Source organism: Georgenia sp. Marseille-Q6866, assembly GCF_965111665.1.
The window spans coordinates 1-54,353 of record NZ_CBCOOR010000011.1 but is presented as its reverse complement, the minus strand read 5'-3'; the positions used below and the strand labels follow the sequence as shown (position 1 = coordinate 54,353).

The window sequence follows — 54,353 nt, the reverse complement described above, 5'->3', positions numbered from 1 at the left end:
CGCCCGGCTGGTGAGAAAGGAGCGGCCGATGTGGCCGCCGGGCGACGCCGTCGGCGTGAGGGGAGAGCCATTCGCCAGTAGGGTCGAGGACATGGCTCTTCTCGCGCGACTGAAGGCGCTGCTCACCCGGCGCAGCCCGATGCGGCGGCCGGGTACCCGGCAGGCCACCACCGCTGCCCGCAGCGAGGACCTCCCGCAGGAGGCCACGCTGCGCGCCAGGCTGGTGGACGACCCCAACGACATCCAGGCGTTCCGGGAGCTGGCCGAGCTGGTCCGCCGCCGCGCCGACTCGGTGGAGCCGGTCGACCCGCTCATCGCCGAGCACGAGCACGCGGAGCACCACATCGGCGCCGACGTCGCGATCTGGGCACTGGCCGAGGAGCTGGCAGGCAACCCGCGGGCCTGGTACCCGCTCATCGAGCTCGCCCGCCTGTCCCTCCACGACGACCACGAGGGCGCGATGCGCCGTCTCAACGCGGCGTGCGAGCGGGAGCACACCGGTCTCGCGCTCGCCGAGGGCGTCCGTACGCTCCGCGAGGCGGAGCTGCCGGGCGACGGGCTCGGCCTGGGCGTGGGCCAGTGGTCCCCGCGCGACCACGTCGTCGAGGCCGGCCGGCAGATCGTGCTCGCCGCCCTGGACGCCGAGCGCCCGCTCGACGCGCGCCGGCACCTCGAGGAGCTCAAGGCCCGCGACGACGCCGAGACCCGCGCCGCCGTCACCGAGCTCGAGCCCCGCGTCGCGGCCGCCGAACGAGTCTGACGAGGCGCACGCCCCGCCGCCCACCCCCGCAGAACGTCGAGAGCCGGATTCCTCCGTGGAGGAATCCGGCTCTCGACGTCTCTGGCACGGGCGACGCAGCGGGACATCGGTCCCTCCTGCGTGCCCTCCCGGCTTGCTTGACTGGTGGCATCACCGCATCCGGTGCCACCCCCGAGGGTGTTTCCCCCGGCCCTCGGCCACCTGAGGAGGAATCCATGCCAGACACGATGCGCGCCGCCGTCGTCCCCGAGCTCGGCCAGCAGCTGACCATCGCGGACGTCCCCGTCCCCACCCCGGCCCCTACGAGGCGCTCGTGAAGGTCGAGTACACCGGCGTGTGCCACACCGACCTCCACGCCGTCCACGGCGACTGGCCGGTCAAGCCCGTTGCCCCCTTCATCCCCGGCCACGAGGGTGTGGGGACCGTCGTCGCCGTCGGTGACCGCGTCGAGCGCGTCGCGGTCGGCGACACCGTCGGCAACGCGTGGCTCGCCAGCGCGTGCGGCGAGTGCGAGTACTGCCAGACCGGCTGGGAGACGCTGTGCGAGTCCCAGCAGAACAGCGGCTACTCCGTCGACGGCTCCTTCGGCCAGTACATGCTCGTCGACTCCCGGTACTGCCCCGTCATCCCCGACGGCGTGGACCCGGCCGCCGCTGCGCCGATCCTCTGCGCCGGGGTCACCGTCTACAAGGGGCTCAAGGTCACCGACACCAAGCCGGGGGAGTGGGTGCTGATCTCCGGGATCGGCGGGCTCGGCCACATCGCCGTCCAGTACGCCGTCGCCATGGGGCTGCGCGTCGCCGCGGTCGACGTCGACGACAGCAAGCTCGAGCTCGCCCGCCGGCACGGGGCGGAGGTCACCGTCAACGCCCGCACGAGCGAGGACCCGGCCGCGGAGATCAAGGCCGCGACGGGCGGCGTGCACGGCGCCCTCGTCACCGCCGTCAACGCCCACGCCTTCCCGCAGGCCGTCGGGGCGCTGCGCCGGGGCGGCACGGTGTCCCTCGTGGGCCTGCCGCCGGAGCAGTTCCCGCTCGACATCTTCACCACCGTGCTCTTCGGCCTCACCGTGCGCGGCTCGATCGTCGGCACCCGCAAGGACATGGCCGAGGCGCTGGACTTCTTCGCCCGCGGCAAGATCAGCCCCACCTACACGGTGCGGCCCATGGAGGAGATCAACGAGATCTTCGCCGAGATGGAGGAGGGCCGGATCGACGGCCGCGTGGTGATGAGCATGGCCGACTGACCACCCCCAGAACGCCGAGAGCCGGATTCCTCCTCGGAGGAATCCGGCTCTCGGCGTTGCTGCCGGGGTTAGGAGTCGCCGCCCGCGGTGCCGGACTCGCCGGCGTTGACGTCGGACAGGCGGTAGCGCTCGGCCGCCTGGCGCGGGATGTCGGCGTCGATCTTGCCCTGGGCCGCGAGGGCCTGCAGCGCCTTGACCACCATCGAGTGGGAGTCGATGAGGAACTGGCGACGGGCCGCCGGACGGGTGTCGGAGTAGCCGAAGCCGTCCGCACCGAGGACGTGGTAGTCGCCCGGCACCCACTGGCGGATCATGTCCGGGACCATGTGGTCCCAGTCGCTCGTGGCGATGTACGGGCCACCGGCGTCACGCAGCTTGGTGGTGACGTAGGCCTCGCCGTGGTCACCGCCCGGCTCGAGCAGCCGCTGGCGCTCGACCTGGAGGGCCTGGCGGCGCAGCTCGCCCCAGCTCGTCACCGACCACACGCCGGCGCGCACGCCCCAGTCCTCGGCGAGGATCTCGCGGGCGTGGACCGCCCACGGGACACCCACGCCGGAGGCCATGAGCTGGACCCACGGACCGTCGCCCTCGGAGGGGACGATCTGGTGGATGCCCTTGAGGATGCCATCGACGTCGACGTCCTCCGGCTCGGCCGGCTGGACCATCGGCTCGTTGTACACCGTGAGGTAGTACATGACGTTCGGGTCGCGGGGGTCGTCGGCGCCGTACATGCGCTGCAGGCCGTCGCGGACGATGTGGCGGATCTCGTAGGCGTAGGCCGGGTCGTAGTTGACGAACGCGGGGTTCGTCTGGGCGAGCACGAGGGAGTGCCCGTCCATGTGCTGCAGGCCCTCACCGGCCAGCGTGGTCCGCCCGGCGGTGGCGCCGATGACGAAGCCGCGGGCCAGCTGGTCCCCGGCGGCCCAGAAGGCGTCACCGGTGCGCTGGAAGCCGAACATCGAGTAGAAGATGTAGACCGGAACGAGCGGCTCGCCGAGGGTGGCGTAGGACGTGCCGACGGTCTGGAAGACCGCCGCCGAGCCGGCCTCGTTGATGCCCATGTGCATGATCTGGCCGGTCTCGGACTCCTTGTAGGAGAGCATGAGGTCGGCGTCCACGGCGGTGTAGTTCTGGCCGTGGGTGTTGAAGATCTTCGCGGTCGGGAAGATGGCGTCCAGGCCGAAGGTGCGGGCCTCGTCCGGGATGATCGGCACGATGCGGCTGCCGATCTCCTTGTCCTTCATCAGCTCCTTGAGGAGGCGGACGAAGGCCATGGTCGAGGCGACCTCCTGCTTGCCCGAGCCGCTCTTGAGCACCTCGTAGGGCTTCTCGCCGGGCAGGGGCAGGCTGCCCTTGTCGCCGCGGCGCTCGGGGACGAAGCCGCCCAGCGCCTTGCGCCGCTCGAGCATGTACTGCAGCGCGGGGTCGTCCTCCTCGGGCCGGTAGTACGGCGCGTTGTACGGGTCCTCGAGCTGCTCGTCGGGGATCGGGATGCGCAGGGCGTCCCGGAGCATCTTGAGGTCCGTCGTCTTCATCTTCTTCATCTGGTGCGTGGAGTTGCGACCAGCGAAGCTCGGGCCCAGGCCGTAGCCCTTGACCGTCTGCGCGAGGATGACCGTCGGCTGCCCGGTGTGGTCCATGGCGGCCTTGTAGGCGGCGTAGATCTTGCGGTAGTCGTGGCCGCCGCGCTTGAGCGCCCAGATCTCGTCGTCCGTCATGTCCTTGACGAGCTCCTTGGTCCGCGGGTCGCGGCCGAAGAAGTGCTCACGGACGTAGGCGCCGTCGTTCGCCTTGTAGGTCTGGTAGTCGCCGTCGAGCGTCTGGTTCATGAGGTTGACCAGCGCGCGGTCCTTGTCGGCGTTGAGCAGGGAGTCCCACTCGCGGCCCCACAGGACCTTGATGACGTTCCAGCCGGCGCCGCGGAAGAAGGCCTCGAGCTCCTGGACGATCTTGCCGTTGCCGCGGACCGGGCCGTCGAGGCGCTGCAGGTTGCAGTTGACGACGAAGGTGAGGTTGTCCAGGCCCTGCTGGGCGGCGAGCTGGAGCATGCCGCGCGACTCGGGCTCGTCCATCTCGCCGTCGCCGAGGAAGGCCCACACGTGCTGCTGGGAGGTGTCCTTGATCCCGCGCTCGTGGACGTAGCGGTTGGTGAAGGCCTGGTGGATGGCCTCGGCCGGACCCAGTCCCATCGAGACCGTGGGGAACTCCCAGAAGTCCTGCATGAGGCGCGGGTGCGGGTAGGAGGGCAGCCCGCCACCGGGGTGGGAGTGCTCCTGGCGGAAGCCGTCGAGGTCGTCCTCGCTCAGGCGGCCCTCGAGGTAGGCGCGGGCGTAGTTACCCGGCGCGGAGTGGCCCTGGAAGAAGACCTGGTCGCCGCCACCGGGGTGGTCCTTGCCACGGAAGAAGTGGTTGAGGCCCACCTCGTAGAGCGTGGCGATCGAGGCGTAGGAGGAGATGTGGCCACCGACGGAGACGCCGGGGCGCTGGGCGCGGGTGACCATGACGGCGGCGTTCCAGCGGATCCAGCCGCGGTACTTGCGCTCGGCGGCCTCGTCGCCCGGGAAGTACGGCTCCTCGTGGACGCCGATGGTGTTGACGTACGGGGTGGTCATCGGTGCCGGCACGGCCACGTTGCGCTGACGGGCGCGGCGCAGCAGGTTGAGCAGCATGTACCGGGCCCGGGGGCCGCCGCGCTCGTCGATGAGACCGTCGAGGGACTCGAGCCACTCCTGGGTCTCAGCGGTGTCGATGTCCCTGACCTGGCTCAGCAGGCCGTCGATGAGCGGTCCAGATCCGTCCTGTGGACTCACACGTCCTCTTTCCCTCAGGCGTCGGCGCGCCGACGCGCGTGGCTGGTGCTCGGTATCAACCAGACTAGGCCCATTCTCGCGCCCGGAGGCAGTCAAAACCATGACCTGGGCCGTGCTCGGCTATGACCTTGGCAACAGGCGCCGACGCGACGCGGGGCGGTTCGTCTGGGATTGGGAACGTCCCGGCAGTAGCGTTGTGCCCGTCCCCACGACAGGTGGGGTGGATCGGCGCGACCGAGCGCCACCGAGATGAGAGTGGGAGTACACGTGGCAGCGACCGCTGGCCCTGATGCCGGCAGCCGGTTCGGCTTCACCCCCGGGCAGGAGATCCAGGAGTTCGGGTACGACACCGACGTCGACGAGGCGGTCCGTTCGGCCGTCTCGGACGTCACGGGGACGGACCTGGTGGACGAGGAGTACTCCGACGTCGTCGACGGCGCCATCATCTGGTGGCGCGAGGACGACGGCGACGAGAGCGACCTCACCGACCTCCTCGTCGACGCCCTCGACAACCTGGACGACGCCGGGACGATCGTCGTCCTCACCCCCAAGCCGGGCCGTGGTGGCCACGTCGGGCCCGCCGTCGTGGAGGACGCGGCCCGCACCGCCGGCCTCCAGCCGACCGGTTCCGTCGGCGCCGGGGCCGACTGGAACGGGCTGCGCCTGCTCGCCCGTGGTCGCGGTCGCTGACAGGGCGCCAGTCCTCGAGCTGCCCGACACGCACGGCACCCCCGTGCGTGTCGGTGGTGTGCGCGCGCGGCCCCAGCTCGTCGTCTTCCTCCCCTTCGCGTTCTCGCGCGTGTGCGGCGGTGAGCTGCGCGCGCTCGTCGACGAACCGGTCGACGGCGCCGACGTCGTCGCCGTCACCTGCGACCCCGTCTTCACCCTGCGCGCGTGGGGGGAGCAGGAGGGCGTGACCTTCCCGCTGCTGTCGGACTTCTGGCCGCACGGGCAGGCCGCGCGCGCCTTCGGGGTGCTCGACGACGCGTCCGGCGCCCCGCAGCGGGCCACCTTCCTCCTCGACGACGACGGCGCCGTGGCCTGGTCCGTGCGCTCACCCGCCGGGGTGGCGCGGTCCGTCGCCGACTACCGCGCCGCCGTCGCGGCGCTGTGACGGGCCCCGGCGTTCACGCCCGGGAGTGGACGGTGACGGCGTAGCCGTCGGGGTCGCGGAAGGACAGCTGCAGGCCGAAGGGACCCTCGACGGGTGCCCCCGCGACCGGCGCGCCGGCCTCCACGAGCCGTTGGTGTAGGCCGGCCACGTCGTCGTGACGGAACCACACGCCGACCCCGGCGCCGAGCTCGCCGACGGCGTCGAGGTCCACGCCGGGGAAGGGGTCGCGCACCGCGAACGCGGCGCCTCCTGCGCCGGCGAGGACGACCGCCGCCGGGTTCGCAGCGGGCAGCCGCGTGAGACCGACCGTCTCCTCGTAGAAGCGGGCCGAGGCCTCCTTGTCCCGTACCTGGAAGGAGACGAAGTCGGGTCCTGTCGTCGTCGTGCTCATGGTGGTCCTCTCGGGGAGCCGTGCTCGGTGTGTGTCAGCAGGCTGACACTCCGTCCACTCGTGTGTCAAACTGTTGACATGACGAGCGAGCGAGAGGTGACAGCGGCGGAGGAGCTGGGCGTGCTCATCAAGGAGACTCAGGCGGTCCTGCACCAGCGCATGGACGAGGTGCTCCGTCCCCTGGGGCTCACCGTGCCGCAGTACGCCTGCCTCCAGGCGCTGAGCGACATGCCCGGGATCACCGGGTCCGAGCTCGCGCGCCGGGCGTTCGTCTCGCGCCAGTCGATGAACGTCCTTCTCCAGGGCCTGGAGAGACGTGAGCTCGTCGAGCGCTCCGCCGAGCCCGGCCCGCGGCGTGAGCGGACCACGACACTGGCGCCGGCTGGCAGCGAGCTCGTCGCCCGCGCGCGCACATCGGTCGCGGCGGTCGCCGGCGCCCTGACGGCGCCGCTCGGCCCGGACGACGTCACCCGCCTCCGCAGCCTGCTCGTCACGTGCCGCGACGCCCTGCTCGGCACGGACACCGACCGCTGACCAGTACGCTTGCCCCTGGCAGCCGCTCGGCTGCCTGGGGCCTGTAGCTCAGTTGGTCAGAGCGCCGCGTTTACACCGCGGAGGTCGTCGGTTCGAGGCCGGCCGGGCCCACCGTCACGGGGCGAGGTGCCAGCCGGGCCGACGCCCGGGCGGTGAGGCGTTCCAGGGGCCCGCGGCCGAGCAGCAGGGCCCAGAGCGTGCACCCGAGGAGCAGGCCGGCGGCGAGGAACCAGAACAGCTGCGGGGGCTGGCTCCACCCGCCCGGCCCCATGACCGCCCAGATGGCGACGACGTGAGCCGTGTACGCCGTCAGCGGCATCGTCCCGACCGCGGCGAGCGGCAGGAGGACGTACCGCAGGGCCTCGCCCGTGAGGAGCAGGAGGCCGATGAGCGCGAGGGCGAGCCCGCCCGAGCCGAGGATCTCCATCGTGCCGCCGGAGTGTGGGCTGCTCGAGAGGAACGCGCTGAGCATGGTCCCGCCGACGTCCGCGGTGGCGACGGCGTCCGGGTAGGTCGCCCACCCGTTGGCGTCCTCCTCGAGGGCGAGGTCGTCACTCGGGAACTCGGTGTAGTCCTCCTCCGGGTAGCAGGAGAGGTAGCCGTCCCCGTAGTCCTCGCACACCATGCCGGTGAGGTCGGCCTCGTCGCCGGGGACCATCTCGGGCTCGTACCACTCGTCGACGAAGGACGACGAGCCGCTCTCCGACGAGAAGAACCAGCTGCTGTCGTCCCCGTACTGGTCCTGGGCCCAGACCCCGCCGACGGTGTAGCCGACCGCGGAGAGCACGACGCCGGCTGCCAGGGCCAGGGCGGCGGTCTTCCGCCTCGTCACGTCGAGCCGGCCCAGGGCGAGCCCGGCGAGCATGAGCGCGGTCCACACGATGATCGAGTAGGTGCCGTCGAGGACGAACGAGATGCCGCTGCCCGAGGGCGACAGTGCGAGCGCCATGAGCCCGGCGACCAGGGCGGGTCCGGCGACGGCCAGGCTCGCGGCCCAGATGACGATCCTGGACACGCGCATGCCGATGAACAGGATCGCGAGCGCGTACACGGCGCCGTAGAACGTGAGGATCACCGCGATGCTCGTGCCGAGGAGCTCGAGCACGAGGCCGATCGCGAAGATCACCAGGCCGCGCGCGACCAGCCGCAGACGCGCGTGCGCCAGCTCGGGCCCGGCCGGGATGCGGGTGCGGCCGGTCATGATCGCGATCGAGATGCCCGCCAGCACGGCGAAGAGGATCGACGAGCGTCCGTTGACGAGGTCGACCCACGTCGAGGGGTCGTCCCAGCGCAGCTCACCGGGGAGGGCCGCGGTGTGCGCGGCCGCCATGCCGAGGACCGCGATCCCGCGGGCGATGTCGAGGGCCACGACGCGCGGGGCGCGCCCGAAGCTCCTCAGGCGGCCGGGCCCGGGCTGCGCTGTGGGCGGTGCCAGCGAGGCCACGAGCGTGTCCGGCCGCGGGGGCAGGGGCAGGGTCGTCGTCATGACGCGTTCCTTCGCGATGGAGCAGACGGGGCGCGCGACTGCACGCCCGGGCACGTCCAACGAAACGCTCAGGGTCAGCCCGGTGTCGCAGAGTGCTCCCGAACCTTACTGCTGAGCGGCTCGTCCCGGGCGTGACGTCTCGCCCGGGCTAGGTGCTCTCCCGCACGACGAGCGTCGCCGGCATCGTCACGGACTTCGTCGCGCTGCCGGCGACGATCTCGAGCAGGAGGGAGACCATCTCGGCGCTGATCCGGTCGAAGGGCTGGCGCATCGTCGTGAGGGGCGGGTCGAGGTTGACTGCGAGGCCGGAGTCGTCGAAACCGCCGACGGCGACGTCCTCGGGGATGCGCCGCCCGGCGCGCCGCAGCACGGTGATCGCGCCGGCGGCCATGGCGTCGGACGCCGCGAAGATGGCGTCGAGGTCCGGTGCGCGCTCGAGCAGCTCCGCCATCGCGGCCGCGCCGGACTCCGTGCCGTAGTCGCCGTGGGCGACCAGCGCGGGGTCGTAGTCCGCGCCGAGCTCCGCGCGGTAGCCCTCGAGGCGGTAGCGGCCACCGGGCAGGTCGAGCGGCCCGGTGATCGTCGCGATGCGCCGGCGGCCCCGCTCGCGCAGGTGCGACACCATCTCGCGGGCGCCGCCGGCCTCGTCGACCGAGACCGACGCGACGCGGTCGGTGCGCCCCAGGGGAAGTCCGCAGGACACCATCGGCACGCCGCCCGCGAGGAGCTCGTCGAGCAGCGGCTCGTTCTCGTGGGAGGAGATGAGCATCGCGCCGTCGACGTGGCCGGCCTCGACGTAGGCGACGACGTTCTCCCGCTCCTTCGGCGTGCCCGCGACGAGGAGGGTGAGGGTCATCTCCCGGGCGGCCAGCGCCTCGGCCGCGCCGCGGAGCAGGGGGGCGTAGGTGGGGTCGGCGAACAGGCGGTCCTGCGGCTCGGCGAGGAGGAACGCGATGGCGTTCGCGCGGCCGGTGGCCAGCGAGCGGGCGTGCTGGTTGGCCCGGTAGCCGGTCTGCTTGATGGCCCGCTCGACGGCGTCCCGCGCCTCGGGGGAGACCCACTTGCCGCCGTTGAGGTAGCGCGAGACCGTGCCGCGCGAGACGCCGGCCTCCGCCGCGACGTCACGGATCGTCGGGCGGCGGCGCGCGGCCTCGCCAGCCGGTGCCGCGGTCGCCGTCGAGCTCGTGTTCACCGGGCAGACCATACGCCGCTCCGGGAGGTCACGGGAACGGACTGTGCCCGATCACAGTGGGATCAGCAGACCGAACATTCCCGATCGTTGTCGCACTTGACATCCCAGGCTGTGCGCGGTCACAGTATGGGCACGGCGCAGCACCCGCGCCGGTTCCACCGAGGCGACGGAGCGTCATGTCGAACCACCCCTGGCCCACCCCCGCGACGATCGCGTACGGGGGTGACTACAACCCCGAGCAGTGGCCTCGGGAGGTGTGGGACGAGGACGTCGTCCTCATGCGCGAGGCCGGCGTGACGATGGTGAGCGTGGGCATCTTCTCCTGGGGGCTCCTCGAGCCCGAGGAGGGCGTCTTCGACTTCGCCTGGCTCGACGAGCTGCTCGACCTCCTCCACGCCAACGGCATCGCCGTGGACCTCGGCACCCCGACCGCCTCCCCGCCCGCCTGGTTCTTCGCCACCTACCCCCACGCGCTCGCCGTCGACAAGCACGGCGTCGTCCAGGGCTCGGCTCGCGCGGCATGGCCTCCCACTCCGCGCCGGAGTACCGGCAGGCCGCCACCCGGATCGCCGGTGAGCTCGCCCGCCGCTACGGCCAGCACCCCGCCGTCGTCATGTGGCACGTCCACAACGAGTACGGCGTGCCGGTGGGCGAGGACTTCTCCCCGAACGCCGTCGCCGCCTGGCGCGAGTGGCTGCAGGAGCGCTACGGCAGCCTCGACGCCCTCAACGCCGCCTGGGGCACCGCCTTCTGGGGCCAGCGCTACGGCCGCTGGGAGCACGTCGTCGCCCCCGCGGCCACGCCCACCACGGTCAACCCGGCGATGAAGCTCGACTGGGCCCGCTTCACCGACGACCAGCTGCGCGCCTGCTACCGCGCCGAGCGCGACGCCATCCGCGCCCACGCCGACCAGCCGGTGACGACGAACTTCATGGCCCACCAGTCGTGGAACACCGACCTGTGGAAGTGGGCGCAGGAGGTGGACATCGTCTCCGACGACCACTACCTGTGGTCACCGGACCCGGACGCCCACGTCGCGCTCGCGCTGTCCGCCGACCTCACCCGCTCCGTCGCCCGCGGCCGCCCGTGGATCCTCATGGAGCACTCGACCTCCGCCGTCAACTGGCAGGGGCGCAACATCGCCAAGCGCCCGGGGGAGATGCACCGCAACGCGCTCACCCACGTGGGCCGGGGCGCCGACGGGATCATGTTCTTCCAGTGGCGCGCCTCCCGCTCCGGCGCGGAGAAGTTCCACTCCGCGATGGTGCCCCACGCCGGCCCCACGAGCCGCGTCTTCCGCGAGGTCGCCTCCCTGGGCGCGCGCCTCGGCGCCATCGGGGAGCTGCAGGACACCCGTGTGCGGGCGCAGGTCGCCGTGCTCTACGACTGGGAGTCGCTGTGGGCGCAGGACCTCGAGTGGCGTCCCTCCGACGCCCTGCAGTTCCGTGAGCGCATGCGCGCCTACTACGAGCGGCTGTGGCGTGACGGCGTCCAGGTCGACTTCGCCCACCCGGGCGACGACCTCTCCGGCTACCGCCTCGTCGTCGCCCCGGCCTCCTACCTCCTCACCGAGGCGCAGGGGGAGAACCTCACCCGCTACGTCGCGGGCGGCGGCACCCTCCTCGTCTCGTGCTTCGCGGCCGTCGTCGACGAGCACGACGCCGTCCACCACGGCGGCTTCGGCGCCCCGCTGCGCGACGCGCTGGGCCTCACCGTCGAGGAGTTCCTCCCCATGCGCGAGGGCGAGAGCTGCGCCGTCGAGCTGGACGGGCAGAGGCTGCCCACCGACGTGTGGGCCGAGGACGTCGCCGTCGACGGCGCGCAGGTCCGCGGCACCTACCGCGGCGGGCCGGCCGACGGCGCCCCCGCCGTCACCCGTCACGAGCACGGCGACGGCGTGGGCTGGTACGTGAGCACCCGGCTCGACGTCGCGGCGCTCGCCCCCGTCCTCGCCGCCGTGTACGACGACGCCGGGATCGCGCCGTCGTCGGACCCCGAGGGCGTGGAGCTCATGACCCGCCACGGCGAGACCGCGGACTACGTCGTCGCCGTCAACCACCGCGACGACGCCGTCACCGTGCCCGTCGAGGGCACCGAGCTGCTCAGCGGCGCGGCCGTGACCGGCACGCTCACGCTCCCGGCCGGCGAGGTGGCCGTGGTCCGCACGACGCCCGGGGGTGGTCGCTGACGCGGCCGGGGAGGCCCGTGGGGGGCGGTGAAGGACAGCAGCACGACGGTGGCCGCGACGACGTGGCCACCACCAGAGGTACCGAAGGTGCCCCTTCAGAGAGGAAGAGCAATGCGCAAGTATCTAGGAGTCGGTGCCTCGCTCGTGGCGACGGTCGCCCTGGTCGCCGCCTGCGGCAGCGACGACCCCAAGCCGGCGGAGAGCGCCGAGCCCGCCGCCACGCAGGAGCAGACCGGCGGGGGTGACGCGGAGGGCGCCGAGCTCGTCGTGTGGTCCGACGCCGAGCGCAACGAGGCCATCGCCGACGCCGCGGCGGCCTTCGAGGCCGACACCGGCGCCACCGTCACGGTGGTGCAGAAGAACTTCGAGGACCTGCGCGCGGACTTCCTCGCCCAGGTGCCCACCGGTGAAGGCCCCGACATCACGGTCGGCGCCCACGACTGGCTCGGCGAGTTCGTCGAGTCCGGCGTCGTCGACACCATCGACCTCGGCGAGCGCGCCGCGGACTTCGAGCAGGTCACCCTCGACGCCCTCACCTACGACGGCCAGCTCTACGCCCTGCCCTACGCGCAGGAGACCGTCGCCCTCATCCAGAACGTCGACCTCGTCGGCGAGGAGACCCCCGAGACCTGGGACGAGCTCATCGCGATGGCCGAGGAGGCCGGCTTCGCCGAGCGCCCGATCGTCTTCTACACCAACGGCACGGAGGGTGACATGTACACCTCCTACGCCTTCCAGACCTCCTTCGGGGCACCGGTCTTCGTCCAGGCCGAGGACGGCTCCTACACCAGCGAGGTCGGCCTCGGCGGCGAGCCGGGCCTGGCCTACGCGCAGTGGCTGTACGACAACGGCCAGGCCGGCACCGGCTACTTCACCGACACGGTCGACTACGACATCGGCAACGAGCTCTTCTCCACCGGTGAGTCGCCCTTCATCGTCCAGGGCCCCTGGACCATCCCGACCTACCAGGACGCCGGCGTGAACGTCGCCGTCGGCCCGGTGCCGTCCGCGGGCGGGGAGACCGCCGCGCCCTTCGTCGGCGTCCAGGGCTTCTACCTCTCCGCGCAGTCGGACAACGCGCTGCTCGCCAACGAGTTCCTCGCCAACTACATGTCCACCGACGAGGCGCAGCAGGCCCTCTACGAGGCCGACCCGCGCATCCCGGCCCTCACCACCGTCGCCGAGCAGGTGGCGGACGACCCGGTCATCGCCGGCTTCCTGTCCTCCGCCCAGAACGGCGTGCCCATGCCGAACATCCCCGAGATGGGCGCCGTGTGGGAGTTCTGGAACCCCGTCCAGATCGCCCTCATCAAGGGTGAGGACCCGCAGGACGTCTGGCCGACCATGGTCAGCAACATCGAGTCCGCGATCGCCGACTGACAGCGCCTGCCGGGTCGGGGCGCAGCGCGCCCCGACCCGGCAGGCACAGACCCGAAGGAGTCGAGATGTCCGTCGGTCAGGAGGGCGTGACGCGCCCGTCCGCGCCCACCGAGGGCCACGCCCGCAGCTGGAGAGGACCCGGCTGGGGCTTCCTGCTCAAGCTCGCCGTCATGATGGTGGTCAACGCCCTGGGCGTGGCCGCGATCCTGTCGGCCTACAGCGCCCGGTCCTGGGTCATCCTCGGCGTCCTCGTGCTGCTGCTCGTCCTGGCGGACTGGATCTACTTCACCCGCCGGGCCGTGCCGCTGAAGTACCTCTACCCGGGGCTCGTCTTCCTCGGGGTCTTCCAGATCTTCACGATGGGCTACACCGGCTACGTCGCCTTCACCAACTACGGCACCGGGCACCTCGGCTCGATGGAGCAGGCCGTGGACGCGGCCCTCATCCAGGACGAGCGCCGGGTCGAGGGCGCGCCCTCCTACCCGCTGGCCCTCGTCCGCGAGGGCGGGGAGCTCGGCTTCGCCGTCACCGGTGAGGACGGCGTCGTGCGGGTCGGCACCGAGGAGCAGCCGCTCACCCCGGTCTCCGGCGCCGTCGTCGACGAGCGCGGGGCCGCCGTCGAGGTCCCCGGCTGGGAGGTTGTCCCGCGCGCCGACCTCTTCTCCGACGCGGCCCTCCAGGAGGCGGCCGCGGACCTGCGCGTGCCCGTCTCGGAGGACGCCGAGGACGGCGCGATCCGCACTCGCGAGGGCTCCACCGGCACCGTCTACACCTCCAGCCTCGAGTGGGACGAGCAGGCGCAGACCCTCACCGACACCGAGACCGGCACGGTCTACTCCCCGGACGACCGCGGCAGCTTCGTCAGCCCCGAGGGGGACCGGCTCGCGGCCGGCTGGTACGTGGGTGTGGGCTTCGACAACTTCGTCCGGGCCTTCACCGACGCCGACTACGCCGGGCCGCTCCTCAGGGTCACGCTGTGGACCTTCGCCTTCGCCGCCCTCACCGTGCTCTCGAGCTTCGGCCTGGGCCTGCTCATCGCCCTCATCTACAACGACACCCGGGTGCGCGGCCGCAAGGTGCTGCGCACGGTGTTCATCCTTCCCTACGCCTTCCCCGCGTTCATGTCCGCCCTCCTGTGGCGCGGCATGCTCAACCAGGAGTTCGGCGTCATCAACGAGTGGTTCTTCCTCGGCGCGGGCGTCCCGTGGCTCAGTGACCCGTGGCTGGCGAAGATCGCCGTCCTGTGGGTCAACCTGTGGCTCAGCTACCCGTACTGGCTGCTCGTCACCACCGGCGCGCTGCAGGCCCTGCCGGCCGAGACGATGGAGGCGGCGCGCATCGACGGCGCCGGGCGCTGGCGCCAGTTCCGCTCGATCCAGCTGCCGCTGCTCATGGTCTCGACGGCGCCGCTGGCGATCTCCTCCTTCGCCTTCAACTTCAACAACTTCACGATCATCTACATGCTCACCGGCGGCGGCCCGGCGTTCCCCGGCGCCACCGTGCCGCTCGGGTCCACCGACATCCTCATCTCCGCGATCTACCAGATCTCCGGCGTCTCGGGCGGGCGGGCCGACTACGGCCTGGCCAGCGCGCTGTCGATCATCGTGTTCATCGTCATCGGAGTGATCTCGGCCCTCGCCTTCCGCCGCACCCGCAAGCTCGAGGAGATCTAGCCATGGCCTCGTCGCAGAAGACGCCCCGCCCGACCACCCGCCGTCGGCGCTGGTGGGCGGAGGTCGGCTGGAAGTACCCCGTCGCCGTCGTCGTCGTGTTCTACGCGGCCTTCCCGCTCGTCTACGCGCTGTCCGCGTCCCTGGACCCGCGCGGCTCCCTCGCCGGCTCCTCCTCGCTGTTCAGCGAGCTCAGCCAGGCGAACTACGCCGCGCTCGGCGGGACGATGTACTGGACGTGGGTGGCCAACACGCTGCTCGTCTGCAGCGCGGCCGCCGTCGGGGCGGTGCTCATGGGCGGCGCGGCCGCCTACGCCTTCTCCCGCTTCCGCTTCACGGGGCGGCGCGCGTCGCTCACCACGCTGCTCATCATCCAGATGTTCCCCCAGACGGTCGCCTTCGTCGCCGTCTTCCTTCTCCTCATCGCACTCGGGGAGGTCGTGCCGCAGCTGGGCATCAACTCCAAGATCGCGCTCATCTGCGTCTACCTCGGTGGCGCGCTCGGGGCCAACACCTTCCTCATGTACGGCTTCTTCAACACCATCCCGATCGAGATCGACGAGGCGGCCCGCATCGACGGCGCCGGGCACGCGAAGATCTACTGGCAGATCATCGTGCCGCTCGTGACGCCGATCCTCGCCGTCGTCGGCCTCCTCGCCTTCATCTCCTCCTTCGGCGACTTCATCCTCGCCCGCATCGTGCTCACCGGTGAGGACAACTGGACGCTCGCGGTGGGGATGTACCAGTGGGTGTCCAACCAGCTCACCTCGCGGTGGGGCCTGTTCGCGGCCGGCTCGATGGTCGCCGCCGTCCCCATTCTCGTGCTCTTCCTCTCCCTCCAGCGGTACATCGTCGGCGGCCTGTCCGCCGGCTCCGTCAAGGGCTGAGCACACCTGCAGGACCTCCCGTGCGGCCCGCACGGGAGCAGATCGACGACGATCGACGGAAGGACTGACATGGCAGGACGCACAGGACGGGCGGCCGTGGTCGCCGCGGCGAGCGCCGCCCTCGTGGGCGGGGCGCTCGTCGCACCGGCCGGGGCCGACGACGGACCCGTGGACGCGGGGATCACCGTGCCCCGGGTTGAAGGCATGGGGGAGGACTGGATCAACGGCGCCGACTTCTCCTCGGTGCTGTCCCTCGAGGAGAGCGGCGTGACCTTCCGCGACTTCGCGGGCAACGACGCCGACCTCTTCGAGGTGCTCGCCGACGCGGGCGTCAACTGGGCCCGCATCCGCGTGTGGAACGAGCCCTACCTCGAGGCGGACCCGACGAAGGGCTACGGCGCCGGCAACGTCGACGCCGACCGCGCCACCGAGATCGGCGTGCGCGCCACCGAGGCGGGCATGCGCGTGCTCGTCAACTTCCACTACTCCGACTTCTGGGCCCACCCGGGGCAGCAGTACTCCCCGCGGGCGTGGCGCGAGCTGAGCCAGGAGCAGCGGGTGGAGGCGCTGTACGACTACACCACCGAGACCCTCGAGCAGATGGAGGCCGCCGGCGTCGACGTCGGGATGGTCCAGATCGGCAACGAGACGACGAACGGCGAGATCGCCGGCACCCGCGGCTGGGACCGCACCGCCGAGCTCTTCGACGCCGGCTCGCGCGCCGTGCGCGACACCCTGGGCGACGACGTCAAGGTCGCCGTCCACTTCACCAACCCCGAGCGGGCCGGCCAGTACGCGTCCGTCGCCCGGGAGCTCGACGAGCGCGACGTCGACTACGACGTGTTCCTCAGCTCCTACTACGCCTTCTGGCACGGCACGCCGGAGAACCTCACGGCCGTGCTCGACCACGTCGCCACCACCTACGACAAGGAGGTGGCGGTCGCCGAGACGTCGTGGACCTACACGCTGGAGGACGGGGACGGCCAGCCCAACTCCGTGCGCAGCGTCGACGGCCCCTACTCGGCCTCCGTCCAGGGCCAGGCGCTCGCGGTGCGGGACGTCATGCAGGCCGTGGCCAACGTGTCCGACGGGCGCGGGATCGGCACCTTCTACTGGGAGCCCGCGTGGCTCCCGGTCGGCCCGCCCGAGGACCTCGAGGAGAACTGGGAGCTGTGGCAGCGCGACGGCTCCGGCTGGGCCACGACCTACTCCCAGGAGTTCTACGACCCGGCCGGCGGCTGGTCCGAGGACCTCGACCCCGCAGACTGGGCCGACGACTTCGGCGGCTCCGGCTGGGACAACCAGGCGCTCTTCGCCCACGACGGCACCCCGCTGGAGTCCCTGCGCGTCTACGAGTACGCGCGCACCGGCTCTGTCGCCCCGCGTGAGCTCGACGCCGTCGAGAGCCCGCAGCTGTCGGTGCTCGAGGGTGAGCCGGTGCTGCTCCCGGAGACGGTCTCGGTGTCCTACACCGACGGCACCTCCGAGGAGCAGGGGGTCACCTGGCTCGACTCCACCGACTGGATCCTCGGCGCCGGCACCTACGCGGTGCGCGGCACGACCGAGGCAGGTCACGCGGTGACCGCGACCGTCACCGTCCGGTCCGAGGACGCCGAGGGCGTCAACCTCGTCGTCAACCCCGGCTTCGAGGACGGCGTGGAGCCGTGGACCGGCTCGGGCACCGGGTACACGATCAGCTCGACGAGCGACCCGCACGAGGGGGCCCGCTCGGCGCACTTCTACTCCGCGACGCCCTACAGCTTCTCGATCGAGCAGGTGCTCCGGGACGTCCCGCCGGGTGAGTACCGGCTCTCCGCCGTGGCCCACGGTGGCGACGCCGGCCCGGAGGACACGATGAGCATCTCCGCGGCCTCGGGCATCTCGACCGTGTCCGCGAGCTTCACCACCGACGGGTGGCAGAGCTGGCAGCACCCGCAGACCGAGCCGATCACCGTCGGGGCCGACGGCGTCGTGACGATCCGCGCGGACCTCAGCCTCAGCGGGGGAGCGTGGGGCGCGCTCGACACCTTCTCGTTCGTCGCGGTGAGTGAGGCGGAGGCCGTGGACACGTCTGCTCTCGAGCAGCTCGTCGCGCTCGCGGGGGATCTCGACCGGGACGCGTACACGGAGGGGTCGCTGGCCGTGCTCGACGCCGCGCTCGCCCGCGCCGGCTTCGTCCTCGACTCGCCCGCTCCCGGCCAGGCGAGCGTGGACGCCGCGGTCCTCGAGCTGCAGGCGGCGCTGGACGCGCTCGCGGAGCGGCCCGACCCGACCGACCCGCCGACGGACGGCCCCACCGACCCGCCGACGGACCCGACCGACCCCGTCGCGCCGCCGACCGAGGACGCCGACGCGGGAGGCCCCGCTGACCGGCCCGGCACGGGCGACGGCAACGGCGAGCTGCCCCGGACCGGCGTCACCCTGCCGCTGCTCACGGTCGCCCTCCTCCTCGGCCTCGGTGCCACGGCGCTCGTTGCGCGCCGCCGGGTGAGCGGGCAGGAGTAGCGCAGACCAACGGGCCGTGGCCACCCCCAGCGGGTGGTCACGGCCCGTTGCTCGTTCAGCGGCCGAAGAGGCGGGCGAGGAAGCCGGCGTCGACCTTCTCGTGCCCGTGGCAGCGCTCGGCGGGCGGCACGTCACGCATGACGTCGTCCACGTGCTCGCCGCAGCCGGCCCAGGTCGTCTTCTGGCAGGTCGTGCACGTCACCGGTCGGCACATCGGGGGTTCTCCTTTGGGTGGTGGTGGTCAGGCGAGGGACAGGAAGAGCTTCTCGAGCTCGCCGGTGGTGAGGCCTTCGCGCTCCTGGGTGCTGTCGGGGTCCACGAGGCACTCCTCCATCGCCGTGGCGACGATGGCGAAGCCGGCGCGGTTGAGCGCGTGGGTGACCGCAGCGAGCTGGGTGAGGACGTCACGGCAGTCCGCCTGGCCGTCGACGGCGGCGATGACGCCGTCGAGCTGGCCACGGGCACGGCGGAGGCGGTTGAGGACACGGCGCCGGGCGGCGTCGTCGGGGGTCTTCACGGGTGGTCTCCCTCTGCTCAGGCGGGCTGGTGGACGCGGGGGGCGAGGAGCGTACGGGCCCGCTCGCCGAGGACGGCGCGCAGGGTCAGCGTGCCGCCCGACAGCGACGCGGAGTCGAACCCGGCCTGCGCCAGCACCCGGTGGGCGATGGCGGAGCGCACGCCCGAGGCGCACATGACGCGCACCGGGCGGCCGGCCGCGGCCTCCCGGATCTCGTCGAGGCGCCCGCGCAGCTCGGTGTGGGGGACGTGGAGGGCGCCGGGCAGCATGCCGGTCGCGACCTCGGCGGCGCTGCGGACGTCGAGGACGAGCGCGCCGGCGAGGACGTCGTCGACGTCGCGGGCGTCCCACAGTCGCAGCGTGCCGTCCAGGACGTTCGCGCCGACCATGCCGACGAGGTTGACCGCGTCCTTCGCCTGCCCGTAGGGCGGGGAGTAGGCGAGGTCGAGGTCGATGAGGTCGGCCACCTCCGCCCGGTGGCGGATCGCGGTGGCGAGGACGTCGATGCGCTTGTCGACGCCGTCGGTGCCCACCGCCTGCGCCCCGAGCAGGAGGCCGTCCTCCTCGCGGACGTGGACGACGAGGTGGATCTGGTCGGCGCCGGGGAAGTAGCCGGCGTGCTGGTTCGGGTGCAGGTGGAGGGTGCGGTAGGCGATCCCCGCACCGTCGAGGGCCGCGCGGTTGGCTCCCGTCATCGCTGCCGTGAGCTCGCCGACGCGGACGATCGCCGTGCCCAGCGGCTGGGGGACCGGGCGTGCGGCGTGCGGGCGCAGGATGTGGTCGGCGACGAGGCGACCGGCGCGGTTGGCGGGTCCGGCCAGGGCCACCGGGCGGCGCACACCCGTGACCGGGTCGGTGCTCACGGTCGCGTCACCAACGGCCCACACGCCGGGCAGGGACGTGCGGCCGTGCTCGTCGACGACGATCGCGCCACGCTCGGTGGCCACACCGGCGCGCTCGAAGGCCGCGGTGTCGGGGCGGACGCCGACCGACAGGACGACGAGGTCGGCCTCCAGGCGGGTGCCGTCGGTGAGGACGACGACGTCGTGCTCAGCGCCGGAGAGGACCTCCTGGGCGCCGGTCCCGGCGTGGACGGAGATCCCGAGCCGGCGCAGCTCCTCGGTGACCGGCCAGGCGAGCTCCGCCTCGAGCGGGGGCAGCACGTGCGGCGCGAGCTCGACGAGCGTGGTGTCGAGGCCCTGCGCGGCGAGCGCCTCGGCGGCCTCGACGCCGATGAAGCCGGCTCCGAGGACGACGGCGCGGCGGGCGCCCCCGTCGACCTGCCTGCGCAGGGCGACGGCGTCGTCGACGGTGCGCAGGGTGCGCACGCGCGGGGAGTGGACGCCGGGCAGCGGGGGACGCACGGCACGGGCGCCGGGGGAGAGGACGAGCGCGTCGTAGCCGATGCGCTCCTCGCCGCGGGCGGTGCGCACGAGGACCTCGCGCGCCGCGGCGTCGAGCCCGACGACCTCGTGGCCGGGGCGCACGTCGAGGTCGAGAGCCGCGCGCAGCCGTTCGGGGGTCTGGACGAGGAGGTCGTCGGCCTCGGCGATCTCGCCGCCCACGTAGTACGGCAGGCCGCAGTTGGCGAAGGAGACGTGCTCCCCGCGCTCGAGGACGATGATCTCCGCGCTCTCGTCGAGCCGGCGCGCGCGGGCGGCACAGCTCATGCCGCCGGCGACGCCGCCGACGACGACGATGCGGGTCGGGGAGGAAGTTGTCATGTGACGACGATATACCCCAGGGGGTATCCGGTCCCCGCGGACGAGGCATGACGTCCGCCACGTCCGCGTCGAGCCGACTGTGCGGCCCGAGCCGCGGGATGGGGAGGCCAGGCGGACCAGGATGCGAGATGTCCCCGCGGACGTCACCGGGCCGGTGAGGGCAGGGACGAGGATGGGCGCAGCGGCCGGGCCGGCCGCGAGACGAGCCAGTCCACCGAAAGGTCCCACCATGAGCGTCACCGACGAGCTCCTCCGCAACGCCGAGGCCTACGCCGCCGGCTTCACCAAGGGAGACCTGCCCATGCCGCCGGCGCGGCACGTCGCCGTCGTCGCCTGCATGGACGCGCGGCTCAACCCCTTCGGCCTGCTCGGGCTGGAGGAGGGGGACGCTCACGTCATCCGCAACGCCGGAGGGGTCATCACCGAGGACGAGATCCGCTCACTCGTCATCAGCCAGCGCCTCCTCGGGACCCGGGAGATCATCCTCGTCCACCACACCGACTGCGGGATGCTCACCTTCACCGACGACGACTTCAAGGCCCAGATCGAGGCCGACACGGGCATCCGGCCGCCGTGGGCCCCGGAGTCCTTCCGCGACCCGGCCGAGGACGTGCGGCAGTCACTCGCCCGGATCGCGGCGAACCCCTTCGTCCCGCACAAGGACCAGGTTCGCGGCTTCGTCTACTCCGTCACCGACGGGACGCTCACCGAGGTCGAGTAGCGCGCTGCGCGACCCGGGTGCGGCAGGGCTAGCCTCTGGGCATGGCCCGCACGGTGGCGGAGAAGATGGGGGTGCGAGCGGGATCCCGCGCGCACGTCGTCGGGGCGCCTGCGGAGGCCCTCGCCGCCCTGCGCCTCCCCGAGCTCGAGCACGTCGCGGACGGCGACCTCGACTACGGCCACCTCTTCGTCACCCGCCAGGAGGAGATGCGCGTGGCCTTCCCGCCGCTCCGGGATCGGCTGGCCCCGGGCGGCACGCTGTGGGTGTCATGGCCCAAGGGCGGGCGGCTCGGCACCGACCTCACGATCCGGTCGGTCATCGCCATCGGCTACGACCTGGGCCTCGTCGAGAGCACCTGCCTGCGCGTGGACGACACGTGGTCGGCCCTGAAGTTCACCCGTCCGAAGCCCGGGAAGACCTACGCCAACAGCTACGGCACCCTGCCCGGCGCCTGAGACCGCCCGCTCAGCCGGCCAGGCGGTCCGCCCAGCGCCGCCCGGCATCCCCGCCCCACGCGTCCCACGCGACGCGGCCGGGGGACGGGAAGCCGGGTGTGTTGCCGCGGAACCCGGGAGCGTCACGGTCCACGACGTGCCGCGCGAAGTAGGCGTGCATCTTCGACAGGTCCTCCTCGCTCACCTCCTCGCCGCGCGCGAGCTGGTAGGCACGGTCGCGGCCGACGTCGGTGAACCCCTTGCCGGCCTTGCCCTCCTCGATCCAGCGGACGGCTCGGGCGGCGGCCTGCTGCACGCCCTGGGGTGGGGTCGCCACCGCTCAGCCTTCCTTCGTCAGGGCCCCGGGCCGGTGCGCGGCACGCTTGCCGCTGCTCCCGGACTCGACGATGTGCATCGGCTCGTCCTCGCTCGCAGTGAAGTGCTGCTTGGCGAGCTGGAAGTCCTTGGTGCGGGTGTCGACGACGACGCCGTGGGCGACCCCCTGCGGCGTGTTCCACGAGACGCGGTCGCCCTGGGACAGTGCCATGGTTCCTCCGTTCCGTCGGGGCGACCACGGTGGCACATCAGCTGGCCACCGGCACGCCCGCGAAGGCGCACCGGCGGGTGACGTGTCACCGTGTCCAGGCCGACAGGTGCGACCGACACGTCAGGGGAGCGGGATGAGCGAGGAACGACGCCGAGAGCTCGGCGAGACCGACTTCCCCGTGGAGCAGGAGCTCAAGGACGCCTTCGACAAGGTGATGGACGAGGGCGCCCAGCGGTTGCACCGCACGTTCCGCTCCGTCCTCATCACCGGGCTGTTCGGTGGGATGGAGGTGGGCCTGGGTGTCATGGCCTACCTGGCCGTGCTCCACGAGACCGACAACCACCTCCTCGCGGGCCTCGCCTTCGGTGCGGGCTTCATCGCCGTTCTCCTCGCGCACAGCGAGCTGTTCACCGAGGACTTCCTCGTGCCGGTCATGGGTCTGGTGACCCGCCAGGCGAGCATCTGGCAGCTCGCCAAGCTGTGGGCGGGGACGCTGGTGGCCAACCTCGCCGGCGGCTGGGTGTTCATGTGGATCGTCGTGCAGGCGTTCCCGGAGTGGTGGGGCACGCTCGAGGAGTCCGCCCGCCACTTCGTCGACGCCCCCTTCACCCTGCAGACCGTCTGCCTCGCGGTCCTCGGCGGCAGCACGATGACGCTGATGACCCGGATGCAGAAGGGCACGGACTCCGACATCGTCCGCGTCGTCGCGGGCGTCACCAGCGGCTTCCTGCTCGCCGGCCTGCAGCTCTTCCACTCGATCCTGGACTCGCTGCTGGTCTTCGGCGCCATCCACGCGGGCGCGAACATCGCCTTCCTCGACTGGCTCGCCTGGTTCGGCTACACCGTCTTCTTCAACGTCGTCGGCGGCATCGTCCTCGTGACGACGCTCCGGGTGGTGAGGTCCAAGGAGCTCGTCGTCCACTGGCGCGAGCAGGCGCCCGAGGACCCGGACACCGCCCACGAGCGGTAGCCCGGCCCAGCCTCACCACGCGGCGACAACCCCCGCCCGTCGCACGAAAAGCGTGCGAGGGGGGCCGGTGTCACCAGCGCGGGTGGATGGACTCCCGCAGGTCGCGGTCGTAGATCGTGCGGACGGCGTCGTCGAGCTCGGCGGGCAGCTCCAGGGAGCCGGCCGCGGCGTTGGCCCGGGCCTGCTCGGGGTTGCGCGCACCGGGGATGACGGACGAGACGCCGTCCTGGGCGGCCGCCCACGCGAGCGCCACCTGCGCCGTCGTCGCCTGCGGGACGAGGAGGCGGGCGACCGACGCGAACTCGGTGGCGGCGCGCACGCCCGTCTCGAAGTCGACGCCGGAGAAGGTCTCGCCGACGTCGAAGGCCTCACCGTGGCGGTTGAAGCTGCGGTGGTCGTTCTCCGCGAAGGTCGTCTCGGGGGTGTAGCGGCCGGAGAGCAGGCCGCTGGCGAGCGGTACGCGGGCGATGATCCCGACCCCGGCCTCACGGGCCGCCGGCAGCACCTGCTCCAGCGGCTTGAGGCGGAAGGCGTTGAGGATGATCTGGACGGTCGCGACGTTCGGGCGCGCGATCGCGGCCAGCGCCTCCTCGACCTTCTCCACACTCACGCCGTAGGCGGCGGTGACGCCCTCCTCGACGAGCGTGTCGAGGTCGTCGAAGACGCGGTCGATGCCGTACACCGCGGTGGGCGGGCAGTGGAGCTGGACGAGGTCGAGGGTGTCGACGCCGAGGTTGCGGCGCGAGCGGTCGGTCCACGCCCGGAAGTTGTCCATTGAGTAGTTCTCGCGCTCCTGCGGCAGGCGCCGGCCCATCTTCGTCGCGACCGTGACGTCCGTGCCGGGGTTGGCGCGGCGCCACTGGGCGATGATCGACTCGCTGCGGCCGTCACCGTAGACGTCGGCGGTGTCGAAGAAGGTGACGCCGGCCTCCGCGGAGGCGTCGAGGACGGCGAGGGCGTCGGCCTCGGCCACGTCCCCCCAGTCCGCGCCGAGCTGCCAGGTGCCGAGGCCGATGGCCGAGACGGTACGGCCGGTACGGCCCAGGGTGCGCGACTGCATGCTTCTCCTTCGATGCGGGTGGGGTGCGCCCAGGCTACCGGCGCCTTTGCGGTGTGCTCGCGGCGGCGCTGTGGTGGGATGGCAGGGTCGGCGCAGTTCCGGCGCCGCCGGCCTCCGGGCCGCCCCGTGTGCGAAGGAGAGACCCATGCCCAACCCCGTGGTCAACAAGGCGAGCACCGAGTGGAACGGCGAGCTGTTCACCGGCTCCGGCACCACCACCCTGGAGACCTCCGGCAAGGCGACCTTCGACGTCGCGTGGCAGTCCCGCGGTGAGCAGCAGGGCGGGACGACCACCCCCGAGGAGCTCATCGCCGCCGCCCACGCGACCTGCTACGCCATGCAGTTCTCCAACATGCTCAAGGAGAACGGCACCCCGCCCACCCAGCTCAACACGAGCGCGGCGGTCACTTTTGTCGCGGGCACCGGCATCACCGGCATCGAGCTCACCGTGCGCGGGACCGTCGAGGGCATCGACGCCGCGAGCTTCGACGAGCTGGCCCGCAAGGCCAAGGAGACCTGCCCGGTGAGCCAGGCGCTGGCCGGCACCGAGATCACCCTCGCGGACGTCCAGCTGGCCTGAGCCGCCCGTCCCGACGGCCGCGCCCCTGCCGCAGGGGAGAGCGTGCACGAGACGTGAGATTGATCCGCCAGGTGGATCAATCTCACGTCTCCGCACCACGCTCCTCCGTGCTCCCCTGCGGCGCGGAAGCTCTCCTGCGGCGCGGGACGGATGCGGGCGCCACCAGTCGTTCCGGTGAGCGAGCCGCACCGCCGGTCGCGGGCGACGGCGCGTGGCGGGGGACGTCGGTGGGCACCGATAGCCTGGGCGGATGGCGAGCACCCTGACCGTGGCCGACGTCGTCGGCCTCCTCGAGCAGCGATACCCGCCGCGGACGGCGGAGGGATGGGACGCCGTCGGCCTCGTGGCCGGTGACCCGGACGCGCCCGTCCGCACGGTGATGTTCGCCGTCGACCCCGTCCAGGCCGTCGTCGACGAGGCGATTGCCGCGGGCGTGGACCTGCTCGTCACCCACCACCCCCTCTACCTGCGCGGGACCACCTCGGTGGCCGCGACCAGCCCCAAGGGCCGGGTGGTCCACGACCTCGTCCGCGCCGGCTGCGCGCTGTACACCGCGCACACCAACGCCGACTCCGCCGTCGGGGGAGTGGCCGACGCGCTCGCCGACCTCCTCGACCTGCGCGAGCGCCAGCCGCTCACCCCGCACGACGCCGCCGCGCTCGACACGCTCACCGTCTTCGTCCCCCAGGACCACACGGGAGACGTCCTCGACGCGCTCGCCGCGGCCGGCGCGGGCGACATCGGCGACTACGACCGCTGCGCCTTCACCGTCGCCGGCCAGGGCACCTTCCGCGCCGGCGCGGCCGCCAACCCGACGATCGGCGAGCGGGGCGAGATCACCGAGGTGGCCGAGGACCGCCTCGAGATGACCCTGCCCCGTGAGCGCCGCACCGCCGTCGTCGCCGCGCTGCGCGCCGCCCACCCCTACGAGGAGCCGGCCTTCTCCGTCGTCGAGCACGCCGCCCACCCGGCGGGGACGGGCATCGGCCGCATCGGCGTCCTCCCGGAGCCCACCTCGCTGCGTGCCCTGGCCGAGCGCGTCGCGGCCGTCCTGCCCGCCACCGCGCAGGGCATCCGCGTGGCCGGGGACCTCGACGCCGAGGTGCGCCGGGTGGCCGTGTGCGGCGGCTCGGGCGACTCGCTGCTCGGCACCGTGCGCGCGCTGCGCGCCGACGTCTACCTCACCGCCGACCTGCGCCACCACCCGGCCTCCGAGGCGCTGGAGGCGGGCCCGCCCTACCTCATCGACGCCACCCACTGGGCCAGCGAGTGGCCCTGGCTGCCCGTCGCGGCGGCCCGGCTCGAGGAGGACGCGCGCGAGAGCGGCGCGAGCCTCCGCACACACGTGAGCACGACCGTCACAGACCCGTGGACGCTGCGCCTCGGCGCCCCCGACAATGGCACCACGACCGACAACGAGGGAGTCACCCCGTGACCACAGCCCCGGTGGCCGACCAGCGCCGACTGCTCGACATCCAGACGCTCGACACGCGCGCCGCGAAGCTGGCCCACCAGCGCCGCACCCTGCCCGTGCTCGAGACGATCGCCGAGCTCGAGGGCCGGCTCGAGGACCTGCGCAGCGCCCAGGTGGAGGAGCGCACCGTCGTCGGTGACATCCGCCGCGAGTTCGCCAAGGCGGAGTCCGACGTCGACCAGGTGCGCCAGCGCGCCACCCGCCACCAGGCCCGCCTCGACTCCGGTGCTGTCTCCGCCAAGGAGGCCCAGGCTCTCCAGTCCGAGCTCGAGCAGCTCGCCCGCCGCCAGGGCGACCTCGAGGAGACCGAGCTGGAGGTCATGGAGCGCCTGGAGGAGGCCGAGTCCCGCCTCGCCGAGCTCGGCGAGCAGGAGGCCGCCATCGCCGCGGACATCGCCCGGCACGTCGCGGCCCGCGACGCCGAGTGGGCCACCATCGACGGCCAGCTCGAGTCGGTCGCCAAGGAGCGCGCCGCCGCCGCGGAGAAGACCGACGCGGGGCTGCTGGCCCTGTACGACCGCGTCCGGGACCGCACCGGTGGCCTGGCCGCCGTCGCGCTGTACGGCTCGCGGACCGAGGGCACCCAGCTCGACTTCTCCCTCACCGAGCTCGACGCCATCCACTCGGCGCCCGCCGAGGAGGTCGTCCAGCACGAGGACTACGGCTACATCATCGTGAGGATGGAACCGAAGTGAACCAGGCCAGCCTCTTCGACGCCGAGCCCCTCGCCACCGCGGCGGAGGGCGCGGCCGAGCGGGGGCTGGTCCCCTCCGGGCGCGTGCTCGTCGTCGAGGCCGACGGCGGCTCCCGCGGCAACCCCGGCCCGGCCGGCTACGGCGCGCTCGTCCGCGAGGGCGAGGCCGTCCTCGCCGAGCGGGCCGAGTACCTCGGGGAGTGCTCGAACAACGTCGCCGAGTACAGCGGCCTGGTCGCCGGGCTGCGCGCGGCCGCCGAGATCGACCCGACGGCGCAGGTGGAGGTCCGCATGGACTCCCGGCTCGTCGTCGAGCAGATGTCAGGCCGCTGGAAGATCAAGCACGCGGACATGCGGCGCCTCGCCGACGAGGCCCGCGGGATCCTGCCCGCCGGCCAGGTCACCTACACGTGGGTCCCGCGCGCCGAGAACGGCGCCGCGGACGCGCTCGCCAACGCCGTCATGGACAGCCGAGGCGCCATCGACCGCACCCACGCCCCTTCCGCCGAGGGCGCAGGTCCCACCGACAGCGCAGCCGACGCCGACGACGGCGCGGGGCCGGCGTCGGACACCGACGAGGACTGGGACGACGAGCCGCCCATCCCCGACGTCGACACCAACGCGCCGTCCCTGTCCGACCCCGACGCGATCACCCTCGTCCTCGTCAGCCCGGGCTGGACCCCGCGCGACGGCGAGGAGGACCCCGAGCTCACCGACGACGGTCTGGCGCTGGCGGGTGCCGCGGCCGCCGTCGTCGACACGATCGGTTTCACGCTGTGGCCGCACCTGGCCCGTCCGAGCATGCTCCTCGCCTCCCCGCTCGTGCGCGCCCAGCAGACCGCCGAGCTCATCAGCGAGGTCGCCGACCTCGGCATCCCCACCGTCGACGACGACTTCGCCGCCGCCGCGCCCGGTGAGTCCCGCGCGGAACTCGCCGTCCGCGTCGAGCGCGCGCTGGCACGGCTGGACGACACCTGCGGCGGCTGCACGATCGTCGTCGCCGCCCACGCCGACGTCATCGCCGCGGTCATCGGCACGGTCGTCGAGGCACCCACCGAGGCCTGGGACGTCTTCCGCATCGCGCCCGGCACGATCAGCGTGGTGCGCCGGTGGAGCGGGCGCGGCGAGGTCCATGTCATGGGCTGCCCGGCGCAGCTGGTGGGCAGCGAGGTCGGCTAGACTCGGCGGGCGGATGAGTCGGCCAGGCGGTCGCGGCGCCCCTCGGGGCGACGAGGAACGTCCGGGCTCCGCAGAGCAGGGTGGTGGGTAACGCCCACCCGGGGTGACCCGCGGGACAGTGCCACAGAAAGTAGACCGCCGTCGCAGCCTCCGGGCCGCGGCGGTAAGGGTGAAAGGGTGGTGTAAGAGACCACCAGCGTGCCGGGTGACCGGTGCGGCTAGGTAAACCCCACCCGGAGCAAGACCAGACAGCAGGCGCCTGAGGGCTGCTCGCCCGAGCCTGCGGGTAGGTCGCTGGAGGCGTGCGGCAACGTACGTCGTAGATGGATGGCCGCCACCGCGGGCCGGTAACGGGCCGCGGGACAGAACCCGGCGTACCGGCCGACTCATCCGCCCTCGCGGCGCTCTGCTCCGCCGCAGGGTCGTCCACAGGCCGTCTCCGCGCACGCCCCGTCCACAGGCCGCGCTTCTGCCGCCGCGCGCGTCGGCCGACGACGCCACCCTGGGGCTCACGGCGGGCCCGTCCGCCGGCAGCCGGAGGAGGTCCCGTGCGCGTCCGCCCAGCCACCGTCATGCTCGCTGCCGTCGCCCTCGTGCTCGCCGGGTGCAGCCCCGGGCAGGAGTCCGCGCGGGAGTCGTCGTCCGGGAGACCGAGCGCGAGCGGGAGCCCCGAGCCGCTCGCAACTCCCGAGCCCGAGCCCGAGCCGGACTCCGCCGCCCCCGAGGGCCCCACGCTGCCCGCGGAGCTCGCCGCCCGCATGCCGCCCGAGGAGGAGATCGACGGCATGGTGCTCGAGGCCGAGGCGGCGTACGTCGCCCACCGCGCCGCGTACGACGCCGCGGCTCGTACCGGGTTCAGCGACCGCGAGCTGGTCGAGGAGCTCTTCGCCACCGCCACCGGTGACGTCCTCGAGGCGATCGAGGCTGAGGCAGCCGCCCTCGCCGAGGTCGGCCGGGTGGTGAACGGTCGCGCCGAGGTGCTCGGGATGGAGCTCTACTCCCTCGTCGTCCCGGAGACGGACGACGCGGGGCTCGGCATCACCTTCGACGCGTGCGTGCACATCGAGGGGGCGCTGGAGGAGAGTGACGGCACCGTGGTCTACGGGCTCGACGGCGACCCCCTCCATCTCGTCGTGCGCCTCACCGACCACGATGGTGCCTGGCTCGTGGCCACCCAGAGTGCACAGGATGGCCCGTGCCCGGAGCACCTCAGCGGCTGACGCGCCAAGCCACGGACGCGCGGCGGCGCCCTGCGGCGACTACCGTCGGCCACGAGCACCGCCGCGCCTTTCGGAGGACGACATGCGTGAGTATCTGGCCCGCGACGTCGCAGCGACAGCGGTCGCCGGCGTGGGCGCCTCCTGGGTGATGAACAGGGCGACCACGGCCTTCCAGAAACGGCAGTCCAAGGAGTCACGGCGGCGCGAGGAGGAGGCGAGCAGTGACGTCGCCTACGCCGCCCTCATGCAGCGAGCGGCCGGCGCCGTCGGCGGGCAGCTCGACGCCGGGACGGCGGAGCGGCTCGGCCTCGCCTTCCACTACGCCATGGGCACCGCCCTCGTCCCTGGTTACGTGCTCCTGCGCCGTCGCCTCGGTCTGCGGCCGCTGACGGCGGGGCTCACCCTCGGCCTGTCGGTCTCCCTCCTCGTCGACGAGGTCGCCAACCCCCTGGTCGGCTCGGCGGCGCCGCCCCAGGACTACCCGCTCGCGTCACACCTGCGGGGACTGGTTGGGCACGTCGCCTTCGGGCTCGCCGTGCCCGCCCTCTTCGAGACGACGACGGCGGTTCTCCGCCGCGTCAGCCGTCCTTGACGGCGGTGATGCTGTAGGTCGTCGGCACGGTCTGCCGCAGCGGCTCCGGGAAGGCCCACACGCCGTCGGTCTCCTCCATGAGGGGGTGGGCCGGCCACGGGACGGTCTGCTGCTCGTCGAAGCTCGTGATCCGCAGCCCGGCCCCGAGCAGGGAGCCGATGATCTCGGCCAGGGAGTGGGGCCACTCGTAGGTGCGCGCGTGCGCGATCGGCGTCGGGTCACCGGTGTAGGAGTAGGTGTCCACCCAGGTCTGGGAGAGCGTCGAGGGGAAGTAGCGGTAGCGCACCTCGAGGAGGTCGCTGCGGGCGTCGTCGAGCGTGTAGAGCATCGGGTGGCCGTCCCGGATGAAGAAGGTGCCGCCCGGTCGGAGCAGCCGGGAGATGCTGCGCGCCCAGGCGCCGAGGTCGGGCAGCCAGGTGACCGTGCCGATGCTCGTGTAGACGACGTCGAAAGTGTCGTCGACGGCGTCGGCCGCGTGCTGCACGTCTGCCTCGACGAAGCGCGCCTCGAGGCCGCACTCGCGCGCGAGGCCGCGGGCGATCTCCAGGCTGCGCGGGGACAGGTCGACGCCGGTGACGCGGGCACCGAGCCTGGCGAGGGACAGCGTGTCCTTGCCGACGTGGCACTGGAGGTGCACGACGTCGAGACCGGCGACGGTCCCGCCCGGCAGGTGCGGCCCGAGGATGGCGAGGTCCTCGGCGGCGACGTCGCTGACCCGGCCCGGGTCGGCGGCGAACCCGGGCAGGTCGTACATCGCCGACGCGGCGTGGATGTCGGCGCGGTCGTCCCAGTTCTCCCGGTTGGCGCGCAGGGCGTCCTCACGGTCGACGGAGACGTCGGCGCCGGACGGGGCCTCGCCGGACGGGGTGTCACCGGCCGGCGGGAAGGTGCTCATCGCCGGGACGGTACCGTCGCAGCGGCCCGCAGCCCAGCGGTTTTCAACCCCCCCCGTAGGCACCGCCCCCGCGCGACCTCAGCGGGCGCCGGCCGGTGCGGTGAACCGGGCGAGCGCCACCACGTGCTCCCCGCCGTCGTCGTCCAGCTGCGTCCACGCGAGGAAGGGCCCGCCGCACACGGTCGTGCCGTCCCCGGCACCGGTGGGCAGCGCGCTCACCTCCCCGGTCGCGGGGTCGAAGACGTAGGTCGTGGACGGCCCGTCGGCGGGGGAGGCCGCCCACACGGCACGCTCGCCGCACACCGCGAGCGACCCGGGCACGACGCTCGTGCCGGGCACCGCGAGGAGGCGCTGGACCTCCGGCCCCTCGGTCGTGCCGACGAAGACGTCCGCCTCGTCCGTCCAGGCGACGACCTCCCCGCCGCCAGCGGCGAGCTCGAGGACCGAGGCGCCGTCGAGCTCCACGAGCGTCCGGGCATCGCCGCCCGGCGTGACGAGGTCGATGCTCGTCCCCGCGGCAGGCGCCTGCGCGTCGCCGTCCGCGTCCACGCCGACGACGTCCCTGTCCTCCAGGCGCAGCGTCACCCAGCCGCCCGCGACACCGGCGGGCATCGTCGCGAGCTCCGCCTCGACCCGCAGCTCCCCGCCGGACACCGGCACGGACACGAGCCGGGTGCGCAGGGTGCCGTCCTCCCGCGCCTGCGCCGTCTCCCAGCCGACACGGTCCCCGGACGCGGTCAGACTCGGGTGGCCCGCGAGACCGGCGCGCTCCGTGTCGGGGACCACCTGCTCCGAGCGGGCCAGGAGGACCGGGGCATCGCCTGCGCTCGCGAACACGCGCCAGTCGGTCGTGCCGATCTGCACGCCCGTGGTCTCGTGCCACGCCGGGGACTCCCCGGCGAAGGTCCCGCTCACCACCTGCCGGTGCGCCTCACCGAGGGCCTCGGTGCGCCCCAGGGGCTGGAGCCCGGTCCCGGTCCACAGGTGCACCGGCGTCGTCGCGAGCAGCTCCAGCGAGCCGGCGTCGAAGGAGCCGGGGGCGAAGGTCGAGACGAGCACCTCCCCGGACGGGGAGACGGCCAGCGGCGTCACGGTCGGGTCCTCGCCCTCGCGGTAGGGCAGGGTGCGGACGACCTCGACGCCGGCCTCGGGGGCGTCCTGCGGCGCCGGGAGGCTCAGCTCGGTGACCGCCAGCGGGGACCCGTCCGGCCCGGAGAGGCCCGACACGGCCGGCGCCGCGCTCCGCTCGGGGGCGACCGCCGCCGGCTCGGCGCCGTCACAGGCGCTGACGGCGAGGACGGCGAGCGCCCCCAGGGCCACAAGGCGGTGTCGCGGCACGTGCTCCCCCTGTCGACGGGGCGCCGGGCGGCGCCTCACCGGCACAGTAGTGGCGCGAGCGTGCCGCAGGGGCCGGTTCGCGACGGCGGTTGCGAACGGTCGCGCGCCGACGCCGGGGTCGGCGCGGCGGGGGGCGCGGAATACCACCGCGTGGGCGTCCCGCGCTGTGTCACGATGATCCGCACCACCCACCCACCGGCAGGAGCCCACGTGACGAGCGACGTCGCCCACCGCCCCGCCGAGCCGCGCACGGGGTCCCCGGTCCTCGAGGTCACCGGCCTCGTTCGCCGCTTCGGTGACCTCACCGCCGTCGACGGCGTCTCCTTCCGGATCGCACCGGGGGAGACGTACGGGCTGCTCGGTCCCAACGGCGCCGGCAAGACGACGACGATCTCGATGGTCGCGGGCCTTCTCGCCGCCGACGACGGCGAGGTGACCGTGGGCGGGCGACGGATGGGCCCGCGCGAGGTCGAGCCCAAGCGCTACCTCGGTCTCGTCCCGCAGGACCTCGCGATCTACCCCGAGCTGACCGCCCGGGAGAACCTCCAGTTCTTCGGGCGCCTCCACGGCCTGGGCGGCGCCGCGCTCAAGCGCCGGACGGCCGAGGTGCTCGACCTCATCGGCCTCACCGACCGCGCCAAGGACGCCACCAAGGAGTTCTCCGGCGGGATGAAGCGCCGGCTCAACATCGGCATCGGGCTGCTCCACAGCCCCGAGCTCCTCATCCTCGACGAGCCCACCGTCGGCGTGGACCCGCAGTCGCGCAACGCGATCCTCGAGTCGGTCGAGGCGCTGTCGACCGAGGGCATGGCCGTCCTCTACACGACCCACTACATGGAGGAGGCCGAGCGGCTGTGCGACCGCATCGGCATCATCGACGCCGGCCGCCTCCAGGCCGAGGGCACCCGCGAGGAGCTCATCCGGATCATCGGTGAGCTCGACGAGATCCGCCTCGTCGGCACCGGGGACACCGCCGCCGCGGCCACCGCGCTGCGCGGACTGCCCGCCGTCGAGAACGTCGTCGTCGAGGGGCGCGACCTCGTCCTCCACCTGCGCCAGGCCCCGACGGCGGTGGCCGGGGTCGTGACGACCGCCGGCCGCAGCGGGATGGAGCTGTCCGACGTCGAGATCACCCGCCCCGACCTCGAGTCCGTCTTCCTCCACCTCACCGGCAAGGCGCTGCGGGACTGACATGCGACCGCTCCTCACCATGGCCGCCAGCGACCTGCGCCAGCGCGTGCGCGACCGCTCGGTCCTCATCATGGGCGTGCTCGTGCCGGTGGCCCTCATGTTCGTCATGAACCTCGTCTTCTCCGGCAGCGACGCCCCCGAGCTGGGCGCCGTCACCGTCGCGGCTGCCGTCCCCGCCGAGGACGAGCTCGCGGCCACCCTCCTCGCCACCCTCGAGGGGATCGAGGACTTCGCGGTGACCGTCGAGCCCGTCGCCGCCGACGAGGTGCGCCCGCTCGCCGAGTCCGGCGACGCCGCACTCGGGATCGTCGTGCCCGAGGGCTTCGGGGCGGCCGTCACCGCGGGAGAGCCGGTCACGGTCGAGCTCGTCGAGGGTGACGGCGCGGGGCTGGAGACCGACGTCCTGCTCCTCGTCGTCCGCGGGGTCACCGAGCAGATGACCGCCGGGACCGTCGCCACGCGGGCCGGCGCCGCCGTCGGGCTCCCCGACGAGGCGGTGGGTGCGGTGGGCCGGCAGGTGGCCCAGGCACCCCCCGCCCTGACGACCGTCGAGGGCACGACGGCGACCGAGCAGCTCGACCCCGCCGCCACCACGGTCGCCGGGCAGGCGGGTCTGTTCCTCCTGTTCACCGTGGGCTTCGGCGTGCTCGCCCTCGTCAACGAGCGCGAGCAGGGGACCCTCGCGCGGCTGCGGTCGATGCCCATCCGCCCCGGCCTCATAGTCGGGGCCAAGGCGCTGTCGAGCTACGTCCTCGGCGTCACCGCCACCCTCGTGCTCCTCGGGGCCGGCACGCTCCTGTTCGACGTGGACTTCGGCTCCGAGCCGGTCGTCCTCGTCCTCGTCCTGAGCGTCGTCGCGGCGGCCACCTCGCTCATGTTCGTCGTCGCCCGGGTGGCGCGCACCGCCGAGCAGGCCGGGGTCGCGCAGGCGATCCTCGCCGTCGTCCTCGGGCTGGCCGGCGGCGCGTTCTTCCCCGTCGCCGCGGGCGGGTTGGCGGCCACCCTCCTCGACCTCAACCCGGTCTCCGCCTTCACCCGCGCGCTCGGCATCACCGCCGGCGGCGGGGGACTGGCCGACGTCGCCGGGCCGGTCGGCATGATGCTCGCCTTCGCCGCGGTGCTCGCGCTGCTCTCCCGGCTCGTGCCCGACCGCGGGGTGACGTCGTGAGGGCGCCGCTGGCGATCGCCGGCACCGAGCTGCGCCGCTTCGTGCGGGACCGCTCGAACATCTTCTTCGCGCTCATCTTCCCGCTGCTCCTCGTCGTCGTCATCGGGCTGCAGTTCGGCGGCGGCGGCCCCTCGGGCCGGGTGGCCCTCACCGGCAGCGGCGGCGAGCTGAGCACCGCGCTCACGGCCGAGCTCACCGACGCCGGTGGCACCGTGAGCGCGACCGACCCCGAGGAGATGCGCGAGCTCGTCGCCCGCGGGCGGGTGGACATCGGCCTGCTCGTCGACGACGCCGCCGAGGAGGCCTTCGCGGCCGGTGCCCCCGCCGAGGTCGAGCTCATCTCCTCCTCCGACGCCGGTGCACCGGCCGCCGCCCAGCTCGTGCGGACCGCCCTGCAGACCCTGTCCCTGGACCGCGCCCAGCTCACCGCCCTGACCGACGCCGGCGTCCCCGCGGCCGAGGCGGACGCCGCGCTCGCCGCGGCACGGGAGGCGGTGGCCCCGGTGGAGCTGAGCGCCGTCGACGTCGACGAGATCGCCCAGGAGCTCGGCGGCCTGGGCCAGTTCGACCTCGGCGCGGCGACGATGGTGCTGCTCTTCGTCTTCCTCTCGACGCTCGGCAGCGCGGTCACCCTCATCCAGTCCCGCCGCCTCGGCGTCCAGGGGCGGGTGCTCGCCGCGCCGGTGTCCGGCGCACAGGCGATCCTCGGCCAGGTCCTCGGCCGGTGGGTCATCGCCAGCTTCCAGGGCGTCTACATCATGGTCGCCAGCGTGCTGATCTTCGGCGTCGACTTCGGGGACGTCGGCCTGGCGCTGCTCATCGTCCTCGTCTTCGGGCTCGTGGCCACCGGCGCGGCCATGGTGCTGGGCTCCCTCATGGACCACGAGGGCGCGGCCAACGGGGTGGGCGTGGGCCTCGGGCTCGTCCTCGCCGCGCTCGGCGGGTGCATGTTCCCCCTCGAGCTCATGCCCGACACCCTGCGCACCGTCGCCCACGCCACCCCGCACGCCTGGGGCTACGAGGCCTTCGCCGAGATCCAGCGCCACGACGGCGGCCTGGCCGACATCGCGCCCCAGCTCGGCGTGCTCGCGGCGATGGCCGTGGTCCTCGTCGGGCTCGGCGCCTGGGCGCTGCGCCGCAGCGTCGCCCGGGCCATGTAGCGTCCGCCGGCCCACCCCCCGCCCGCGTAGCATCGGTCCATGGCCGAGGACTCCGTGCGCGTGGACAGCTGGCTGTGGGCGGTGCGGATCTTCAAGACCCGCAGCCAGGCCCAGGCCGCCTGCCGCGGTGGCCACGTGCGCGTCGACGGTGACCGTGCCAAGCCCGCCACGCTCGTCGGGACCGGCAGCCGGGTGGTCGTGACCGGCGGGCCGCAGGAGCGCACCGTCGTCGTCCAGCGGCCGCTGCGCAAGCGCGTCGGTGCGCCGCTCGCCGCCCAGGCGATGATCGACGAGACCCCGCCGCCCCCGCCGAAGGTCGAGCAGGCCGCCGTCCCGGTCCGGGAGCGCGGCGCCGGGCGGCCCACCAAGCGCGAGCGGCGCGACCTCACCCGGCTGCGCGGCTACTAGGGGGAGTTCTCCCCATGGGGAGAACCGTCCCGACGCGCCCGGGTGAGGTAGAAATGTCGCAGCACGTCCCGACGGCGCAAGCCGTCCCGACTCGAGGATTGGCAGGACATGCCCGACGTACAGGTGGACACCGAGCTTCTCAAGGAGGCCGGTGCGCAGCTTCGCAACGTCGTCGAGACCTTCACCTACGCGAAGGACGACGCCCACGCACTCGCCGACCACGTCGGCCACGGCGGCCTGGCCAAGCGCGTGCGCAACTTCGCCGACAACTGGCAGAGCCGGCGCCAGGACATGCTCGAGACCATCGGCACGCTCGGTGACGTCTCCGAGGGCGTGGGCATCGCCTTCGACGAGTGGGACGCCCAGCTCGCCCGCGCGGTCTCCGTCGACCCGGAGACCACGACCGGTCCGGTGATGGCACCGTGACCGACTGGAGCCCGCTCGGCTGGCACGAGGACCCGGTTCCCGGCTCTCCCGACAGCGTCCAGGACGGTGCGGACGCGATGGCCGCCGTCGCGACGACGATCTCGGAGGCCGCGGAGAACCTGCGCAGCATCGCCTCCTCCGAGGGCCAGGTGAGCCTCGCCGTCGACGCCTTCCGCGAGCGCGCACTCGAGGTGGCCGGGCAGATCGAGCTCGTCCACGACCGCTACTCCGGTGCGGCCGACGCGCTGTCCGGGTACGTCGAGCCCCTGCGCTCGGCGCAGAGCCTCGCCCGCCAGGCACTGGAGGAGGCAACCGCGGCCCGCACGGCGCTCACGACCGCCGACGCCGACGTGTACACCGCCGAGCAGGGCCTGGCGCACACCCTGCCGGAGGACATGGACCGCGCCAACGAGACGCTGAGCGACGCCTACACGGCCCGCGCCGGGGCGCAGGAGGCGCTGGACGACGCCGTCATCAAGCTCAACACGGCGATCGGGAACCGCGACGCCGCCGCCGAGAGCGCGATGTCGCTCATCGACGAGGCGCTCGAGGCCAACGGCCTGGACGACAACGGCTGGCGCCAGTTCCTCAACAAGAACGCCGAGCTCCTCGACGGGATCGCCAAGGGGCTCGCCATCGCGGGGGCTGTGCTCGCGGTGGTCGCCATGTTCATCCCGGGCGTCAACATCCTCGTCGGCCTCGGCATCGGCCTGGGAGCGGCCGCCATCAACTTCGCCCTCGCGGAGAACGGCAACAAGGGCTGGCAGGACTTCGCGTGGGACGTCGTCGGCCTCGCCACCCTCGGGGCCGGCAAGCTCGTGGGTGTCGCCATGCGCGGCCGCGCCGCAGCCCGCGCCGCCCAGGTGAGCAGCAGCCGGTCCAACGTGCTGGCGGGACCGGCCGTCCCGCGCGGCCGGACGATGCCCCACGGGCGCCACCGTCCCGGTGGGCAGGCGCGCAACCGCCAACGACGCCAGCGCATCGAGCGGGGACGCCAGGCGCAGGCGGCGGAGTACTCGCAGATGACCTACCGGCCTGACTCGACCGTGCTCCGACCCTCCTCGCTGGTGGAGGCCGCGCGGCACAACATCTCCCAGAACGGCTGGAACGTCCTGCGCGCGGGAGGTGGCGACGCCTACCAGATGTCCTACTACAACGCGATGCGCGCCCCCGGCATGGGTGGCGGGCAGGCGGCGGCCAGCATGTCCCACATGGCCAACGTCAACGGCACCCTCGCCAACGCCGGGACGGTCCACACGATCATCGGGGCCGACCTCTCCGGCTTCCCGCGCCCCGGCGCGGACTGGGTGGGCGGGCAGCTCGACTCGCTGATCTCCGACCAGCCGCTGCAGGACGACGTGACGAGCCGCCGGTGACCAGCGCTCTGCGCCAGCTCCTCGCCACGCCCACCCGCCAGTTCCAGGTGGTGGGCGTGCTCGTCGTCGCGGTCTTCGCCTGGGTGTCCCTTCCCGTGCACGCCGGCCGCTCGTGGCTGCCGCGCGGGGGGCTCGCGGAGACCTTCGCCGACCTCACGGCGGGGGACATGACCACCCGCTTCGTCTCGTTCTACCTCTACCTCGTCGTGTGGGGCGGCATCGTCGCGATCTGCGCCCTGGCCGTGTGGGGTGCGGTGCTCGGGGTCCACTCGGCCGTGGGGGCCTGGCGCCAGGCGGTGTCCGGCGCGTCGTCCGTCCCCAGCGGCGACGACTACGTGCCGCCGATCCTCGCGTTCTGGGGCTCGGTGCTGCTCGGCGTGCTCACCCACCACGTCTCGGCGAACGTCGCGCCCGTGAGCACCGCGCCGATCTGGGACGACGTGTACGGCGCCTCCCTGCCGGCCGTGCTCCTGTGGGCGGCCACCGCACTGCTCACCGCTCTCGCCGCGCTGCACCGCGCAGTCTTCAGCCGCCAGGGCGAGCGCGAGCGGGAGCGCCGCCGCGTGGAGGGACGCGCACGCGCCGCCGAGCGCCGTGCCGCAACCAAGGACGCCAGGCGCGTGGGACGGGACGGACGATGAGCACCACCGCACAGCAGGGCCGCTTCACCCTCGTGCTCCCGCCCGGCTGGTCACGCATCCCGCTCGGGAGCGGCTCCCGCGCCGCCGTCCGCGCCGTCGTCGACCGTGCCGTCGCCGGCCTGGACGACCGGCGCGCCGTCGACGTGCGCCGCCGTCTCCAGCAGCTGCTCAGCGAGCAGGTGCAGGCGGCGCAGGCGCAGTCCGGCGTCGAGCTCTACCTGCCCACCGAGCCGGTCCACGGCATCAGCGTGCCCGCTTCCGTCGTCGTCAGCCTGCCGCCGGTGGGGGCCGACGCGGACCCCATGGACCTCCTCCTCGCCGTCGCCGCCAAGCGCCGGGGCGCGCAGGTCGTCGACGTCGGCGGCAAGCCGGCCGTGCGGACCGAGGACCGCCAGGAGTCCGCCCCGCTCGGCGAGATCTTCGCCGAGACGCACGCCGCGGCCCGGCAGATCGTCCACTTCCTCGCCGACCCAGACGACCGCAGCCGCTACGCCGTCGTCTCCGGCACCGTCCTGGAGTCGACGGCGGAGGGTGGCGCCGCCGTGGCGGACGCCGTCACCGAGCTCGTCGACGCCCTCGTCTCGACCTTCCGGTGGGTGGGCTGATGCGCACGCTCGTCCTGGGCGCCGACCCCGACCCCGAGCTGTGGGTGCGGGTGCCCTCGCGCTACCCCGACGACGACGCCGCCACGCCCGAGGAGTGGGCCCGCACCGTGGCCGTCGAGCGCGGCGCCGACTCCGCCGAGCTGCTCGAGCGGCTGCTCCTCGACCTCGCCCTGAGCGAGCAGCGGACCGCGGACGGCACCGTGTACCTCTACCTGCCCCCCGACGGCGCGCCGATGCAGAAGGTGCGGCTGCGCGCGGTTCCGACGGCCGAGCTCGGCGCGGCCGTGCCGGGGTCGCCGCTCGACACGGCCGAGGACACCGTCGAGGCCGAGAATCTCGGCCGGGGCACCCGCAGCATCGTCGCCGGACTGGCGCACGAGAGCACCGCGGACCTCCTCGTCACCGTCGTCTACCGGTGGGACGTCGAGTGGGTGAGCGTCCTGCTCACGATGGCCACCCTCCACCCCGGCGAGGCCGTCGCGATGATCGACAGCCTGGACGAGCTGGCTCACGACATCTGGGTCGAGGACGAGAGCGGGGAGCTCGTGACGGTGACGGAGGCGGCCGATGTCTGAGCGTCCGGACGAGAAGGCGGGCAAGCTTCCCTACGACGTGGCGGCCGCGGCCGTCCGCGCGGGGGACGCGAAGTACCTCACCGACGAGGAGAAGGACATGGTCGGCGCCGGCGGTGGCGTCTGGACCATGGCGGCGCTGTTCCTCGGCATCTTCGGCCTCGGTCCCCTCGGGCTGGTGGCGGGCGTCTACGCGCGGCGCGCGGATCGCCTCTCCTCGTGGCTGGTGACCCTGGGCATGCTGCTCAGCGGTGTCCACACCGCCCTGCTGGCCCTCGCCCTCGTGCTGGCCGTCGCGACCGGCTAGCGCCGCGCCCCGCCCCTAGGCGCCCAGCCGGGCCGCCTGCGCGTCGTGCTCGGCGCGCACCCGCGGGTCGCCCAGGCGGGGGTCGAGCGGGTCGACGCCGGCCGTGAGGTCGTCGAGGTAGCGGTGGTCGACGTCGATGCGCCGGCCGGCCTCCGCGGCGTCGGCCACCCGCCCGTGCCCCGGCACGACGACGTCGCAGCCGGCCACGACATCCGTGAGCCGCTGGAGGGACCTGCGGTAGGCGTCGACCGCGCCGTCGTCGTCGTCGAGGAGCGGCACCTCGACGTCGGAGAGCATGTCCCCTGCCACGAGCACGCCTTCGCCGGGCAGGTGGAGGCTCGCGTGCCCAGGCGCGTGACCGGGCGTCGCGACGACGACGGCGCGCAGGCCCGTCCAGGGCAGCTCGGTCGTGTCCGGCGGCAGCGGCGTCGTCCCGCCGACGACGTCCCACCGGTGGCCGGGCAGGTCGCGGGCCGCCTGGGCGGCGAGCTCCTCGTCCAGGCACGCCGTCGCGGCCGCGGGCGTGGCCCAGCGCGGGACGTCGTCGGGCAGCGCCTCGGACCACAGCACGTGGTCCCAGTGGGGGTGGGTCGAGAACGCGGCGGCCACGTGCCAGCCGCGCCCGGTGAGCTCGTCCTGGAGGGAGACGAGGTCCGCGGGGGTGATGGCGGGATCGACGAGGAGGCACGCGCCGTCGTCGGCCACGACGACGCTCGAGGTGGTGAGCCAGGTGGGGGAGGTGCTGACCCAGACGCGCGCGGAGACCTGCTCGAGCACGTCAGCGGTGGTTCGCGGCGGCGAGCGCGGCGGCGCCGACGATGCCCGCCTGGTTGCGCAGCGCGGCCGGCACGATCGGCGCCTGGAGCTCGAGGAGCGGGAGGAACTGGTCGGACTTCTTGCTCACGCCGCCGCCGACGACGATGAGGTCGGGGGAGAAGAGCATCTCGATCGTCTCGAAGTAGCGCTGCAGGCGCTTGGCCCACTTCGCCCACGACAGGTCCTCGCGCTCACGCGCGGAGTCGGCGGCCCGGCTCTCGGCGTCGTGCCCGTCGATCTCCAGGTGACCGAGCTCGGTGTTGGGCACGAGGGTGCCGTCGACGATGAGGACCGAGCCGATCCCGGTGCCGAGGGTGGCGACGAAGACGACGCCGTCCACGCCCTTGGCGGCGCCGTAGACGGCCTCGGCGTACCCGGCAGCGTCGGCGTCGTTGACGGCGACGACGCGGCGGCCGATCGCCTCGCTCATCAGCGTGGGCACGTCCACGCCCTGCCACGACTTGTCGAGGTTCGCGATGAAGGGCACGACGCCGTGCTTGATCGGCGCGGGGAAGGTGAGCCCGATCGGCACCTCGGGGGCGAGGTCGAAGCCGGCGACGAGCTCCTCGACGACCGTGGCCACGGCCGTGGGCGTGGACTTCGCCGGCGTGGGGATGCGCACCCGGTCGGTGGTGAGCTCCCCGGCGGCCAGGTCGACGGGCGCGCCCTTGATCCCGGACCCGCCGATGTCGATGCCGAAGGCGGTGGGTGTGCTGGGCGTGGACATCGGGCTGCTCCGGGGGTCGACGGCGGGAGGCGGTTCGGAGCCTACCGCCGAGCCGTCACGCCGGCTGGTCGAGCGAGGCCCGCCACGCGTCCAGCCCCTGCTGGACCTCCTCGTCGGTCCGGTGCTCCACGCGCGTCATGAGCGTCCACCGCACGCCGTAGGGGTCCTGGACCGAGGCGTAGCGGTCCCCGGTGACCGCGAAGTCGGCGGCCTCCTCCCGCACCCGCGCCCCGTGCTCGCGGGCCAGGGCCAGGGCGGCGTCGACGTCGGGGACGTAGACGGCGAGGGAGAAGCGTGCGTCGTCGCTGCCCGGGTCGCCTGCGACGGCGTGGAACTGCGGGTTGGGGTCCATGACCGTCATCCGGCCGTGGCCGAGGTCGAGCTCGCAGTGCCACACCGAGCCGTCCGGCCCGTCCATGCGGGTGACGACCCGCGCGCCGAGGACGGCGCAGTAGAAGTCGATGGCCTCGTTCGCCGGGGAGACGACGACGAGCGGGCTGAGGGAGGTGTAGCCCTCCGGGAGGTGTGTGCTCATGCCCCCAGCCTCCCTAGAGTGCTGCGCGTGGGGCTTGAAGATCCGCGCCAGGGTGGCGACGGCGCCGTGCTGTGGCCGGCGGCGGGCACTGACGTGTTCGACACCGGACGCCTGCCGCTGCCCGCGCCGCTCGACGAGGTCGCCGCGTACTACTGGTGGGTGACGTGGCGCCGCGCGGCGCGGGTGCCCTTCCGGCAGCAGGTGCTGTCCCACCCCGTCACCCACCTCACGGTCGAGGCCGCCGAGGGCGGCGTACTCCACGGCCTGCCCGTCCCCGCCGCGCTCGTCCACGGCCTCGTCACCCGGGTGTTCACCGTCGACCTGCCCGTCGCCGGCCGCGTGGCCGGGATCGCCTTCCACCCCGGCGGGCTCGCCGCGCTGCTCGGGCGCGGCGTCGGCGACCTCACCGACGCGGTCGTGCCCGCCGGGGAGGTGCTCGGCGACGTCGTCGGCCCCCTCACCCGCGACGTGCTCGGCGAGGACGACGACGGCGCCCGCCGCGACGTCGTCGTCGGCCACCTGTCCGGGGTGCTCGCGCCACGGCTCGACGCGGTGCGTGCCGACGAGGGCTACCGCACGGTGCGCGAGGCGGTGGCGCTCATGCGGCGCCGGGAGCACGTGACGCTCGCGCCGGTGGCCGCGGAGCTGCACGTGTCGGTCCGCACGCTGCAGCGGCTCTTCGCCCGGTACGTCGGCGCCTCCCCGCTGTGGGTGCTGCGCCGCCACCGGCTGCAGGACGCCGTCGCCGCGCTCGACGCGGGGGAGGGGCAGGACCTCGCGGCGCTCGCCGCCTCCCTGGGCTTCGCCGACCACGCGCACCTCACGCGCGCCTTCACCGCCGTCGTCGGCGTCCCGCCCTCGCGCTACCGCAGCGGCTGACGCCACCCACCGCCCACCCGCCGAGTACGCACCGACGGTCACGGCGGCCGCTGTCTGAGAGCCGCCCGGTGACCGAAGGTGCGTACTCGCGGAGGAGGTGGCTAGGGGAGGGTGAGGATCTCGGCGCCGTCGTCGGTCACCAGGACCATGTGCTCGAACTGGGCGGTGCGGCCGCGGTCGGTGGTGACGGCGGTCCAGCCGTCGTCCCACAGGTCCCACTCGGGGGAGCCGAGGGTGAGCATCGGCTCGATGGTGAAGACCATCCCCGGCTCCATGACCTCGTTGTGCTCGGGCGCGGCGTCGTAGTGCGGGACGATGAGCCCGGAGTGGAAGGCGCGGCCCACGCCGTGGCCCGTGAACTCCCGGACCACGCCGTAGTCGAAGCGCTTGGCGTAGGCCTCGATGACGCGGCCGATGACGTTGATCTCGCGGCCGGGCTTGACGGCCCGGATGCCGCGCTCCATCGCCTTGCGGGTGCGCTCGACGAGCAGGCGGGACTCCTCGTCGACGTCGCCGACGAGGAAGGTCGCGCTGTTGTCGCCGTGGACGCCCTCGCGGAAGAGGGTGATGTCGACGTTGACGATGTCTCCGTCCCTGAGCACGGTGCTGTCCGGGATGCCGTGGCACACGACCTCGTTGACCGAGGTGCACAGGCCCTTGGGGAAGCCGCGGTAGCCGAGCGAGGAGGGGTAGGCGCCGTGCTCGAGGGCGAACTCGTGACCGATGAGGTCGAGCTCGTCGGTGGTGATGCCGGGGCGGACGGCGGCACCGACGTGCGCCAGTGCCTGGGCGGCGAGGCGGGCGGTGCGGCGGATGCGCTCGACCGTCTCGGCGTCGTTGACCTCGCTGCCCGTGAAGGGCTGCGGCTCGGGCCGGTCGACGTACTCGGGGTAGTCGACGGAGGTGGGGACCGGCCGCCGCGGGGAGATCGTTCCGGGTGTCAGGGTGCCCAGCGGGGCGCGATCGGCAAGCATGGACCCGAGTCTACGTACGGCCCGACGAAGGAGGCGCCATGGCTAGCGTGCACGAGCCCGCGGAGGACCGCGAGGACCGGATCGAGAAGGTCACCAAGCCCCACGACCTGGGCGAGTTCTACCTCAACACCCGCACCGGGGAGATCGAGGAGGGCAAGGTGTCCGGCTCGCTCAACCGGATGGGCCCCTACCCCTCGCGGGAGGCGGCGGCCGAGGCCTACGAGAAGGCCGCGAACCGCAACGAGGCCTGGGACGAGGCCGACAAGGCCTGGAAGGACGACGACTAGGAGCCGCCCGCTCGGCCCCGCCCGCTGAGCTCCCCGGTTCTCCTCCGAGCTCCCCCCTTGCGGCGGGGCTGGTCGAGGAGAACCGGGGAGCTCAGGTCCGGGCGCCGGTGCGCCGGTGCGCCGGGTGCGCCGGCACGCCGGGCGTCGTACGCCGGGCGCCGGTAGGTCCGCACGCCGGTCGCCGGGGCGCCGGCACGGCGCCGGCCGGTCCCTACTCGGCGAAGGTGTGCTCCGGGCCGGGGAAGGTGCGCTCGCGCACGGCCCCGGCGTAGGTGCGGGTCGCGGTGTACAGCGCCGCCCCGACGTCCCCGAACTTGCGGGCGAAGCGCGGCGCCCACGCCGTCATTCCGGCCATGTCGGTCCACACGAGCACCTGGCCGTCGCAGCCCGGTCCCGCGCCGATCCCGATCGTTGGGATGTGGAGCACCTCGGTGGCGCGCTCGGCCACCGGGGCGGGCACCATCTCGAGGACGACGGCGACGGCGCCGGCCTCCTGGAGCGCGACGGCGTCCTGGACGAGCCGCTCGGCGGCCTCGTCCCCGCGGCCCTGGACCCGGGCGCCGCCGAGGCTGTTCTCCGACTGCGGCGTGAAGCCGAGGTGGCCGACGACGGGGATCCCGGACTGGGAGAGCAGGCGCACGTGCTCGGCGATCCGCTCCCCGCCCTCGAGCTTGACGGCGTGCACCCCGCCCTCCTTGAGCATCCGCACCGCGGAGGCGAAGGCGTGCTGGGGCGAGGCCTCGTAGGAGCCGAAGGGCAGGTCGGCGACGACCATCGCGCGGTGCGCGGCCCCCGTGACGGCGCGCGCGGCGGGGATCATCTCGTCCAGCGTCACGGGGATGGTCCCGTGGAGGCCGAGCATGGTGTTCCCGATCGAGTCGCCCACGAGGAGCATGTCGATGCCCGCCTCGTCGAAGATCCGCCCGGTGACGGCGTCGTAGGCGGTGAGCATGGTGATCGGCTCGCCGCGCTCCTTCATCTGCGCGAGGTGGTGGACGCGCAGCCGCTTGGGCACGGGCACGCCGCCCGGCGCGCCGCTCGCGGCGGGGGTGGAGGCTGGGGTCTGCTCGCTCATCGTCGTTCGTTCTCCAGGTGGGTGTACCGGTGCCCCGACCCTACGCGCCCCGCACTCGCGCGGCCCCACGCAGGGCCCGCCGCGGTCAGCCCCCGGTGAGGGGACCAGGGTCGTCGGGGACGTCGACGGCGTGCTCGAGCAGGGCGAGACGGTCGACCACCTCCAGGGCCCGCTCGTGCGTCGCGGCGAGCACGACGGGTGCCGCCGTCCCGGCCCGGTAGGACTGCAGCCAGCGGGCGGCCATGACGCACCAGCGCATGCCGGGCTCGAGGCCGGGGAAGGCGAGCTCCGGGCGCGCGGTGACGAGGTCGTTGCCGAGCTGCCGCTGGTGGTCGAGGAACTCGGCGGTGACGACGACGCACACGCTGTGACCGCCGGGGTGGCCGGCGCTCGGCACGCAGCTGCCCGTCCGGTAGTACCCGGTCACCGGGTCCGTCCCGCACTCCTCGAGCGGTCCGCCCAGGACGTTGCGCTCCTTCATACCTCGATGATGGCAGGACGCTGGTCCGCGGACATCGGGCGCCTGCCGGTCGGCGCTGTGCCAGGATCACCGTGGACCCGGCCCGACCGTCGAAGGAGACCTTCCATGCCCGTCCTCACCGACCTGCTTGCCGCCCTGCGGACCGGCACGGTGGAGGTCGTCGACCTCACCGCGCCCCTGACCTCCCAGACGCCGATCCTCGAGCTGCCCGAGCAGTTCGGGCAGACGGCGCGGTTCGAGCTCGAGGAGATCTCGCGCTACGACGACCGCGGACCGGCCTGGTACTGGAACAACTTCCGCACCGGTGAGCACACCGGCACCCACTTCGATGCGCCCAACCACTGGGCCAGCGGCCGCGACCTCGCCGACATCGCCTCGGTGCCGGTCGGGGCGCTCGTGGCCCCCGCCGTCGTCCTCGACGTCGTGGACGAGGTCGCCAAGGACCCCGACTTCCTCATCGAGCGCGAGCACATCGACGCCCTCGTCGCCGAGCACGGCCCGCTGCCCGAGGGTGGCTGGCTGCTGTGCCGCACCGGCTGGTCGGCGCGCACGAGCCAGGAGGCCATGATCAACCGCGCCGACGACGGCCCCCACAGCCCCGGCCTGTCCGTCGAGGCGGCGCGGTGGGTCGCGGAGGAGAGCCCGCTGCAGGGCATCGGGGTGGAGACCGTCGGGACGGACGCCGGCGCGGCGGGCGGCTTCGACCCGCTCTTCCCGTGCCACCACTTCCTCCTCGGCAACGGGAAGTACGGCCTGTCCCAGCTGCGCAACCTCGACCGGCTGCCGGTGACCGGCGCGATGGTCGTCGCGTCCCCGCTCAAGATCGAGGGCGGGTCCGGGTCTCCCACGCGCGTCCTCGCGCTCGTCGAGCACTAGCCGTGGTCCGCGTAGCGGAGGTCGTGGGCCGGACGCTGGTGGCCTGCGGGGTCGACCACGTCTTCGGCGTCGTCGGCTCGGGCAACTTCCACGTGACGGGCGCGATGATCGACGCCGGTGCCCGGTTCGTCGCCGCGCGGCACGAGGGCGGGGCGGCGACGATGGCGGACGGCTACGCGCGCACGGCCGGCGCGCCCGCGGCGCTCACCGTCCACCAGGGCTGCGGGCTGACGAACGCGCTCACCGGCATCGCCGAGGCGGCCAAGTCCCGCACCCCGCTCGTCGTCCTCGCCCCCGAGGCCGTGACGCTCACCTCGAACTTCCACGTCGACCAGGAGGCCCTCGCCTACGCCGTCGGCGCGGTGCCGCTGCGCATCACCGACCCCGCCACGGCCGCGGAGGAGACGGCCGCCGCCGTCGCCATGGCCTGCCACGAGCGCCGCACCGTCGTGCTCAACCTGCCGCTCGTCGTCCTAGACGCGGAGGTCGAGGAGACCCCGCTGCCCGGGCCGAGCGTCCCGCCGCCCGCCCGCGCCGTCGCACAGGGCGACCTCGAGCGCCTCACCTCCGCGGTGCGGGCCGCGCGCCGGCCGGTGTTCGTCGCCGGGCGCGGCGCCCGCTCCGGCCCGGCCCGCGACGCGCTCGTCGCGCTCGCAGACACGTGCGGGGCGCTGCTGGCGACCTCCGCCGTCGCCAAGGGGCTCTTCCACGACCAGCCGTGGTCCCTCGACGTCTCGGGCGGCTTCTCCTCGCCGCTCGCCGCCGAGCTCATTGCCGGCGCGGACCTCGTCGTCGGCTGGGGCTGCGCGCTGAACATGTGGACGATGCGCCACGGGCGCCTCATCGGGGAGGGCACGACCGTCGTCCAGGTCGACGACACCCCCGAGGCGCTGGGCATGCACCGCGAGCTGAGCTTCGGCGTCGTCGGGGACGTCGCGGCCACCGCCCGCGGGGTCGAGCGCCTCCTCGGCAGCCACCGCACCGAGGGCTACCGCAGCGAGGAGCTGCGCGAGCGTCTCGACACCGGGCTGCGGTGGCGCGACGTGCCGTACACCGACACCTCCGACGGCGAGCGGATCGACCCGCGCACCCTCACCTCCGCGCTGGACGACCTCCTGCCGCGCGAGCGCGTCGTCGCCGTCGACTCCGGCAACTTCATGGGCTACCCGGCGATGTACCTCGAGGTCCCCGACGAGGAGGGCTTCTGCTTCACCCAGGCCTTCCAGTCCATCGGGCTCGGTCTGGCGACGGCGATCGGCGCCGCCCTGGCCCGCCCCGACCGGCTACCCGTCGCGGCCCTCGGGGACGGTGGGGCGCTCATGGGCGCCGCGGAGCTGGACACGGTGCGCCGCCTGGGGCTGCCGATGGTCGTCGTCGTCTACAACGACGACGCCTACGGCGCCGAGGTCCACCACTTCACCGGCGAGGACCACGCGACGGTCACCTTCCCGCCCACCGACATCGCCGCCGTCGGCGCCGGCTACGGCTTCGAGGCGGTGACGGTGCGCGGGGTCCAGGACCTCGCGCCGGTCCGCGCCTGGCTCGACGGGCCGCGGGACAAGCCGCTGCTCATCGACGCGAAGGTCGTCGCCGACGAGCCCGCGTGGTGGCTGGCGGAGGCCTTCGGGCACTGACGCCGGCCGTGGGACGATTGCCGCACCCACGTCAGCAGGAGGACCGATGGATCGCGCAGAGCTCACGACGTCCGGCGGCACGCGCGCCGCGATCGCGCAGGCCGTCACCCGCCACGCGGAGGCCGCGGTCTCCCTGGCCCGCGCGATCCACGAGTGGCCCGAGCAGGCCTTCACCGAGCACCGCGCCGCGGCGGCCATCACCGAGCTGCTCGCCCGCGAGGGCTTCGCCGTCAGGCACGGGGTGGCCGAGATGCCCACCGCCTTCACCGCCACCGTGGGGGAGGGGCCGCTGACCGTCGCGATCTGTGTCGAGTACGACGCCCTGCCGAACGTGGGCCATGCCTGCGGCCACAACCTCATCGCGGGCGCCGGCGTGGCCGCCGCGCTCGCGCTCCAGCCGGTGGCGGCCGAGCTGGGGCTGCGCGTCGTCGTCGTCGGCACCCCGGCCGAGGAGCACGGCGGCGGCAAGGTGCTCCTCCTCGAGCGCGGCGTCCTCGACGACGTCGACCTCGCCCTCATGGTCCACGCCCTCCCCGCCGGCCACGGCTTCAACCCCCAGGGCACGACGACGCAGGCCGTCGGTCGCTACCGCGCGACCTTCAGCGGCCGCGGCTCGCACGCGGCCGCCGCGCCGCACCGGGGGATCAACGCGGCCGACGCCGCCGTCGTCGCGCAGGTGGCGGTCGGGCTGCTGCGCCAGCAGATCCCCGGCGACCACAGGGTCGCCGCCGTCGTTGCGCACGGCGGGGACGCGACGAACATCATCCCCGAGACCGCCATCGTCGACTTCGAGTGCCGCGCCTTCACCATGCCCGAGTACGAGAGCCTGCTCGAGCGGGTGCGCCGCTGCTTCGAGGCCGGGGCGCTCGCCACCGGCGCGACCCTCCAGATCGCGCCCACCGAGCCGGTCTACGAGCCCCTGATCCACGACGACGTCCTGTGCCGCCACTGGGCCGGAGCACTCGAGACGATCGGCTACGACGCCACCCCGAACAGCGGACCGCGCGGCGGGTCCACCGACATGGGCAACATCTCCCGCGTCATCCCCTCGATCCACCCGTGGGTGAGCCTGCCCAACACCGAGGCGCCCATCCACACCGCAGACTTCGCCCGCGCCGCCGACGAGGACGCCGCCTACGACACCATGCTGGACGCCGGGACGGCGATGGCCCTGACCGTCGCCTCCGTGGCGGCGTCGGAGGAGGACGTCGCCGCGCTGCGCGCACGGAAGGGCGAGCTCGCTCAGGCCGCCGCCGGCGCCATGTAGAGCACCTCCCAGATGTGGCCGTCGGGGTCGGTGACGGCCGCGCCGTACATCTCCTCGCCCTCCGGGCCGCTCATCTCGGCCGGCTGCACCGGGTAGGTGTGCCGAGCGCCGCCGTGGGCGAGGGCTGCCGCGACGAAGTCGTCGGCCTCCTTGCGGGTCTCCATCGACAGGCAGCTGATGAGCTGGGTGGTCGCCCGCGGGTCGGCGATGGGCGTGGTGACGAAGTCGGCGAAACGGCTGTGGTCCAGTGCCATGACGAAGATCGTGGGGGAGACGACCACGCACAGGCAGTGCTCGTCGGAGTACGTCTCCTCGACCCCGAAGCCCAGCCCCGTGTAGAAGCGGCGCGTCGCCGCGAGGTCTCGGACGGGCAGGTTGACGAAGATCATGCGGTCCATGGCGGTGTCCTCCTCGGCGGGCGGCACCGTGCCGCCTCACCCATGACCGACCCGGCCCGTCCCCGGAACTCGTCTCGGGCGCGGGCGATGAGTTCCGCCGTCGTCGCCGGTCGGTAGCGGGGAGGAGAGAGGAGCACCCCGTGCCCGAGATGAGTACCTGCCTGTGGTTCGACACCGAGGCACTGGAGGCCGCGGAGCTGTACGTGTCCGTCTTCCCCCGCTCGGAGGTCCTCGAGGTCGTGCGCTGGGGTGAGAACAACCCGGAGCAGGCCGGGAAGCCCCTGTCGGTGACCTTCCGGCTCGACGGACGCGACTTCGTCGCCCTCAACGGCGGCCCGGGACGCCCCTTCACCGAGGCGGTCTCGATCATGGTCGGCTGCGCGGACCAGGCGGAGGTCGACCACTACTGGTCACGCCTGCTCGAGGGCGGAGGCCGGGAGTCCATGTGCGGCTGGCTCGCCGACCGCTACGGGCTGTCGTGGCAGATCGTGCCCACCCGGCTGCTCGAGCTCATGAACGACCCCGACCCGGCACGCGCCGGCCGGGTGGCCGCCGCGATGATGCAGATGGTCAAGATCGACCTCGCGGAGATCGAGCGGGCGGCCGCATGAGCACCGTCGTCGGCACCCGTCGGACAAGGCCCGGAGGGGTGACAGCCCCCGACGGCGGGCTCTACCGTCGGGGGATGGCCGCCTCACAGACCGAGCAGCCGACGACGGCGCTCGCCGACCCGCCGCCGCAGCGCCCGGCCGTCACGGCGGGGGACGTCGCGGAGCTGCTCGAGCCGCTGCGCCGCGAGATCCTCGCCCACTGCTACCGGATGACCGGCTCGGTGCACGACGCCGAGGACCTCGTGCAGGAGACCTACCTGCGCGCCTGGCGGGCCTACCACGGCTTCGAGAACCGCTCCTCGCTGCGCACCTGGGTGTTCCGCATCGCGACGAACGCCTGCCTCACCCACCTCGAGGGCCGCAAGCGCCGCCCGCTGCCCACCGGCCTGGGCGCGCCGGCCGCCGACCCGCACGATCAGCCGCACCCCGAGGCCGGCGTCTCGTGGCTCGAGCCGATGCCCGACGACCTCCTGTGGTCCCAGGGCCAGCCCGACCCCGCGGCGCAGGCGGTGAGCCACGACAGCGTCCGGCTCGCCTTCGTCGCCGCGCTCCAGCACCTCACCGCCCAGCAGCGCGCCGTGCTCCTCCTGCGGGACGTGCTCGCGTGGCGGGCGCGGGAGGTCGCCGAGGCGCTCGACCTCACCGTGGCCGGGGTCAACTCCACCCTCCAGCGGGCGCGCGCCCGCCTCGCGGACGTCGACCCGGAGGAGCCGCCGCGGCTGCCCGACGACGAGCGCCGCCGGGCCCTGCTGCGCGCCTACGTCGCGGCCTTCGAGGCGTACGACGTCGCCGCGATCGTCGACCTCCTCGCCGCCGACGTCGTGTGGGAGATGCCGCCCTACCCCGAGTGGTACCGCGGCGCGGGGGCGGTCGGCACGCTCATCAGCCGGTGGTGCCCCGCCCAGCGCGCCGGCGACATGCGGATGCTGCCGACCTCCGCGAACGGCGAGCCCGTCCTCGCCCTCTACATGCGCGGGGACGACGGCGTGCACCGTGCCTTCCAGCTCCAGCACGTCGTGCCCACCCCCGACGGCGTGGCCCGGGTGACGGCCTTCTTCGGCCCCGAGCTCTTCGCCCACTTCGCCCTCCCGCCGGAGCTCCCGCCGCGGTAGCCGGGCTCTCTCCGACCATGCGCCTTCTGGTCCACTGTGCGCCTCGTCTACCGGGCGCACAGTGGCCTCAAGAGGCGCAAGGTGGAAGAGGTGGCGGGCTCAGCCGGTGCTGCGCGGGGCGTACATGATGACGGCGACGCCGGCGAGGCACAGGAGCGCGCCGGTGACGTCCCAGCGGTCGGGGCGGAAGCCGTCGACGACCATGCCCCACACGAGCGAGCCCGCGACGAACACCCCGCCGTACGCGGCGAGGATCCGCCCGAAGTTCGCGTCCGGCTGCAGCGCGGCGAAGAAGCCGTAGATCCCCAGCGCCACGACGCCCGCGCCGATCCACACCCACCCGCGGTGCTCGCGCACGCCCTGCCAGATCAGCCAGGCCCCGCCGATCTCGAAGAGCGCGGCGCCGCCGAAGAGTGCGACCGAGCGCAGCACGTCCACGGCTCAGCCCGTGAAGGGCAGGACCGGCAGCCCCGGCACGTCCACCGCGGCGGCGTAGAGCGAGCCGGCGCCCGGGGTGTCGTCGCCCTCGCGTGAGGTCGTGATGAACAGGTCGGTGAGGCTCGGCCCGCCGAGGGTGCAGGCGGTGACGCCGGGGACGGGGACCTCGACCACCTCGAGCAGCTCGCCGTCGGGGGAGTAGCGGCGGACCTGGCCGACGCCGTTCATCGCCACCCAGAACGTGCCCTGGGAGTCGACGACGAGACCGTCACCCACGCCGTCGTCGTCCTCGAAGGAGACGAGCGGACGGCGCCCGCTCAGCGCCCCGCCGTCGACGTCGAACACGTCGATGCGGCCCGGGCCGCTGTCGGCGTAGTAGGCGAGGGTGTGGTCGGGGGAGAAGCCGAGGCCGTTGGAGACCGAGACGGGGTCGAGGACGACCTCCGTGCCGCCGTCGGGCATGACGCGGTAGAGGCGCCCGCCGTCGTCCGAGCCGTCCCAAGCCATCGAGCCGACGTAGAGGCTGCCGTCGGGGGCGGCGCCGCCCTCGTTCATCCGCTCGTTCTCGCGGTCGGTGAGCCGGATCTCGCGGGTGGGGGCGGCGGTGAGGTCGTCGGCCAGCGCGATGCCCTTCTCCGTTGCGACGACGTAGCCCCCGTTCGCGCGCGGGCGAACCATGGCGGCGACCTTGCCGACGGTGATCCGGTCGACCTCGCCGTCGTCACGCAGGGTGAGGACCCCGCCGGCCAGCATGTCGACGAAGCGCAGGCCACCCCACTCGAGGGACCACACCGGCCCCTCGCCGTGGAAGGTGACGACGTCGGTGATCCGCTCCACGTTTCGCATGCCGCCAGTCTTGCCGACACCGCCGACGTTGTCAGGACGTGCCCACGGCAGGGGCTACCGTGGCGCGGTGAAGCACCGCCTGCTCGACGTCAGCCCCCTGCGCGTGAGTGCGGCGTACCGGCGGCTGTGGGTGGGGACCTCGCTGTCCGCGGTGGGCGGGCAGATCGCGTCGGTCGCCGTGCTCTTCCAGGTCTGGGAGATGACGCACAGCCCGGTGTGGACCGGCGCGGTGGGGCTCGCGCGGGCCGTGCCGCTCGTCCTGCTCGGGCTCGTGGGTGGGGCCCTCGCCGACTCCGTGGACCGCCGCGTGCTCGTGCGGTGGACGATGCTCGCCCAGCTCGTCGCCGCCCTCGGCCTCGCCGCCCAGGCGCTGCTGCGCGTGGACTCCCTCGGCCTCCTGCTCCTCCTCGTCGCCACCCAGGCGGGCTTCGGGGCGCTCGGTGCCCCGGCCCAGCGCACCTTCCCGGTCCGGCTGCTCGGCCGCGAGCTCGTCGCCGCCGGGATCGCTCTCCAGCACCTGAGCTTCCAGGCCGCGATGCTCGTGGGGCCGGCGCTCGCCGGTGTGGTCCTCGGGCAGTGGGGGCTGACCCCGGCCTACCTCGTCCAGGCGGTCGCCTCGCTCGCCGCGCTCTACGCCGTCGTGCGGCTGCCCGCGATGCCGCCCACCGGGGCCCCGAGCGGACGCGGGCCGCGCGCCGTCGTCGAGGGGATGCGGTACATCGCCCGCAGCCGGGTGGTGAGCGGCCTGTACGTCACCGACCTCGTCGCCACCCTGCTCGCCATGCCGATCGCCCTGTTCCCCGTCATCAACGAGGAGCGCTTCGGCGGGAACCCCGAGACGCTCGGCCTCTTCCTCAGCGCGGTCGCGGTCGGTGGCGTGCTCGCCGGCTTCGCCTCGGGCACCGTCACCCGCTCCGACCGGCCCGGTGCCGTCCAGCTGTGGGCGGCCGGGACCTGGGGCGCGGCGCTGGCGGTCTTCGGGATGGTGGGGCCGCTGTGGTCGGCGCTCGCGGCGCTCGCCGTCGCGGGGGCCGCCGACACGGTCTCGGTCATCTCCCGCGGCGCCGCGGTGCAGCTCGCGACGCCGGACAGCCACCGCGGCCGGGTGACCTCGGTCGAGCACGTCATCGGCGTGGCCGGGCCGGAGATCGGTAACTTCCGCGCGGGCGTCGTTGCCGGGGCGACGAGCGCGGCGTTCGCCGCGACGTCCGGGGGGCTCGCCTGCCTCGTCGGCATCGTCGTCGTCGCCGCGACCAACCGCGAGCTCCGCCGCTTCCGCATCAGCCGCGACATCCCCGACGGCGGCGCCTAGCTGTACTCAGCCAGGAGGTTGGTGACACTGCCGGTCGGTCGTTGACGTAGGGAGGACCTCCGGGTGAGGTGTGGCTTGTCGAGAGTCACGCCCAACACCCGGAGGTCCTCGTGTCCCACCGTA

General features: G+C 73.5%; 57 protein-coding genes, 1 tRNA gene, 1 other RNA gene and 3 pseudogenes. 41 read left to right on the top strand and 21 right to left on the bottom strand.

Translation table 11 applies throughout. The features are described from left to right. Positions 1–91: 91 nt before the first annotated feature. Together ACWPXV_RS10825 and adhP are read left to right on the top strand one after the other, a co-directional pair. The gene (locus tag ACWPXV_RS10825; protein ID WP_454085241.1) at positions 92–760 is read left to right on the top strand and encodes a hypothetical protein; all 669 of its coding nucleotides are present in this window, start codon (positions 92–94) and stop codon (positions 758–760) included. Positions 761–987: 227 nt separating this feature from the next. Then, positions 988–2,006, top strand: a pseudogene (gene adhP / locus ACWPXV_RS10820) (alcohol dehydrogenase AdhP). Between the two features lie 68 nt (positions 2,007–2,074). Here the strand turns inward: adhP and aceE are convergent. Beyond that, a complete protein-coding gene (gene aceE, locus ACWPXV_RS10815; protein ID WP_454085240.1) occupies positions 2,075–4,816 on the bottom strand; it encodes a pyruvate dehydrogenase (acetyl-transferring), homodimeric type in 2,742 nt (913 codons plus the stop codon). Between the two features lie 267 nt (positions 4,817–5,083). On the opposite strand from aceE, the gene ACWPXV_RS10810 reads away from it, so the two are divergent. After that, a complete protein-coding gene (locus ACWPXV_RS10810) occupies positions 5,084–5,506 on the top strand; it encodes a DUF3052 domain-containing protein (protein ID WP_251302769.1) in 423 nt (140 codons plus the stop codon). 43 nt (positions 5,507–5,549) lie between these two features. Beyond that, a complete protein-coding gene (locus tag ACWPXV_RS10805) occupies positions 5,550–5,930 on the top strand; it encodes a redoxin domain-containing protein (protein WP_454085239.1) in 381 nt (126 codons plus the stop codon). Between the two features lie 13 nt (positions 5,931–5,943). On the opposite strand, the gene ACWPXV_RS10800 is transcribed toward ACWPXV_RS10805, so the two are convergent. Further along, complete coding sequence (locus ACWPXV_RS10800; protein ID WP_454085238.1) at positions 5,944–6,321, bottom strand: VOC family protein; 378 nt, start codon at positions 6,319–6,321, stop codon at positions 5,944–5,946. A 78-nt stretch (positions 6,322–6,399) separates the two neighbouring features. Here ACWPXV_RS10800 and ACWPXV_RS10795 point away from each other — a divergent pair, with 78 nt between their 5' ends. From ACWPXV_RS10795 to ACWPXV_RS10780, 4 genes are all read left to right on the top strand, one after another. Further along, positions 6,400–6,855 carry a MarR family winged helix-turn-helix transcriptional regulator gene (locus ACWPXV_RS10795; protein ID WP_454085237.1) on the top strand — a complete coding sequence of 152 codons (456 nt, stop codon included), beginning with the start codon at positions 6,400–6,402 and terminating at the stop codon, positions 6,853–6,855. A gap of 37 nt (positions 6,856–6,892) precedes the next feature. Further along, positions 6,893–6,966: transfer RNA gene (locus ACWPXV_RS10790), tRNA-Val, on the top strand. Positions 6,967–7,241: 275 nt separating this feature from the next. Beyond that, entirely contained in the window at positions 7,242–7,367 is a 126-nt protein-coding gene (locus tag ACWPXV_RS10785) for a hypothetical protein (RefSeq protein WP_258369121.1), read from the top strand. Between the two features lie 117 nt (positions 7,368–7,484). Beyond that, entirely contained in the window at positions 7,485–7,625 is a 141-nt protein-coding gene (locus ACWPXV_RS10780) for a hypothetical protein (RefSeq protein ID WP_454085236.1), read from the top strand. A 59-nt stretch (positions 7,626–7,684) separates the two neighbouring features. On the opposite strand, the pseudogene ACWPXV_RS10775 reads toward ACWPXV_RS10780, so the two are convergent. Then, a pseudogene (locus tag ACWPXV_RS10775) lies at positions 7,685–8,341 on the bottom strand (heparan-alpha-glucosaminide N-acetyltransferase domain-containing protein); the annotation flags it as partial. 148 nt (positions 8,342–8,489) lie between these two features. Beyond that, positions 8,490–9,533 carry a LacI family DNA-binding transcriptional regulator gene (locus tag ACWPXV_RS10770; protein ID WP_258369124.1) on the bottom strand — a complete coding sequence of 348 codons (1,044 nt, stop codon included), beginning with the start codon at positions 9,531–9,533 and terminating at the stop codon, positions 8,490–8,492. A gap of 176 nt (positions 9,534–9,709) precedes the next feature. Here ACWPXV_RS10770 and ACWPXV_RS10765 point away from each other — a divergent pair. The 5 genes and pseudogenes from ACWPXV_RS10765 (at position 9,710) to ACWPXV_RS10745 (ending at position 18,163) form a co-directional block, all read left to right on the top strand. Continuing rightward, a pseudogene (locus ACWPXV_RS10765) lies at positions 9,710–11,721 on the top strand (beta-galactosidase). A 111-nt stretch (positions 11,722–11,832) separates the two neighbouring features. After that, a complete protein-coding gene (locus ACWPXV_RS10760) occupies positions 11,833–13,101 on the top strand; it encodes a sugar ABC transporter substrate-binding protein (RefSeq protein WP_454085235.1) in 1,269 nt (422 codons plus the stop codon). A gap of 65 nt (positions 13,102–13,166) precedes the next feature. Further along, the gene (locus ACWPXV_RS10755) at positions 13,167–14,774 is read left to right on the top strand and encodes an ABC transporter permease subunit (RefSeq protein WP_454085234.1); all 1,608 of its coding nucleotides are present in this window, start codon (positions 13,167–13,169) and stop codon (positions 14,772–14,774) included. A gap of 2 nt (positions 14,775–14,776) precedes the next feature. Next, positions 14,777–15,658: a sugar ABC transporter permease gene (locus tag ACWPXV_RS10750; protein ID WP_454085233.1), complete on the top strand. Its 882-nt coding sequence runs from the start codon at positions 14,777–14,779 to the stop codon at positions 15,656–15,658. Positions 15,659–15,727: 69 nt separating this feature from the next. After that, on the top strand, positions 15,728–18,163 hold the full coding sequence (locus ACWPXV_RS10745) for a glycosyl hydrolase 53 family protein (protein WP_454085232.1): 2,436 nt from the start codon (positions 15,728–15,730) through the stop codon (positions 18,161–18,163). Between the two features lie 55 nt (positions 18,164–18,218). On the opposite strand, the gene ACWPXV_RS10740 is transcribed toward ACWPXV_RS10745, so the two are convergent. Genes ACWPXV_RS10740 through ACWPXV_RS10730 form a run of 3 tightly spaced genes read right to left on the bottom strand, consistent with a single transcriptional unit; the run spans position 18,219 to position 20,404 of the window. Further along, positions 18,219–18,365, bottom strand: a complete 147-nt coding sequence (locus ACWPXV_RS10740) for a hypothetical protein (protein WP_454085307.1) — start codon at positions 18,363–18,365, stop codon at positions 18,219–18,221. Between the two features lie 39 nt (positions 18,366–18,404). Continuing rightward, positions 18,405–18,680, bottom strand: coding sequence for a metal-sensitive transcriptional regulator (locus ACWPXV_RS10735; RefSeq protein ID WP_454085231.1), 276 nt, complete (start codon positions 18,678–18,680; stop codon positions 18,405–18,407). A 17-nt stretch (positions 18,681–18,697) separates the two neighbouring features. Next, a complete protein-coding gene (locus ACWPXV_RS10730; RefSeq protein WP_454085230.1) occupies positions 18,698–20,404 on the bottom strand; it encodes an FAD-dependent oxidoreductase in 1,707 nt (568 codons plus the stop codon). 229 nt (positions 20,405–20,633) lie between these two features. On the opposite strand from ACWPXV_RS10730, the gene ACWPXV_RS10725 reads away from it, so the two are divergent. Continuing rightward, entirely contained in the window at positions 20,634–21,125 is a 492-nt protein-coding gene (locus ACWPXV_RS10725; protein WP_454085229.1) for a beta-class carbonic anhydrase, read from the top strand. A 41-nt stretch (positions 21,126–21,166) separates the two neighbouring features. Further along, positions 21,167–21,580 (top strand): hypothetical protein, encoded by a 414-nt coding sequence (locus ACWPXV_RS10720; RefSeq protein WP_454085228.1) that lies wholly within the window; start codon positions 21,167–21,169, stop codon positions 21,578–21,580. Positions 21,581–21,590: 10 nt separating this feature from the next. On the opposite strand, the gene ACWPXV_RS10715 is transcribed toward ACWPXV_RS10720, so the two are convergent. Together ACWPXV_RS10715 and ACWPXV_RS10710 are read right to left on the bottom strand one after the other, a co-directional pair. Next, positions 21,591–21,896, bottom strand: a complete 306-nt coding sequence (locus ACWPXV_RS10715) for a hypothetical protein (RefSeq protein WP_454085227.1) — start codon at positions 21,894–21,896, stop codon at positions 21,591–21,593. 3 nt (positions 21,897–21,899) lie between these two features. Next, positions 21,900–22,106 (bottom strand): DUF2945 domain-containing protein, encoded by a 207-nt coding sequence (locus tag ACWPXV_RS10710; RefSeq protein WP_454085226.1) that lies wholly within the window; start codon positions 22,104–22,106, stop codon positions 21,900–21,902. 133 nt (positions 22,107–22,239) lie between these two features. On the opposite strand from ACWPXV_RS10710, the gene ACWPXV_RS10705 reads away from it, so the two are divergent. Beyond that, entirely contained in the window at positions 22,240–23,076 is an 837-nt protein-coding gene (locus tag ACWPXV_RS10705) for a formate/nitrite transporter family protein (protein WP_454085225.1), read from the top strand. A 70-nt stretch (positions 23,077–23,146) separates the two neighbouring features. Here ACWPXV_RS10705 and ACWPXV_RS10700 read toward each other — a convergent pair whose 3' ends face one another. Next, a complete protein-coding gene (locus ACWPXV_RS10700; protein WP_454085224.1) occupies positions 23,147–24,136 on the bottom strand; it encodes an aldo/keto reductase in 990 nt (329 codons plus the stop codon). Between the two features lie 145 nt (positions 24,137–24,281). On the opposite strand from ACWPXV_RS10700, the gene ACWPXV_RS10695 reads away from it, so the two are divergent. The 7 genes from ACWPXV_RS10695 to ACWPXV_RS10665 all read left to right on the top strand — a co-directional run bounded on the left by ACWPXV_RS10695 (position 24,282) and on the right by ACWPXV_RS10665 (position 29,875). Further along, positions 24,282–24,716 carry an OsmC family peroxiredoxin gene (locus ACWPXV_RS10695; RefSeq protein ID WP_454085223.1) on the top strand — a complete coding sequence of 145 codons (435 nt, stop codon included), beginning with the start codon at positions 24,282–24,284 and terminating at the stop codon, positions 24,714–24,716. A gap of 250 nt (positions 24,717–24,966) precedes the next feature. Further along, positions 24,967–26,151, top strand: a complete 1,185-nt coding sequence (locus ACWPXV_RS10690) for a Nif3-like dinuclear metal center hexameric protein (RefSeq protein WP_454085222.1) — start codon at positions 24,967–24,969, stop codon at positions 26,149–26,151. Then, the gene (locus tag ACWPXV_RS10685; RefSeq protein WP_454085221.1) at positions 26,148–26,885 is read left to right on the top strand and encodes a zinc ribbon domain-containing protein; all 738 of its coding nucleotides are present in this window, start codon (positions 26,148–26,150) and stop codon (positions 26,883–26,885) included. The genes ACWPXV_RS10690 and ACWPXV_RS10685 overlap by 4 nt, the downstream gene beginning before the upstream one ends. Beyond that, complete coding sequence (locus ACWPXV_RS10680; protein ID WP_454085220.1) at positions 26,882–28,063, top strand: histidine phosphatase family protein; 1,182 nt, start codon at positions 26,882–26,884, stop codon at positions 28,061–28,063. The genes ACWPXV_RS10685 and ACWPXV_RS10680 overlap by 4 nt, the downstream gene beginning before the upstream one ends. Before the next feature lie 14 nt (positions 28,064–28,077). Beyond that, positions 28,078–28,456, top strand: an RNA gene (rnpB, locus tag ACWPXV_RS10675) — RNase P RNA component class A. Between the two features lie 155 nt (positions 28,457–28,611). Then, a complete protein-coding gene (locus tag ACWPXV_RS10670) occupies positions 28,612–29,283 on the top strand; it encodes a hypothetical protein (RefSeq protein ID WP_454085219.1) in 672 nt (223 codons plus the stop codon). A gap of 82 nt (positions 29,284–29,365) precedes the next feature. Then, a complete protein-coding gene (locus ACWPXV_RS10665) occupies positions 29,366–29,875 on the top strand; it encodes a DUF1440 domain-containing protein (protein ID WP_454085218.1) in 510 nt (169 codons plus the stop codon). On the opposite strand, the gene ACWPXV_RS10660 is transcribed toward ACWPXV_RS10665, so the two are convergent. Both ACWPXV_RS10660 and ACWPXV_RS10655 read right to left on the bottom strand, forming a co-directional pair. Next, positions 29,862–30,770: a class I SAM-dependent methyltransferase gene (locus ACWPXV_RS10660; RefSeq protein ID WP_454085217.1), complete on the bottom strand. Its 909-nt coding sequence runs from the start codon at positions 30,768–30,770 to the stop codon at positions 29,862–29,864. The two genes, ACWPXV_RS10665 and ACWPXV_RS10660, sit on opposite strands and share 14 nt — an antisense overlap. A gap of 78 nt (positions 30,771–30,848) precedes the next feature. After that, the gene (locus ACWPXV_RS10655) at positions 30,849–32,108 is read right to left on the bottom strand and encodes a hypothetical protein (protein WP_454085216.1); all 1,260 of its coding nucleotides are present in this window, start codon (positions 32,106–32,108) and stop codon (positions 30,849–30,851) included. A 210-nt stretch (positions 32,109–32,318) separates the two neighbouring features. Here ACWPXV_RS10655 and ACWPXV_RS10650 point away from each other — a divergent pair, with 210 nt between their 5' ends. The 10 genes from ACWPXV_RS10650 (at position 32,319) to ACWPXV_RS10605 (ending at position 39,962) form a co-directional block, all read left to right on the top strand. After that, the gene (locus tag ACWPXV_RS10650) at positions 32,319–33,299 is read left to right on the top strand and encodes an ABC transporter ATP-binding protein (RefSeq protein ID WP_454085215.1); all 981 of its coding nucleotides are present in this window, start codon (positions 32,319–32,321) and stop codon (positions 33,297–33,299) included. A 1-nt stretch (position 33,300) separates the two neighbouring features. Further along, positions 33,301–34,467, top strand: coding sequence for an ABC transporter permease (locus ACWPXV_RS10645; RefSeq protein ID WP_454085214.1), 1,167 nt, complete (start codon positions 33,301–33,303; stop codon positions 34,465–34,467). After that, positions 34,464–35,627 (top strand): ABC transporter permease, encoded by a 1,164-nt coding sequence (locus ACWPXV_RS10640; protein WP_454085213.1) that lies wholly within the window; start codon positions 34,464–34,466, stop codon positions 35,625–35,627. The genes ACWPXV_RS10645 and ACWPXV_RS10640 overlap by 4 nt, the downstream gene beginning before the upstream one ends. Positions 35,628–35,666: 39 nt before the next feature. After that, positions 35,667–36,035: an RNA-binding S4 domain-containing protein gene (locus ACWPXV_RS10635; RefSeq protein ID WP_251302741.1), complete on the top strand. Its 369-nt coding sequence runs from the start codon at positions 35,667–35,669 to the stop codon at positions 36,033–36,035. 108 nt (positions 36,036–36,143) lie between these two features. Further along, entirely contained in the window at positions 36,144–36,461 is a 318-nt protein-coding gene (locus ACWPXV_RS10630; RefSeq protein WP_454085212.1) for a hypothetical protein, read from the top strand. Continuing rightward, positions 36,389–37,837 carry a putative T7SS-secreted protein gene (locus tag ACWPXV_RS10625; protein ID WP_454085211.1) on the top strand — a complete coding sequence of 483 codons (1,449 nt, stop codon included), beginning with the start codon at positions 36,389–36,391 and terminating at the stop codon, positions 37,835–37,837. Before ACWPXV_RS10630 ends, ACWPXV_RS10625 begins: the two co-directional genes overlap by 73 nt. Continuing rightward, positions 37,834–38,478, top strand: coding sequence for a hypothetical protein (locus tag ACWPXV_RS10620; protein ID WP_454085210.1), 645 nt, complete (start codon positions 37,834–37,836; stop codon positions 38,476–38,478). Before ACWPXV_RS10625 ends, ACWPXV_RS10620 begins: the two co-directional genes overlap by 4 nt. Next, the gene (locus ACWPXV_RS10615) at positions 38,475–39,083 is read left to right on the top strand and encodes a hypothetical protein (protein ID WP_454085209.1); all 609 of its coding nucleotides are present in this window, start codon (positions 38,475–38,477) and stop codon (positions 39,081–39,083) included. Before ACWPXV_RS10620 ends, ACWPXV_RS10615 begins: the two co-directional genes overlap by 4 nt. Beyond that, complete coding sequence (locus tag ACWPXV_RS10610) at positions 39,083–39,658, top strand: hypothetical protein (protein WP_454085208.1); 576 nt, start codon at positions 39,083–39,085, stop codon at positions 39,656–39,658. Before ACWPXV_RS10615 ends, ACWPXV_RS10610 begins: the two co-directional genes overlap by 1 nt. Next, positions 39,651–39,962 carry a hypothetical protein gene (locus ACWPXV_RS10605; protein ID WP_454085207.1) on the top strand — a complete coding sequence of 104 codons (312 nt, stop codon included), beginning with the start codon at positions 39,651–39,653 and terminating at the stop codon, positions 39,960–39,962. Before ACWPXV_RS10610 ends, ACWPXV_RS10605 begins: the two co-directional genes overlap by 8 nt. A gap of 15 nt (positions 39,963–39,977) precedes the next feature. On the opposite strand, the gene ACWPXV_RS10600 is transcribed toward ACWPXV_RS10605, so the two are convergent. The 3 genes from ACWPXV_RS10600 to ACWPXV_RS10590 are packed head-to-tail and all read right to left on the bottom strand — an operon-like array spanning position 39,978 to position 42,040. Beyond that, on the bottom strand, positions 39,978–40,739 hold the full coding sequence (locus ACWPXV_RS10600) for an MBL fold metallo-hydrolase (protein ID WP_454085206.1): 762 nt from the start codon (positions 40,737–40,739) through the stop codon (positions 39,978–39,980). Position 40,740: 1 nt separating this feature from the next. Further along, positions 40,741–41,505 carry a polyphosphate--glucose phosphotransferase gene (ppgK, locus tag ACWPXV_RS10595; RefSeq protein ID WP_454085205.1) on the bottom strand — a complete coding sequence of 255 codons (765 nt, stop codon included), beginning with the start codon at positions 41,503–41,505 and terminating at the stop codon, positions 40,741–40,743. Between the two features lie 55 nt (positions 41,506–41,560). Further along, complete coding sequence (locus tag ACWPXV_RS10590) at positions 41,561–42,040, bottom strand: VOC family protein (RefSeq protein WP_454085204.1); 480 nt, start codon at positions 42,038–42,040, stop codon at positions 41,561–41,563. A gap of 27 nt (positions 42,041–42,067) precedes the next feature. On the opposite strand from ACWPXV_RS10590, the gene ACWPXV_RS10585 reads away from it, so the two are divergent. Next, positions 42,068–42,919 (top strand): AraC family transcriptional regulator, encoded by an 852-nt coding sequence (locus ACWPXV_RS10585; RefSeq protein ID WP_454085203.1) that lies wholly within the window; start codon positions 42,068–42,070, stop codon positions 42,917–42,919. A gap of 101 nt (positions 42,920–43,020) precedes the next feature. Here the strand turns inward: ACWPXV_RS10585 and map are convergent, their stop codons facing one another. Then, positions 43,021–43,893 (bottom strand): type I methionyl aminopeptidase, encoded by an 873-nt coding sequence (gene map, locus ACWPXV_RS10580; protein WP_454085202.1) that lies wholly within the window; start codon positions 43,891–43,893, stop codon positions 43,021–43,023. A 38-nt stretch (positions 43,894–43,931) separates the two neighbouring features. On the opposite strand from map, the gene ACWPXV_RS10575 reads away from it, so the two are divergent. Beyond that, entirely contained in the window at positions 43,932–44,180 is a 249-nt protein-coding gene (locus ACWPXV_RS10575; RefSeq protein ID WP_454085201.1) for an SPOR domain-containing protein, read from the top strand. A 211-nt stretch (positions 44,181–44,391) separates the two neighbouring features. Here the strand turns inward: ACWPXV_RS10575 and panB are convergent, their stop codons facing one another. Both panB and ACWPXV_RS10565 read right to left on the bottom strand, forming a co-directional pair. Next, a complete protein-coding gene (panB, locus tag ACWPXV_RS10570) occupies positions 44,392–45,255 on the bottom strand; it encodes a 3-methyl-2-oxobutanoate hydroxymethyltransferase (RefSeq protein WP_454085200.1) in 864 nt (287 codons plus the stop codon). An 85-nt stretch (positions 45,256–45,340) separates the two neighbouring features. Next, entirely contained in the window at positions 45,341–45,736 is a 396-nt protein-coding gene (locus tag ACWPXV_RS10565; RefSeq protein WP_454085199.1) for a DUF2237 family protein, read from the bottom strand. Positions 45,737–45,841: 105 nt separating this feature from the next. Here ACWPXV_RS10565 and ACWPXV_RS10560 point away from each other — a divergent pair, with 105 nt between their 5' ends. Genes ACWPXV_RS10560 through ACWPXV_RS10550 form a run of 3 tightly spaced genes read left to right on the top strand, consistent with a single transcriptional unit; the run spans position 45,842 to position 49,513 of the window. Next, positions 45,842–46,612, top strand: coding sequence for a cyclase family protein (locus ACWPXV_RS10560; RefSeq protein ID WP_454085198.1), 771 nt, complete (start codon positions 45,842–45,844; stop codon positions 46,610–46,612). A 2-nt stretch (positions 46,613–46,614) separates the two neighbouring features. Continuing rightward, on the top strand, positions 46,615–48,246 hold the full coding sequence (locus ACWPXV_RS10555; protein ID WP_454085197.1) for a thiamine pyrophosphate-binding protein: 1,632 nt from the start codon (positions 46,615–46,617) through the stop codon (positions 48,244–48,246). A gap of 46 nt (positions 48,247–48,292) precedes the next feature. Then, positions 48,293–49,513, top strand: coding sequence for an amidohydrolase (locus ACWPXV_RS10550; protein ID WP_454085196.1), 1,221 nt, complete (start codon positions 48,293–48,295; stop codon positions 49,511–49,513). On the opposite strand, the gene ACWPXV_RS10545 is transcribed toward ACWPXV_RS10550, so the two are convergent. Further along, on the bottom strand, positions 49,489–49,911 hold the full coding sequence (locus ACWPXV_RS10545) for a VOC family protein (RefSeq protein WP_454085195.1): 423 nt from the start codon (positions 49,909–49,911) through the stop codon (positions 49,489–49,491). The genes ACWPXV_RS10550 and ACWPXV_RS10545 overlap by 25 nt on opposite strands. 149 nt (positions 49,912–50,060) lie before the next feature. On the opposite strand from ACWPXV_RS10545, the gene ACWPXV_RS10540 reads away from it, so the two are divergent. Both ACWPXV_RS10540 and ACWPXV_RS10535 read left to right on the top strand, forming a co-directional pair. Beyond that, positions 50,061–50,522, top strand: coding sequence for a VOC family protein (locus ACWPXV_RS10540; RefSeq protein ID WP_454085304.1), 462 nt, complete (start codon positions 50,061–50,063; stop codon positions 50,520–50,522). A gap of 74 nt (positions 50,523–50,596) precedes the next feature. Further along, positions 50,597–51,634, top strand: a complete 1,038-nt coding sequence (locus ACWPXV_RS10535) for a sigma-70 family RNA polymerase sigma factor (RefSeq protein ID WP_454085194.1) — start codon at positions 50,597–50,599, stop codon at positions 51,632–51,634. Between the two features lie 99 nt (positions 51,635–51,733). Here ACWPXV_RS10535 and ACWPXV_RS10530 read toward each other — a convergent pair whose 3' ends face one another. Then, the gene (locus ACWPXV_RS10530; RefSeq protein WP_454085193.1) at positions 51,734–52,072 is read right to left on the bottom strand and encodes a YnfA family protein; all 339 of its coding nucleotides are present in this window, start codon (positions 52,070–52,072) and stop codon (positions 51,734–51,736) included. Between the two features lie 3 nt (positions 52,073–52,075). Then, entirely contained in the window at positions 52,076–52,918 is an 843-nt protein-coding gene (locus ACWPXV_RS10525; RefSeq protein WP_454085192.1) for an SMP-30/gluconolactonase/LRE family protein, read from the bottom strand. A gap of 67 nt (positions 52,919–52,985) precedes the next feature. Here ACWPXV_RS10525 and ACWPXV_RS10520 point away from each other — a divergent pair, with 67 nt between their 5' ends. After that, positions 52,986–54,230: an MFS transporter gene (locus ACWPXV_RS10520; protein WP_454085191.1), complete on the top strand. Its 1,245-nt coding sequence runs from the start codon at positions 52,986–52,988 to the stop codon at positions 54,228–54,230. Positions 54,231–54,353: the final 123 nt, after the last annotated feature.

Bases quoted from the DNA above. Each gene is read 5' to 3' on its own strand.
- ACWPXV_RS10760 (WP_454085235.1), top strand. From the start codon at position 11,833: ATGCGCAAGTATCTAGGAGTCGGTGCCTCGCTCGTGGCGACGGTCGCC.
- ACWPXV_RS10615 (WP_454085209.1), top strand. From the start codon at position 38,475: ATGAGCACCACCGCACAGCAGGGCCGCTTCACCCTCGTGCTCCCGCCC.
- ACWPXV_RS10525 (WP_454085192.1), bottom strand. From the start codon at position 52,918: ATGCGAAACGTGGAGCGGATCACCGACGTCGTCACCTTCCACGGCGAG.
- ACWPXV_RS10610 (WP_454085208.1), top strand. From the start codon at position 39,083: ATGCGCACGCTCGTCCTGGGCGCCGACCCCGACCCCGAGCTGTGGGTG.
- ACWPXV_RS10550 (WP_454085196.1), top strand. From the start codon at position 48,293: ATGGATCGCGCAGAGCTCACGACGTCCGGCGGCACGCGCGCCGCGATC.
- ACWPXV_RS10560 (WP_454085198.1), top strand. From the start codon at position 45,842: ATGCCCGTCCTCACCGACCTGCTTGCCGCCCTGCGGACCGGCACGGTG.
- ACWPXV_RS10710 (WP_454085226.1), bottom strand. From the start codon at position 22,106: ATGGCACTGTCCCAGGGCGACCGCGTCTCGTGGAACACGCCGCAGGGG.
- ACWPXV_RS10635 (WP_251302741.1), top strand. From the start codon at position 35,667: ATGGCCGAGGACTCCGTGCGCGTGGACAGCTGGCTGTGGGCGGTGCGG.
- ACWPXV_RS10705 (WP_454085225.1), top strand. From the start codon at position 22,240: ATGAGCGAGGAACGACGCCGAGAGCTCGGCGAGACCGACTTCCCCGTG.
- ACWPXV_RS10745 (WP_454085232.1), top strand. From the start codon at position 15,728: ATGGCAGGACGCACAGGACGGGCGGCCGTGGTCGCCGCGGCGAGCGCC.
- ACWPXV_RS10590 (WP_454085204.1), bottom strand. From the start codon at position 42,040: ATGAGCACACACCTCCCGGAGGGCTACACCTCCCTCAGCCCGCTCGTC.
- ACWPXV_RS10660 (WP_454085217.1), bottom strand. From the start codon at position 30,770: ATGAGCACCTTCCCGCCGGCCGGTGACACCCCGTCCGGCGAGGCCCCG.
- ACWPXV_RS10695 (WP_454085223.1), top strand. From the start codon at position 24,282: ATGCCCAACCCCGTGGTCAACAAGGCGAGCACCGAGTGGAACGGCGAG.
- ACWPXV_RS10750 (WP_454085233.1), top strand. From the start codon at position 14,777: ATGGCCTCGTCGCAGAAGACGCCCCGCCCGACCACCCGCCGTCGGCGC.
- ACWPXV_RS10545 (WP_454085195.1), bottom strand. From the start codon at position 49,911: ATGGACCGCATGATCTTCGTCAACCTGCCCGTCCGAGACCTCGCGGCG.
- ACWPXV_RS10700 (WP_454085224.1), bottom strand. From the start codon at position 24,136: ATGCAGTCGCGCACCCTGGGCCGTACCGGCCGTACCGTCTCGGCCATC.
- ACWPXV_RS10540 (WP_454085304.1), top strand. From the start codon at position 50,061: ATGAGTACCTGCCTGTGGTTCGACACCGAGGCACTGGAGGCCGCGGAG.
- map (WP_454085202.1), bottom strand. From the start codon at position 43,893: ATGCTTGCCGATCGCGCCCCGCTGGGCACCCTGACACCCGGAACGATC.
- ACWPXV_RS10795 (WP_454085237.1), top strand. From the start codon at position 6,400: ATGACGAGCGAGCGAGAGGTGACAGCGGCGGAGGAGCTGGGCGTGCTC.
- panB (WP_454085200.1), bottom strand. From the start codon at position 45,255: ATGAGCGAGCAGACCCCAGCCTCCACCCCCGCCGCGAGCGGCGCGCCG.
- ACWPXV_RS10785 (WP_258369121.1), top strand. From the start codon at position 7,242: ATGAGCGCGAGGGCGAGCCCGCCCGAGCCGAGGATCTCCATCGTGCCG.
- ACWPXV_RS10565 (WP_454085199.1), bottom strand. From the start codon at position 45,736: ATGAAGGAGCGCAACGTCCTGGGCGGACCGCTCGAGGAGTGCGGGACG.
- ACWPXV_RS10575 (WP_454085201.1), top strand. From the start codon at position 43,932: ATGGCTAGCGTGCACGAGCCCGCGGAGGACCGCGAGGACCGGATCGAG.
- ACWPXV_RS10725 (WP_454085229.1), top strand. From the start codon at position 20,634: ATGAGCGTCACCGACGAGCTCCTCCGCAACGCCGAGGCCTACGCCGCC.
- ACWPXV_RS10605 (WP_454085207.1), top strand. From the start codon at position 39,651: ATGTCTGAGCGTCCGGACGAGAAGGCGGGCAAGCTTCCCTACGACGTG.
- ACWPXV_RS10720 (WP_454085228.1), top strand. From the start codon at position 21,167: ATGGCCCGCACGGTGGCGGAGAAGATGGGGGTGCGAGCGGGATCCCGC.
- ppgK (WP_454085205.1), bottom strand. From the start codon at position 41,505: ATGTCCACGCCCAGCACACCCACCGCCTTCGGCATCGACATCGGCGGG.
- ACWPXV_RS10665 (WP_454085218.1), top strand. From the start codon at position 29,366: ATGCGTGAGTATCTGGCCCGCGACGTCGCAGCGACAGCGGTCGCCGGC.
- ACWPXV_RS10825 (WP_454085241.1), top strand. From the start codon at position 92: ATGGCTCTTCTCGCGCGACTGAAGGCGCTGCTCACCCGGCGCAGCCCG.
- ACWPXV_RS10535 (WP_454085194.1), top strand. From the start codon at position 50,597: ATGGCCGCCTCACAGACCGAGCAGCCGACGACGGCGCTCGCCGACCCG.
- ACWPXV_RS10730 (WP_454085230.1), bottom strand. From the start codon at position 20,404: ATGACAACTTCCTCCCCGACCCGCATCGTCGTCGTCGGCGGCGTCGCC.
- ACWPXV_RS10645 (WP_454085214.1), top strand. From the start codon at position 33,301: ATGCGACCGCTCCTCACCATGGCCGCCAGCGACCTGCGCCAGCGCGTG.
- ACWPXV_RS10755 (WP_454085234.1), top strand. From the start codon at position 13,167: ATGTCCGTCGGTCAGGAGGGCGTGACGCGCCCGTCCGCGCCCACCGAG.
- ACWPXV_RS10630 (WP_454085212.1), top strand. From the start codon at position 36,144: ATGCCCGACGTACAGGTGGACACCGAGCTTCTCAAGGAGGCCGGTGCG.
- ACWPXV_RS10800 (WP_454085238.1), bottom strand. From the start codon at position 6,321: ATGAGCACGACGACGACAGGACCCGACTTCGTCTCCTTCCAGGTACGG.
- ACWPXV_RS10690 (WP_454085222.1), top strand. From the start codon at position 24,967: ATGGCGAGCACCCTGACCGTGGCCGACGTCGTCGGCCTCCTCGAGCAG.